The sequence below is a fragment of the Rhizorhabdus argentea genome, from assembly GCF_037861105.1.
GTDB lineage: Bacteria > Pseudomonadota > Alphaproteobacteria > Sphingomonadales > Sphingomonadaceae > Rhizorhabdus > Rhizorhabdus argentea.
This window is the reverse complement of sequence record NZ_JBANFK010000025.1, coordinates 1-52,998: the sequence shown is the minus strand read 5'-3', so window position 1 is coordinate 52,998 and position 52,998 is coordinate 1. Positions and strand designations below refer to the sequence as shown.

Below are 52,998 nucleotides of genomic sequence, written 5' to 3'. Positions count from 1 at the left end.
TTCGTCACCAAACTGGTCGCAAACACGCTTCACGCCATCACGGATGGCTTCCTGCTCTTCAGAAAACTGGATTTCCATGGCCGCCCCCAATATGGTTCTGTAGCTAACTATTCGTTCGTACCTGCCTTTTGCAACCCAGGCTGGCACGGCTTTTACTCGCGCCGGCAGGCGCTCTTCTCCGGCACTACCTCGCCGACGGAAATTTCGCGCGACGCTTTTCGAAAAAGGCAGTGATGCCCTCCTCGAAATCAGGGTCCGCGACGCTTTGCGCGATCAGATCGCGCTCAGCATCCAGCTGCTGCCCTATGCCGTTTTCAAGGCTCGCGGCCAACAACGCCTTGGCCCGTCGAACGACAAGCTGCGGCGCCGCCGCCAGCGCCTGCGCCTGTTTCAACGCGAACGCATCGAGATCTTCCGCCGCGCAAATCTGGCTCAGCAAGCCGATGGCAAGAGCCTCTGGCGCATCCACCTTGCGCGCGCTCAAAATAAGATCCGTCGCGCGCTTCAAACCGACCACACGGGGCAAGAGATAGCTTAGACCGCTGTCCGGCGTCAGCCCGATCTGACGATGCGCGCACAGAAAATAGGTGGTCGGATCGCCAAAGGTGAAATCCGCGCCCAGGCTGAACATCATCGCGGCGCCTGCCACCGAGCCGCGACAGGCGGCCACTATGGGCTGCGGGATCGCACACCAAGCTTTCACCATCTCGCTGGCATTATCCAGGCGAGCATAATAGCTTTGGCTTCGCGCTTCGGGTGCAAGCGCGAGGGAGTCGCGCATACCCGCGACATCCCCGCCTCCGCCGAAATTCTCACCCTTGCCGCGAACCAGCACAACGCGGACGTCCGCAGCCTCGCCAATGGCTCGAAACAGGGCGGCGAGCCGAAGGACCGCATCCGTTGGGATGGCGTTGCGGCTTTCGGGCCGATTGAAAGTGAGCGTCAGCAACCCGTTGCTCACTTCGACAAGATACGGCCCCTCGCCTACCTCCAGACTCACCACGGTTCCTTCCTCGTCAGCAGCGGCAGAAGCAGGCGCGCCGGTCCATTAGGGATTCAACCACTCGTTGCGGTTCAGCCCCGCGTTGGCCCTGGCGAAACCGACGATCTTCTTGACACCTTCACCGATGGTGGTCGGATCCATCGAAGCGTCCATGCGCGGTCCGTGCTGCCAGCTTTCCATGACGGCATAGCCATAGCCCCAGCCTTCGAACACGCGCCCGCTGATCTCTTTTGCTTCGTCGCTGCAGAGCCAGGTGACAAGCGCTGCAATCCACTCCGGATTACGGCGAACGACCTCCTCCTCGGTATATTCGCGGAGCCCTTCGGTCATCCGGGTATTGGCGCGGGGCGCGATCGCATTGACCCGTATCCCGTAACGCTGCAGTTCCCGTGCGGCGACGATGGACATGGTGGCGATGCCAGCCTTCGCGGCCGCGTAGTTGGTCTGTCCGATATTGGCGAACAAAGCGCTGTGCGACGTCGTGTTGATCACGCTTGCGGAGACCGCATGTCCTTCCTTCTGCCTCTGGCGCCAATAATTGGCGGCATGGTGAAGGGGGGCGAAGGTTCCCTTGAGATGCACCTTCGTCACGCTGTCGAACTCATCCTCCGACATGTTGACCAGCATGCGGTCGCGCAGAATTCCAGCATTGTTGATCAGGATGTCGAGACCGCCGAACGTGTCGACAGCCTGGTCGACCATTGCCTTGGCCGCACCCCAGTCCGAAACGTCGGCCCCGTTTATCGCCGCCTGTCCGCCAATCGCCTCTATCGCGGAAACGACTTCCTGCGCCGGCGTCTGATCGACCCCGGCACCGGCGGATGACGAGCCGAGATCATTGACCAGAACCTTTGCGCCTTGCTTTGCAAGCATGAGGGCATATGCGCGCCCAAGGCCTCTGCCAGCCCCGGTAACGATTGCAACGCGCCCGTCCAATAGTGCCATTTGAGCAGCCCCTCTTTGGTTGAAATCAAGCCTGTGTCGACGAGTGGTGTGTCGCCGCTTCGATGGCCCGCGATAATGCGGGCGACAGCGGTGGTCAACAAATAAGTTCTAATGCGAACTTTCTTGCATGCTGGACTCGGCAAGCGGCGATCTTGCGCGTGAAAAGCCCGCGGCGCCGACCAGGTGCCGAACGAGTTTTTGCTGTGGCGTGGCTCCGCATCTTAGGCCGGTCGGATCGGGTTCGATCGAACGCCCACCCCGGCGGTAAAACACATCGGCCCGCACTCTTCTTTGCAAATGAGCCGAATTCTTCAATCGGTATCGAGATTGGCGTCGCCGTTCAGCTCCCATCTCCCGGAACTCTGACTCAGGTCCTCGCCAAGCATCTTCTTCAAATTCGCCTTCACATTCGCGAGACTGTCTTCCGTAGCGCGAATTTCATCCAGTGACATGCCCTCGCAAATACGCTTGTTGAGAGGTTCGATCACCTCCCTCATCTGGTCTATCAGCTGATAGCCGGACTCGGTGATAAAGATCCGCTTCGCACGCTTGTCGACCTTGTCGGAACGGCGATAGATATAACCTGCCACTTCAAGGCGATCGATGATCCCGCTTAGGGTAACCTTGCCGATATCGATATTTCTGCCCAGCGTGGCGCTCATGACGCCATGTTCAGGATGGCGTGAAATATTGGCCAGCACCCACCATTGCGAACGGGTTATGCCGAGAGCCTTGAGATGCTGATCATATAGCGTCCGACGCATGCGCGATACGTCGTGCACCAGGAAGCCGAGTCGAAACCAGTTCGGGGCGATCGGGCGCTCGCCCTCCCGCTCCATGGTTTTGTTCGCTTTTCCGGCCATATTCCCATTTCACCTAGAGATGAACTTCAAGGGCACTCGATCGATGATGGCCAGGTGCGTCGAGCACAAACGGCTGGCGAACATGTCAGCGCCGCGCCTCAGCCGCCCGTGCCGACCAGCGATCTTGCCGGCGTGCGCATCAGTTCGCCGCAGGCGTCCGGACCCACGACGGCGAAGGCCGATCGCCTTCCGCATAGGCCGGGTGCAGACAGTCTTCCAGAATGTCGAGACGATCCTCGTGCGGAGCCCAGCCAAGCTCGGAGCGAGCCCGCGGCGCGCGCACCTTGCTGCACGAACACAACACCACCCCGGCCATGAACTTGTCCCAGATGTCGATGCCCTGCTCGATCGTCACGCTGCGCGTTCCCACGCCCAGATGACGGGCGATTTCCCGGGCCATGACGCCGTAACTCGCTTCGCCGGATGCCGCATGATACAGCGCCCCCGCAACGCCGCGCTCCAGCATGAGGCGGTACATCACCGCCACGTCTTCCACATGAACGTTGGTATAGACATTGAGGCCACGGCCGATGTAGCAGACCGAACCGGTCGCCTTCGCCGAATGGTAGAAATCTCTGATGATCTGGCTACCGCCATTCCCCCACACCAGCGACGGGCGGATACACATGGGCCGGAAGCCGTTTTCACTAGCCGCCCGCACCATGTTCTCGATCTCGAGGCGGGGAGCGATCTGCCGGCGAGGCTGGAAAGGATCGTCCTCGCCGTAGCTATTTTCATCCCAGTCGCCGTTGGTGGGGCGGGACAGCAGGCTGGTGCCGCCGGTAAAGATGAAAGCTTTTCCGCTTCCTTTGAGTCGATCAAGCATGGCGCCGACAACCCGCCGCTCGTCCTCGAGCATGAGTTGGGCCGCCCAGATCACCGCGTCGACAGCATCCACTCCGGCGAGAACATCGTCGAGGACATCCAACGATCCGAGGACAGGATTTGCGCCCAGCGCCCGCACCGCGTCGGCAGCCGTCTCACGCCGAATGAAAGCATCAACGGTGTTACCGGATGCCACCAATTCCTTTATAAGATAGGTTCCGATATAGCCGGTACCGCCAAAAACCAAAACGCGCATAATCCCCTCTTCCTGTTCATATCCCGCGATTCAGGCCACAATACAGCCCCGTCAGCGCCGCACAATGGTTCGTTGTCGAACCATCGTCAAGACTGGCCAGAAAAATCCAAGCGCGCGCCACCCTCACGACGCAGTCCGGCAGTCGCTACTGTCAATCCATTGAGATAGGTTATCTAGCGAACCTTACGCGCTACGTATAGCCACTTCATTTCCGGTCAGACGGGCACCCACGCTTCATAGCCAACACAGCGGAAGCACGCCGTGGACCCGGCTAAAAAAGCGCTTTCGCCGGGGCTACGAACACCGCCGTCGCCTCGGCACATAGCCGGTCGCCGTGATGAAGGGTGCCGACTACGAACGCCTTTCGGCCTTCCACGCGGTCAAGCCAACTCGTGTACCGAACCTCTTCATGGAGCGGCACCGGAGCGCGATAGCTAAGCTTCAGTTCGACGGTCATGCGCACCGTGTCGCGCTGTACCACACCCAGCATTTCGTCGAACGTCGCCGCGATGTAACCTCCGTGAACGAAACCGGGGGCGCCTTGATGCACGCTGCCGTAGGTCGCGCGCGCCTCAGCCCGGTCTGTGCCCAGGAGGAGATCCATCTGCGGCGAGGTCGGGTGCAGCCGCCCCGTGAATGGCCCCAGCTCGCTCAGCGTACCCAGACCGGTGAGAGCCCCTTCGACGGAACGGACATAGCCTTCGCGCTCGGGCTGGCCCTCCAGCACGGCACCAGCCTCTCGCAGCAGCTGCGCGACGGCGGCCAGCTCGGCATCTCCAGCCTCCGATCGTGCCAGCCTATGCACAATGTCGCGCACGGCCTCGGCAACGTTCAGGCGCGCGCCCAGCCCTGCGACGGCTGCACGCCGCACGATCTCCGGCGTATCCAGGACCTGCAGCGCGGCGGCTGGGGAAGGTGCCGAATTCATTGCCGCACCACAGGCGCCGCCGCCATAGTGCCGCCACAGAAGGTCGGGCACTGTTTCGCGCCTGCCTCGCCCCTGCTCGACAGGTCTGCCGGCATCGCAGGAATGGCTTCTATATCCACAGATCCTCCTCCTTCGGTTTACGTACGCGCGACGACGCGCTTAATCAGAACAGTCGCCATTGGCCTGTGCAGTCCACTAGGGCACGCCCCACGGGATGAACTGGCCGGCACGAGCGCTCGCGAGGGGAGCGTAGCTCGAACACGCCTCTGGAATCTACCATCTAGCTTACTCATCCAAGTTCAGTCATACTAGGAAATTAGTAGAGCGCAAGCGGCAGCTCGGCATGGAAATGTCGTCGAGAGGGCGGAAGATGGGCCTGCTGCAGCGGAAAGCCGCAAGAACGGCCAGCACTTGTGGAAATGATCGTGGTTTCTGCGTCGGTTCACGCGTACGCGAACCTGACAGGATTGTGCGGCGAAACCGCGGGAGGGTAATGTCCGATGGATCTGGGAATTCGCGGCCGTCGCGCGATCATAAACGGGGGAAGCGCAGGGCTGGGGTTCGGAACCGCGCTGGTCCTTGCGCGCGAGGGGGTCGACCTGTTCATCTCCGCCCGTAACGCGGATCGGCTCCACGCGGCATGCAATCAGATCCGCGACACCACCGGTGCGAAGGTGGAAGCGATCGTGGCGGATCACGCCACCGCGGGCGGCCGTGTCACTATACTCGAAAGATGTCCCGAACCCGACATTCTGATCGGCACATGTTCGCCGCCGCCCTATATCGAGGACTTCCGCTCGATCGCCGACGAGGACTGGCGTCAGAATCTGGAGCTGACCCTGATTTCCCCGATCGAATTCATGCGCGCGGTCGTCGACGGCATGGCCAGCCGGCGCTGGGGCCGGATCGTCAACATCGCCACGGCGGCCGCCAAATTTCCACATCCCTGGCGCATTTTGTCCGGCGCTCCGAGAGCGGCCTTGACCAACTATTCGGTCGCGGTCGCACGACAGGTGGCCCATCATAATGTCACCATCAACACCTTGCTGCCGGCAATGCATGACACCGATGGCATTCGCGCAATCTATGGTGCGCGGGCCGCGGCAAACGGCACGGATACGGACACCGAAATCGCCGAAGCGGTGCGATCGATCCCGATCCCCGCCGGCCGGTTCGGGTCACAGGCCGATTTCGGAGCCATAGCGGCGATGTTTTGCAGTGAGCAGTCGAACTACATCACCGGTCAAAGCCTCGTTGTCGACGGCGGAGTCACGAACACGCTGTTCTGACGCAGGTGGCGTCAGATTATTGCATTCAACCAACCCAGGTAGCGTGGCGCGCTTGACAGATGAGCCATTCTTCACGCGGATGCACAGGCCCCTCCTCGACCCGCTCGGCATCACTTTCCCGCAATATCTCGTGATCCTGGAGCTACTGAACCGGGCGCCGGTTTCGGTCGGCGCGCTCGGCGCGCGTATCGGGATGACACAGGGACGATCACGCCGCACATATCCGGCAAGACGCTGGTGCTGAAGTTGAACGCGGCCGAGGCGGAGCGACTGCCCAAGCGGGTGCGACTTGAGCTTGCCAGCGGTGATGGAAAGGATGAGCGGCAGCAGCGCGAGGGACCCCGATGCGGCATTGACGCCGGCTCGCCGGAACGGCGGAACCCTGCCACTGCCCGAGCATCAGCGCAGATCCATTTTGGAATTCCTGTTAGCTTTCTTCGTTGCGCAGCCATGATGTGGCCGATATATATATTCGCCCTAAACAGAGGACGCAGCATCCGTGGGTGCTCGATCGACCAGGAGAGGCGTCTGTGAACATGCCGGCATTTGTCAGGGAAAAATCATGTTCCTGTTAGAATAACCGGCAGTCATCAACGGTCGCGCGAGCAAGCGCCGACAGGAAGCGCGGCCGCGCGCCGCCATAAGGGGAGAGCAGTACGGTGAAGAAATTTTCTCGTTTTGCGGCGCCGTTCGTATATTTCGGCGCACTGGCCGCCTTCCTGCCAGCACAAGCCATGGCGCAAGCCGATCCCGCGACGAGTTCAGCTGCGGAAAGCGGAGGCTTTCAGGACATAGTCGTCACGGCGCGCAAGCGCGATGAGCGCCTGCAGGACGTGCCGGTGGCTATCACTGCCTTCACGCAGGAGGAGCTGGCGCGCTACGATACATCCTCGGTCGCTCAATTGTCAGTCCAGACGCCACAGCTTCTGGGCAGCGCGACGGGATCGAGCGCAAATGGCGGAGTGCTGAACCTGCGCGGCGTCGGTTCGGCCGACATCGGCCCCGCCGTAGACCAGGCTGTCACCATCAATATCGACGGTATTCCGATCAGTCAGGCCAACGCCCTCAGGCTGGGTCTTCATGATCTCAGCCGTATCGAAATCCTCAAGGGGCCGCAGGCGCTCTTCTACGGGAAGAACAGCCCCGGAGGCATCATCTCGATCACGTCGCAAAACCCGGAGAAGGACTTCGGCGGCTCGTTGCGCGCCGGTTACGAAATCTATAACCAGCAGAAATTCGTCGAAGGCACCGTTTCCGTTCCGGTGACACCCGAACTCGGCATCCGCCTGGCGGGCTATTATAGTGCCCAGAGCGGCTGGTTCATCAACGACGCCAAACCCATCGGTTCCTATCCGATTCCGGCCTTCCTGGGCGGCCAGCCCGGCGACGCCACGACGCCCGGCGTAGGTACTCGGCATCGTCACGGTCCTAATAACCGCGACCTCTCGCTGCGCGGCACCGTACGTTATGAGGCTCCCGGCGGGCTCTTGGACGCAACCCTGAAGGCAAGCTACAGCGACCTCGATCAGAAAAACGGCCTCGGCATCCGCAACCAACTCTACGCGTGTAATCTCGGGGTCACGCAATATGTGGCGCTGCTGGGAACGACCGGATCGACCGATTGCCGACTTGATCGCCGCAATAACGACGCCGATATTCCACCCGCAATCGCCAGCTTGAGCGAATTGTTCAGAGATGGCCGAAGCTATGTTTACAACCGCCAGTTCCTGACCGTCCTCACGGCGAATTTCCACCCGTCGGATGTGCTGGAAATCAATTCGGTTAGTGGCCTGTACATCCTCAGGAGCGGCTACACCGGCAATTTCAGCTATGGTGATCAGACCTTCCTGACCCCAGCCAACCGCCTCTCCAGCAAGCAATACTCCCAGGAATTCCGCGCGAGCACCAAGTTCGGCGCACCCATCAATTTTGTGATTGGCGCATATTATCAACGCAACGATCTCGACTATCGCAACCCGGTTGCGTCTTCGGATCCGTTCACGCGCTTTTTCTCCGGGGGATTCCTGTCCGGCCCTCAGTTGCTGGTCAATCCGCTGCTCAAGCAGAAGGTCGATGCCTATTCGGTGTTCGGCCAGGCCATTTTGGATGTCACCTCTCAGATCCAGGCCACGGCGGGAGGGCGCTACTCACATGAGAAGAAGCAAATAGGCGTAACCATCCTGCCCAACGCTTTCTCGGCGGTCAGCTACACGCCGTCCATCGTTCGGCCCGAACGATCGTTCAACAACTTCTCACCGGAACTGACGCTGACCTATAAGCCGGTGCAGAACCTGACCTTGTTCGCGGCGTATCGCCGCGGTTTCAAATCGGGCGGCTTCGATCTGAACGCGTTCACGGGAGGGTTCGGCGCGCCGGTCAGCGATATCAGCTATAACCAGGAGAAGGCGAGCGGCGGCGAAGTCGGCGTCAAGGGTACGTTCGTCGATCGCCAGGTGCTGCTCGATCTGTCGCTCTACAATTATCGCTACACAGGCCTGCAGGTTTCGGCGTTCAACCCCGCCACGATCGGCTACCAGATCACCAACGCGGGCGCCGCGCGCGTCAAAGGCGTCGATCTGTCGGTCCAGATCAAGCCTCACCAGATCGAGGGGCTCACCTTGCGGTCTGCGATCGCCTATAATCGCGCTCGTTACATTACCTTCCAGAACTCTCCCTGTTATGCGGGTCAATCCCAGGCAGCCGGTTGCAACCTCATTGCGTCGGGCAATGGCAGCAATGTCGTGATAACCCCCGCGGGTCCCACCGACATCGCGAATGCTCAGGATCTCAGCGGTAGGCCGTTGAACCGGGCTCCGGATTGGTCTGGCAACGTTGGTGCGACATATGAGCGCCGGCTGGGCCAGGGCCTGACGCTTTCGTTCTCGGGAGATGCCGCCTACACCGGAGCCTATTATGTGCTCGCCGAGGAGGATCCCCGCTCGCGCCAGCGCAAGGCCTGGCGGTTCAATGCCAGCGCTACGCTCCGTGGCCCGGACGATCGCTGGGAACTGTCGCTCATCGGCACTAATTTGACCAACACTTTGAGGGCGATCCAGTCGGTCAACCTCGCCGCGACGGGCTCCGGTGCCGGAACGCCCAATGCGATTCTGGGCGATCTGATCGGCGATGTGATGGACCCCCGTGCCGTCACGATGCAGGCGACCGTCCGATTCTGAGCGAACGCGACGCGACTGGGCGGCGCACCGAACAGCCTCTGAGCATCATGGAAAAGAGCCCGTGACCTCACCATATTCGTCCGCCGCCCCGACCGCAGATGGCGACATAGCGGAAATCTCCTTTCGCGACGTCGTGAAGACGCGGCGGTCGGTCCGTCAGTTTCTGACAAAGACCGTTCCGCACGCGCTCATCACAGCCGTGCTGGAGGACGCGCAGCAAGCCCCATCCAACTGCAACAGCCAGCCATGGCAGGTGCACATCCTGTCCGGCGCAGTGAGGGACAAGTTCAGTCAGGAATGTCTCGCCGCAGAGGCGGAGGGCCGGCCGACGCTCGACTTCTCGTTCGATACCGCCGATTTTTCGCCTCTCATGGCGGAGCGGGCGGCGGCGCAGGGCCGAGCCTATTATGAAGCGCTGGGTGTTACCCGGGATGATTTCGATGCCCGACGCACCGCCATCCTGCGCAACCTGGCACTATTCGACGCTCCCCATGTTGCGTTGCTGTTCATGCCGCCGGTCGGCGACAATGTCCGCGCCGCTGGCGATATCGGCATGTATGCGCAGACATTCCTGCTCTCGCTGGTGGCGCATGGCCTGGCAGGCGTTCCGCAGACCTATCTGGGCTATTTCGCGCAGGTCGCGAGGCAGGTTCTCGGCTTGGACGACGATCTCAAGCTCCTGTTCGGCATCTCGTTCGGCTATGCCGATACCGGCCATGCAGCCGCGCAATATCGTATCGCCCGCGAACCCATCTCCCGGAGCGTGCAATTCCACTACTGAATCGAGTCCGGCAGCATATGGTCAGGGAGCAAGGAAGTTGGTGCCGTTGGTGAACGCGCCGACGCGATAGATCGCCGCCTTGTGGCCAGAATAATAATCGTTCGAAAGGATATAGAGCTCTCGCGTGCCAGGCTTGATCGCCAGGCTGGAGGTGTAGAGAAACTCTCCGCGATCACGTTCGGGCATCAGTATCTGGCCGATCGGTATGCCTTTCGGATCGAAGACGATGATACGGCCTTCCTCGATCAGCGCGACATAGACATTGCCATCCGCATCGAGCCGCACCCCATCCGGCCTGCCGCCAGTGAAATGATAGGGGACGGTCGTTCCGAACGGTGCAATCTGTGTCGGCGCCGACAGCTCGATCCGATGCAGGAGGCTCCTTCCGGTCTCGCCGACCCACAGGGTCTTGCCATCCGCGCTCAGTGCGATCCCGTTGGGCATCGACATATGGGTCATGATCCGCGTTATCGTTTTCATATCGGGCGCGACATAGAAGACGCCGCCCGAAGGATCCGCGTTGTTGCCGCGGACATCGGTGAAATAAAAACCGCCATGGCTGTCGAGCGCGATGTCGTCCGGAATATAGCCGCCTCGCGGATCGACTATGACTTGCTTGTTCGAGCCGTCGCTCCGAATGGTGAATACCGACCCGCCTTGCGACAGATCGCCGACTGCGGCGACGAAGATGCGCCCGTCCTTATGGACGCCGAGCCCCGCGGGCCCCGACGGATTCTTCGGGAGGATGACCGTCAGATCTCGATCTGGCGAGAGCCGCATCACCCGGCCGCTATACAACTCGGCGAACAGCAGATTGCCCTGCCTGTCGAAGACGCCTCCTTCGATGAAGACTTTCTTGTCTATTCCGCCGGGAACAGCCGTCTTGTCCGTAATGGTGAACCAGGGTTCGGCGATGGCGGTCTGAAGGTCCTTTTCGCTTGGTGGGATCCGAGGCGCGCGGCTGGTCATGTCATAGTTCAGCGCCGGATATGAAGGCGGCGCCTCTGCCGATGGCGCCGCGCCCGACGTCTGGCCGGCAAGCATCGCACCTGCCGAGATCAGCAGCCACTTGCGAACGTTCAGCACAGGCCTCTCCTTACCGTCAGAATAAACATCATGTCGAACCAAGACTATTTACTGCAAGCACGCAGATGGACGGCCGGGCGCTGCAACCATATACTATGATTGGTAGCCCTCCCGGAGCCGATGCGCTGCTGTGGGATCTCGGCCTTATGAAAACTTGCCTCGATCGACATTCTGTTCATTGGCCATAGTTTTCAACTTAGGTGGCATCACCGATGGCTCGGAAATCACGGCCCGCCCCTCCCATTCATTATAATGGCCCTTAGAGTATATAATCCATGGTCGCACGCAACCTCCTTCCGCAGACTCCGGGAGCGACACGACCTCAGAGGGACCCGATTGTCCCCTGCGCGAGTCCAAAGCCGGCACGCGGTAGGGATAACACTCCGGAAAAAGGCGGATATTGTCACCGAATGACGCCTACCCGTCCCATCCAATCGGCATCGAGTTCGCCTCTCCAGCGACCCGCGATAGGGGCTTGATCTTTCTCTCAAAGTCCTTTCAGAAATTAGACGTTCCCTTGATTGGCCAATCATACGGTGACAATATTGGGAAAATGAACCGACCCCAGCCGGTCCGGCTGGAAAGCGCGGGCGCCTTGGCGCACGACCAAGTGCAATGGCGAGGATGGCTGGTATGGGATCGAGCTTGCCGGCGCTTCCACCTGCGAAGGACTGTCGGAGGAAAATCGCCATCCGGCAGAGCTCTCGCTATTAGAGAACCTGCCGGGACCACTTTGTTTTGGAAATACCTTGGGAGAGGCACGATGTACAAGATGATGATGTTCATGAAGCGCAAGGAAGGCATCTCGTTCGAGCAGTTTCGTGATCACTATGAGAATGTGCACATCCCTCTCTGCACCAAGTGGCTCGCCCCCTTCATCGTCGATTTCAAGCGATACTATCCTCAAAATCTCATCAACCTTTATGTTGGTCGAGAAGATGCCGATCAGGCGCCGAACAATGATGGCGGCGTCGATTATGATGCGGTTTCGATCTATAGCGTGAAGGATCAAGCGGCTTTGGACGCGCTCCTCAAGGTTGCCCAGGATCCAGAGTTCACCCGGGCGGTGACAGCGGATGAGGCGAACTTTGTGGATCGAGCGAAGTCTCGTCAGACACTTGTCGAAGAGATCGCCGGCTCGGGCCTGATCTGACGCTCCGCTGATACTATTTTGCGCTGACTGGAACCTGTGGAGCCTTCCTCTTCAGGCAGGCGTTGGGGTGGGGCTCACCTCATTGCCCGGCCTGGCGGACAGCCCCCCACCCCCGCCCCCTGAGGGGAGGGGTGAAGAGTCGCAGCCACTGCAACTTGGGCAGATGTCAGCGGAGCTTGAAGGACGCGCTGAGCCCATAGGTTCGGGCCATGCCCACATAGCGGACCGGAGTTTCGGCCGACTTGATGACGTTGTTCCAGTACAGCTCGTTGCTCAGGTTTTTGCCCCATAGCCACACCCGCCAATGATCGGTGCGGTCCGCAATGCCCAGTTGTGCATCGAACAACGTGTACGGCGCGATATCCCAGCGCTCATTTGCTGCGATCTGGGCCATCGTCCTGCTGCGATACGCCATGTTCCCGCCGACGAAGACGTCCAGAGCGTCCGTGATCGGGGTCTGGTAGTTCACGTCGATGTTGACGCTGTGCTTCGGCACGAACGGCAGCGGTCCACCCGACAGGTCGATCGGAACATTCTGGAATGGGGGCGGATTTCCGTCAATACTGAAGCCGGTATATTTCTTGATTTTGCTTTTCACGAACACTTCCGAGGCGCGGATTGTCAGGCCCTCGGCAGGACGAACGGTCACCGCGAACTCTGCTCCCTTGAGGCTGGACTTGGGAATGTTGACCTGTTTCGCGACAAGGCCGAAGATGTTTCCCGTGTTCTCGCGGCCGCGCTGCTGCTTGTTCGTATAGTCATAATAGAACAACGCTCCTTCGGCGGTGATCCAGCGGGAATCGTTCGTCTTGAATCCAACTTCATAGGCAAGCACGGATTCTTGCTTCACTGGCAGGAATGATCCGGCATTTTGAGAGAAGATGGTTGGGAAATTGCCCGACTTGAAGCCCTTGCTTACTCGCGCATAGATCAGCGAGCGGTTGGTCGGGTGGAAGTTCAGATTCACATTCCAGGGAATGTTGTTCTCCTTCAGCTCAAGCCGGGAGAGCCCTGGCTGCCGCGGAGCAGGGGCGGAGTAGCAGGCGCCCGGCTGGATCTGGAACGCCGTCCCGAATATGCCATAGAGCGTGTTGAACGTCGTCGCGGCTCGGCCGTCCCCGGTATCCCGGACACAACCTCTGAACTTGCGGTCTTCCTCGCTGTAGCGGATGCCGCCTGAGACCGAAAACCGGTCGTTGATCTCATATTCGGCATTGGTGAAGACCGACCAGCCCCTGATCTTCTGGGCCATGTCGGCGGTCGCCTGGGTGAAACCTCCGCCAGGAAGAGCGGTGAGCGACCGAAATTGCGCCGCGAGCAACGTTTGTTCGTCGGCGACCTTCTCATGTTGATAGTTCAATCCGACGATCCAGTTCAGTGCACCGACCTTGGCATTGGCGCGGAACTCCTGGGAAAAAGTCGTTGTATGGGAATTGAGCGTGTACGCGCTGTTGTTGACGTCCTGGCCAAGCGTCGCCGGAAACAGGCTCGTGCCGATGCCATCCTGCTCGCGCTCGCTGTCGATCTTGCTCTTCATGAACGCGCTGATCGATGTCAGCGTGATCTGCTCGGTAAGATCCAGATCCGCGCGCAACGACCCCTGCCAGAAATGATCGTCGGTCTTGAAGTCCCGGAACTGGTCCCAATCGGCCCAGCGCGGGCTGTTCGGAATGGTCCTTAGACGCGTATCGGGCTGGTTCAGCGGCGGCAGAAGCGACGGCGCACCCATCACCTGCTCCAAACTCGCCGGCGTGCCATTGCCGTTCGCCCCCACCCACTGGACGAGCTGGGGAATCTGGTTGTCGGATTTGTCGATCCAGCCATTGCCGTTGAGCGTGATCCGAAGCGTGTCTACCGGGTCCCACTGCAGGATCGCGCGGCCGGTGAACCGTTTTATCTCGCCGATCGTGTCGCCTGGGCGCGACACGCTCTTCTGCCAGCCGTCGAACTGCCGGTCGACCCGACCTGCGACGCGCGCCTTCAGCGTATCGGCCAGCGGCCCGCTGACATAGCCCTCCAGCGACGTATTGTTGAATCGCCCATAGCTCCCGCGGACGCCCGCCTCGAAACTATCGGTCGGCTTCGCCGCAATGTAGTTGATCGCGCCGCCGGTGGCGTTCTGGCCGTACAGGGTGCCCTGCGGCCCCTTCAGCACTTCCACGCGCTCGAGATCGAGAGCCGCGCCGCGTGTCATCACCGGAAGCGTGAGCGGAACCTCGTCCACATAAATGGCGACACTCGAACCCGAACTGACGGACAACTCGTTCACGCCCACGCCCCGCAAGCTGTAGATGGGCGTATTGAAGCCGGAATTGCCGACGGATAGGCCCGGAACGACCGTGGCGAGATCCTCAGTCGTGGATATCTGCCGCGTCTCCAGCGCCTCCGCGTTGACCACCGCAACGGATAGGCCCACGTCGGTGAGAATTTGAGCCCGCTTGTTGGCAGTGACGACGATGTCACCTTCACCAGCCGCCGGCTCTTGCGCGACCGCCCTGGCAGGAACGGACACGGCCATGCATGTCAGCAGAGCCGTTCCGGCAAGCAGCGACCCGCTAAACTTCTTGCTTATCATATTTCCTCTCCTGATGGGCAACGTTATTCTAATGCCTCTTCATTAAATGAAGTAGGGTGATCGCAATATTCTTGTCAAGAGATGCAACGATGTGCGGCAGCCATTGCGCGCTGGCAGTGGCCCTCGAAGTGACGCCCAAATACGTTGATTACACCGGGCTCCTTGTCAGTTCTCCGAGCGCGCCAATGTACGAAACAGGCGATCATCCGCCACCGGACGGAATGATTTTCGATACCTCAGCGTCGGAAGAGCACGAGTTCCCTGATCTTTTCTAATGCCCGTCCAAATTTCTGCCGCGGTGCGGCAGGACGTCCAAGGAGCAGTGCAAAAGCGAATAAAAACAACGTTGTGACTGTGAACCGCGATGCTAGCAGTGGAGAGACTTGCCCCCCGGACGCGGGATCATGCATTTACGAGCCCCGCCTAAAGCCCACCACCAAGGGAGGGAGAACCACTCTATCGCCGGTGTCTGAACCGGTGTTCGCTCGCGGTCGGTTCATTGCTCCCCGATGTCTTCGACTTCGTTTCGGCCATCGAGCAGCCAGGCCTCGGCGGCTTGCATCGAAAGGAAGGAGCACACCCGATCGTCGTTCCCCAGCACGCGGCGCGCCTGAATCTTGGCAAGATTGGAGCCGAGCACGAGCGCGTAGCGATCCTCGGGCGTGCGCAGCAGCCGGTCCGGTTGCTCGAAATGCTGCGTGACCTCGGGCGGCTGGATCGACAGCTTGCGGGCGTCTACGAGCAGCCGAATCTTGCCGAACCGCTCCGCTGCGATGTGTACCAACCTTGCGGCGTCCGCATTATACCGCTTCACATCGTCGACCGTAAGCAGGACGTCCTCCAAGTGAGTCGCCCGAACCAATTGCTTCAGCTCATCGATCACGATCTCCACCACGACCCCTTCTCCTCTTCCCGATTTCAGGCGTGGCGGCCGTGACCGCCGCGAACGGGCCGAACGCATCCGTGGCGCAAGGCTCCCAGCTACCTAGCTACCTGTCAACTGGCGCCATCAAGTTTAGCCATCGACGCGCTGCAGGACCTCGGCCAGAAAATCGATATGCTCGTCGGCGGTGCGGTAACCGCGACCCATTGTGCCGACGCTGGCATGGGTGCCGCCCGCATCGCGCCAGCGGCGCAGGGCATCGACGCTGTCGGCAACCTCCAGGCCCTGCGCGTTCCTGTCTTGGACGATCAGATGCGCCCCGAAGCCGTCCACAGGCCGGTTGGCTTCCGCGAGCAACTCGCGCACGCGCCGCCAGCCGGGAAGCGCGTGCTCCTCCAGCCCCGCCGCGAAGATGAACCCGTCGGCCAACTTCGCCGCGCGGCGATATGGCGCCTCGCCGAAACCGCCGCAGAAGATCGGGATCGGACGCTTCGGGCGCGGGACGATGTTGCCTCGATCGATCTTGTCGAAAGTCCCTTCGAAGCTGACCACCGGTTCGCTCCACAGTTGGCGCAGATAGGGGATCTGCTCGTCGAGCTTCTTCCCACGCTTGTGAAAATCCTGCCCGAGCGCATCATATTCGACGTAATTCCAGCCCGTGCCCACGCCGAGCGTCAAACGGCCGCCTGAGAAGAGGTCAAGATCGGCCGCCTGCTTGGCGACGAGCACGGTCTGGCGCTGCGGCAGGATCAGGATGCCGGTGACGAACTCAATCCGTTTTGTGATGCCGGCGAGGAAGGAGAAGGCCGTCAACGGATCGTGGAACGGGTGCTTGTCGGTGTAGGGTCCCCAGAGCGGAGGATCGCGGCCTTCGTGAACGGCGCCGACAACATGGTCGTACAGGAGAAGCGAGGCATATCCCATCGCCTCCACGGCCCGCGCGATTTTTTCGAGCGCTTCCGGCGTCCCGGTCTCCGTCTGGGGATAGACCGCGCCAATCTTCATCGACATTGTCAGGTCCTCTCAATGGTCTGATTCTTTTAGTATGGTTACGTACCATATGCAGGCCAATTATGCCTGTCCATCATCGCCCTCGAACCGGCGGAGAGATTTCGAACGAAGGCGGCGTTAATTTTACGATGCCGAACTATCTTCGCCTCGGCTCGGGGCCACCTCGTCTGCCTGGAGCTCGGGAATGATCCTGCCCGCGATCAGTTCGAGGCTCTTCCAGGAAAATGCGGGGTCGATGCCGGAGATCAGTGGGTTGATTGCGACATGGCGACCCAGATCGCGTTGCTTCCGGCAATAGGATAGGCCTTCTTCGGGTGTAAGGATGATATAGTTGCCCGAGTTTCGAAGGGCCTCCGCAGATCCGGCGGGCTTCTGGTGAAGGGCTTGCCCCGTCTTCTCTGCATTTGCCGCATAGGAGTTCGTCTCGTGAAGCGCAAAAGGGGCAAGCTCGGCCCATGCCTCTTCGGGATCTTCCGCAATATGGATGACCGTGGACCCGCCGCCGTTGATCACCCGGCCCGGGGCCTTGCCAAGCTCGACACAGACGCGATGATATTCTTGGGCGAAGTCGGCCCGATAGGTCATTGGATAGTAGCCGTCGCCGAACCTCGCGGCGCGGCGCGCGGCGGCGAGGACCCCGCCACCGATGAACAGCTTTGGCCCGCCCTCCTGCACTGGAGACGGCGTTACGCGGATCTTGCGGCCATCATATTCGAACATGTCGCCCTTCAGCGCACGTCTAAGCGCATCCAGCTTATGATCCATGAGTTGGCCGCGATCCTTCAGGAGCACACCGAACATCTCGAATTCCGACGGCATGTAGCCAAGCCCTAGCGTCACATCCAGGCGGCCGTTGCTGACGATGTCCACCATGATGCAATCCTCCGCGATACGGATCGGATCATGGAGAGGCAGGATGATAGCCGAGGGCTGAAACCGGATGATCGACGTGCGGCTCGCCATCGCCGCGGCGATGATGAGCGGCGATGGGTTGACGTTGTCGGGCGTGCCGTGATGCTCGGTCAGTTCGACCCTGTGAAAGCCGCGCTTGTCGGCCCATTCGACCTGTTCGATAGCGGCGCGCGCCAGTTCGACGGAACCGAGCCCGAAGGACGGGCTCCGCAGATCATATCGCAGCCAGAATTCCATCATGTTGCGCACTTTTCTCGAAAAATGGCCAAGGTCGCGACTGACGCGAGCCGTTCACTCCATATAGGCCGAAAAACGATCGATGTAGGGCGAAAACGCCGCGCGGATTTCGGCGTCGCTCATGCCGATCTCGTCCGGAGAATAGGACGTCCTGCCGTGCTTGTCTCTCGGATTGCGATTTTCCCAAGCCTGGATATTTGCCCGCGAGGCTTCGGAAAAATCCATCTCGAGAAAGTCGTAGATCTTCTTTGCAACGGCAGTTCCCCCCTGGGTGACTTCGCGGAAACTCAGGTCGAGGACCGGCACGTCGGGATTGCTGTCGCGCCATTTGATATGCTCGACCGTCTGCCTGGAACAGGCCTCCAACATTTCTGAAGCCAAGTGCTGGCTCGTATCGACCTGCGAATACATTTTGCGGACCGCCATCATCGTATGCGTGACGGACGGCATGCATTTCACGGGATCGCGATGGGTGATGATGAACCTGGGGTTCTTGTGTATCTGGGTGAGCCTAGCCTCGGCGCCGAGATGAAAGGGGTTCTTGAACAGCCAAGGCTTGTGCCGGTCCGACGGAAACTGCCATTGAAGATATTTAATAGCCGAAACAAAATAATCGAAAGCGGGCTGCACATCCGCATGGTCGAGCCATTCCATGAAGTCAGCAACACCGGTTATCCCGAAGTTCAGCGTATCGCGGAAGGTGCTTTCCATCAGAAAACAATCTTCTTCTGGCTCCTCGGTGTGCATCGGGTGCCATTTGGCTATTTCGGGCGAAACATCGTACATCCACTTCTCATATTCGTAGGTCTGGCGGATGCGTTCCGCCTTGCCGGCGTTGGGCATATTCGGGATCCGGGCAAATCGGGACACGCTCCACAGGCGCAGGACCTGAAAATCGCCTGAAGAACCCAGGACGCGCTGCAACTTGGTGCTACCCGTGCGGGGAAGGGATGCGATGATGACTGGAGAGCCGATGTCCTCATCCTCTATCTCGGGATGGTCCTTGAGATCCTGGGCGAACCACAGCCGGTTGACCAGAATGTTGAGGAATCGTTCGCCCAGCTCTTTCCTGCGGTCATCACGTATGAGGTCAGACTTGTTGATGCCATCGATCAATACGGTCAGGCCTTCCAAGAAATCGTCAGGTCCGAAATCAGAGAGGCCGGTACGATCCCTGGCGGTAGCAAGAAGATCGTCAACAGCAAACATAGTCATTTCATTCTCCAAGCTTTAAAATACAGGCCGTCTGCAAAATGCGGAGGAGCCGGGCATGACGCCACTATTCCGCGCCGGTGCTATTCTACCATCGGCGCCGCAGTTGGACCGCCCTGCGCCGGGCGCGGATCGCCGCGTCCCGCTCCTCCGCCGTGACGACCGGCGTATCGGCCGGGAGCTGCCGCGACACATCGGTGATCTTTACCTTGGCGACATGGGGCGTGGGATAATCGGATGCGTCCGTCCAGCGCCCGTAAACGAAGCCGGTCGAGCGACCCACAGTATCGAGCCAGTTCGGCACGCCCGGGTCATGCGCAGACGCGACGATCCGGAGCTTGCCGTCGCTGTCGATACGAGCGCTATGGCCGTTCAGGCTTGAGTGACGATTGACCCAGTCGATCGACTGCCAGAAATCGTCGGTAAGATGAAATCCCCAATAGGCGCATCTTTCAGGAACGTCGGATTCGATGATCAGAGCTTCGTCGTCAGCCAGTTCGAACATGCCCTCGACGAACGCCTGGTTCGCCAGCCCGCCATAATTTGAATAGTCCTTGCAGGTGAGGCTGTTGGGCGGCGCCGCCCGCAGATGCCGGGTTGGCGGACCATCGAAGCTGACCTCGCCATAGGCCTCGATATATTTCGAAATCTTACCGAGGGCCTTATCGATATCGCGAGCAGATCGCCTCGGTTTCGCGGCCGGCACATCCAGACGCTGAATGGCGAACCGGCCGTCGACTTCGTTGGTCCAGTCATAGTGGCGCTGGCGGACGATCACTGCGGTTGCCTCGGGCTCCAGTTTCCACCAGTCGCCTTCATATCCCCGCGGGCGCTCGGGGCTGAGTAAGATCTCGAAAGATCCGTCCTCGGCTAAGATGGCCGAATCGAGGTCGAAAACACCTTTGGAACTCCCGACGAGCGACTTTGGATCGTCGATCATTCGGGCCACCGAGCCGACATCGCCGCCCAACTGCAACGAGGCGATCCTGGCGCTGCCGCGAAAACCCGAAATCTGGTAAATCCCCCGATCCTCGATGACGGCCTGGCTGAGCGTGTCGTCCGGATTGGGGAAGCCCTGTCCGAATATATGGTTATAGTAGGGAATGAACTCAGGATATTGCGGGTCGCTGATCATAAACAGATAACCCACCGATATCTGCGAATACAGGAACTGGTACAGATCCGCTTTCCATTGCTCATCATGCGGCCGGGATGACAGCGCCGCGATCTTTTCAGCCAGCGGCGCCAGTTGGTCGATATAGCCACGCCATGCGGAAAGCCCCATGTCGGTCATTCCGTTTACTCCTGCCGTCGTGAACTCCTGCCCAAACTGCCATCTCGTTCGCGGTCGGACAAGCTGCTGGCCAGTGCCAGAACCGTTCGGCGTCCGGGCGCGAAAGCCGGGCCGAAGCGTCCAGCGCTTCGAGGACGACCCTCCGATTCTTGCCGGCGGCGAATAAGAATAGCTGAGATAGTCTGCCAAAGCGTCGCTTGAGCGCCGCGCAGAAAAACTTGGATGCAATCTCTACTGATTCGGTAGATTAATTTCCATCCACCCCGGGGCAGGCGGAATATTCGCCTGTGATCGGCGGAGTGTCAGTCTGGTCCGTTTTGGCGGGCCGTGAACAGGAGCACGACAGCAATGACTATCGAACAGTCGACATCAGCCCATCCCGCGCCCGTTTCAGCCGGCTACATCAACGCGGCCGACCTGGATTCGCCGCTTCGCGTGACACCCGTAACAGGCCGGATCGGCGCTGAAGTACATGGCGTCACGCTCTCCGATACCATAAGCGAGGCTGCGCTTTCCGCGATCAAGGCTGCGCTGGTGCGGCACAAGGTGCTGTTCTTCCGGGGGCAACATCAACTTGATGATGCCGCGCAGGAGGCTTTTGGCGAACGCTGGGGACCGCTCGTGGCGCATCCGACGGTACCGGTGCGAGACGGCACGCGGCATATCCTCGAGATTGACTCGATCGATGGTCACGCCGCAAACAGCTGGCATACCGACGTTACCTTCGTAAGCGCCTATCCCCAGGCATCGATTTTGCGTGGCGTGGTTATCCCCGAGGCGGGCGGCGACACATTGTGGGCGAATGCCGCCGCTGCCTATGCGACGTTGCCGGATGAATTGCGGGCGCTCGCCGACACCCTCTGGGCAGTACACAGCAACGATTATGACTATGCCGAACAAACTGGCGGTACGCGCGACCCCAAGATTTTGGAGCAGCGCGCGCTCTTCACTAAAACAGTCTACGAGACCGAACACCCCCTTGTCCGCGTTCATCCCGAGAGTGGGGAGCGGTCACTGGTGCTGGGCCACTTCTTCAAGCATTTCGTGGGGCTCAGGCCGAGCGACTCACGGCGCCTGTTCGATGTCTTCCAGGACCAAATTACCCGACCGGAAAATGTGGTGCGCTGGCGCTGGCAGGCCGGTGACGTGGCGATTTGGGACAATCGGGCGACACAGCATCGCGCGATTGCCGACTTCGACAGGCAGCGACGTACCGTACGCCGCGTGACGATCGAGGGTGACGCACCGGTCGGAATTGATGGACGGCGCAGCCGCCCAATCAAGCCGGCACCGGGACTCGCCGAGCTATCAGCCGCCGCATGATGCGCTGACTACCGGGGGGTGACCGCCCCCCGGTAGTTCACAGGTCGATAGGAATACCGACGGCGAGAAGATCGCCGAACGGCTGACTGTGCGCGCGGCACAAGACCGCGCCACGCAGGAGAGGTGGACATTCCGAAGAGCCGATTGGGCTCACAAGGGGAATTTGCGCCAATGAACATATCTACCGAACATTATCGACCAATTCGCACATGGACCGCGCTCGCGCTGGCGCTCGCGGCCGGTGCGGGTGCCACGCCGGCCCGCGCTGCGGACAGCGCGGTGGCTGCCGATAGCGTGGGGGCTGAAGCGCTGGACCTCGACGCCGGCGAGATCATGGTGACCGCGCGCAAGCGTGACGAAAGTCTACAAAATGTCCCCATCGCGATCAGCGTGCTCGGCGGCGCGGCGCTCGAACAGAAGGGTGCCTATCACCTTCAGCAAATCTATCAGGAAGTCCCCAGCCTGACCGTCTTCACGGTCAACCCGCGTAACGTCAACATCAACATCCGGGGTCTCGGCAGCAACGTCGCCATTGCCAATAACGGGCTGGACCTTGGCGTCGGCTTCTACGTCGATGACGTTTACTATGCCCGCGTCGGCCAAGCCGGGTTCGATCTGGTCGACGTCGATCACGTCGAGGTGTTGCGCGGACCGCAGGGCACGCTGTTCGGCCGGAACACCACCGCAGGCGCGATCAGTGTGACGACGAAATCGCCGAGCTTCACCACCGAAGCTGCCGGTGACATCACCGTCGGCAACTATGGCCTGATCCAGGGTCGCGGCACGATTTCAGGACCCATCATAGGCGACACCCTCGCTGGTCGCCTGTCGATCGAGTCGACGACCCGCAACGGTTTCATCAAGGATGTCTATCAGGATCGTAGGGTCCATGATTTCGACAACGCCACCGTGCGCGGCTCGCTGCTGTGGCACGCCAGCGACGACATCGACGTCAAGCTGTCCGCCGACTATGCCAGGCAGAAGCAGAGCTGCTGCGTTGGCATGTTCCTGGGCGTCGTCACCAACTATGACAATGGCGCGCCGGTGAGCAACGCGCTCCCTGAACGTAACGCCCGCCTCGGCTACACGTCCCTGCCCTTCGATCCCCGCGCCAGGACGACCGACGCCGATTGGCTCGGGCCCATCCGGATGAAGCAGGGCGGCGTCTCGGCGCGGGTCGAGTGGGATCTGGGGGCGGCGACATTGACCTCGATCTCCGCCTGGCGTTTTTGGAACTGGACCCCCCACAACGACACCGACTACAGCGCGCTCAGCATCTATACCGACAACAACCAGTTCGACCGTCAGCGCCAATGGAGCCAGGAATTTCGTCTGGCGTCGAGCGGCAAACGCCGGCTCGACTATGTTCTCGGCCTCTACGCCTTCCATCAATCGATCCGCGGCTGGTTCGTCAACTCGTTCGGGCGCGACGCCGGTGAATGGCTGATCGCGCCAGGCACTTCAGGCCTGACAGCCGAACAGCGGCGCGCAGCGCTGGAGGGCACCTATACCTATGCCCCATCCAAGCCGCAGACCGACAGCTATGCCGCGTTCGGCCAGGCCACCTGGCACGCGACCGACGCCATCAGCGTGACTGGCGGCCTTCGCTTCACCCACGAGCGCAAACATGGCTATTTCGAGCAGACGCGCGGCGGCGGATCGGACATCTCCACCTTGAATGCCGCGCAACTGGCGCAGCGCTATGCCTATACGCCGACCGTTCCTTATTATTCGCTCAGCCGCTCTTGGAACAGCCTGTCGGGGCTGCTGACAGCCTCGGGACAATTGACGAGCGACGTGCTGGCCTATGCGACCTATTCGCGAGGGGCCAAGTCGGGAGGCATCAACCTTGCCAGCCTGCCGCTCGATTCCAGCGGCGCCGTGCGCAGCGAACTGGCGGTGGTCAAGCCGGAGAAAGTCGACAACTTCGAAGTCGGACTGAAGACCCAGTGGCTCGACCGTCGGCTGACCGCGAATATTGCATTGTTCCTGGTCAACGTCCGCAACTACCAGAGCACGGTCTACGACCTGAGCATGGTCCCGGCGAAGGCCTATATTTCCAACATCGGCAAGGTCCGTTCGAAGGGCATCGAGATCGACCTGCGCGCTACCCCTGCTGACGGCCTGACGCTCTATGGCGGCGGGACTTACAACCTGGCCAAATATGTCAGCTACAAGAACGCACAATGCCCGTTCGAACTGCGGGCTCCCGGCCAGCCGACCGTCTGTGATCTGAGTGGAGCACGGCTGCCTGGCGCACCCCGTTGGGCCGCCTCGGCCGGTGGCGAATATGCGCATCCGATCGGAAAGATCGAAGGCTATGTAGGCGCCGACTACAGTTACAGGTCTTTCTACTATTCGAGTTACAATGACTCTCGTTATTCAAAGATAAATAGCTTTGGACTGGTCAATGCGCGACTTGGGATCCGCAGTGAGAGCGGAAATTGGGACGCATCGATCTGGGGTCGGAACGTCTTCAACAAGCTGTATTACTACTACACATCGGTGAACGACATCGGCGCTGCCTATACAGGCTCGCTTGGGGATCCACGTACATTCGGCGTGACTTTGCGTAGCCGCCTCTAATCGAAAGGCCAAAAAATGTCCAAGCGTAAGGATCAGATCCGGCTCGGCGCCTTCCTGATGGCGACCGGCCACCACGTCGCGGCCTGGCGACACCCACAGGCACAGGCGGATGCAGGAGCCAATCTCGACCATTATGTCGGCATTGCCCAGGCGGCCGAGCGCGCCTGTTTCGACATGGTGTTCCTCGCCGATAGCCAGGGAGGGTTCTTCAACCGCGCCGATCCGGCCGCGAGTTCGGTTACCGCCCAGGGCGCGACTTTCGAACCAATCACGCTGTTGTCGGCAATCGCCGCCCAAACCAGTCGCATCGGCCTCGTCGCCACCGCCACGACGACCTATTATGAACCCTTTATCCTGGCGAGGTTGTTCGCTTCGCTCGACCTCCTGAGCGGGGGACGAGCGGCGTGGAACCTCGTCACCTCGGCCAGCCCGCTGGAAGCTGCCAACTTCAGCCGCGAAAGCCATCCCCAGCCCGAGGATCGTTACGATCGCGCCGAGGAATTCGCCGATGTGATCAAGGGCCTGTGGGAGAGCTGGGAGGATGACGCTTTCCCTCGCGACAAGGCGAGCGGACGTTTCTCCGATCCGGACAAACTCCACGTCCTGAACCACGCGGGCCGCCATTTTTCGGTTGCCGGGCCGCTCAACGTACCCCGCTCGCGTCAGGGGCATCCGGTTATCGTCCAGGCCGGATCGTCGGAGCCAGGCAAGGCACTCGCCGCGCGTACCGCCGAGATAGTATTCACCGCGCACCAGACGATCGACTCCGCCCAGGCATTCTACGCGGATGTGAAAGACCGGCTGCCCCGCTACGGCCGGGGCCACGACGAGCTGAAGATCATGCCCGGCATATTCCCGGTAGTCGGCGGAACCGAGGCCGAGGCCCTGGCCAAATATGAGGAACTGCAGCGGCTGATCCATCCGGATATCCCCCGGCGCTTTCTCGCCCAGATGTTCCAGAGGCCCGAGCTGCTGGAGCATCCGATCGATGAACCGCTGCCTGACTGGTTGGAGGTGGACGGCCGCGCGAGCCGCCCGGCGCTGCTGCTCGATCTCGCCCGGCGCGAGAAGCTGACGGTTCGCGAACTTCATCTGCGGGTGGCCGGCGCGCGGGGCCACCACACCATTCACGGCACAGCTGAGCAGATCGTCGACGAGCTGGAGGCCTGGTTCGATGGCTATGCAGCCGATGGCTTCAACATCATGCCGCCGCACTTGCCGGATGGGCTCACCGACTTTGTCGAGCAGGTCCTGCCCGAGTTGCGGCGCCGAGGCCGCTTCCGCCACGAATATGAGGGAACGACGCTACGCGAAAATCTGGGCCTGCCGTTCCCGGTCCACCCAGCCGGCCGAGCGGCACTGGCGGCGGCGGAATGAGCGGCGATCTTCTTTCCGGCTCCCTGCCGCTGAGCCGCCGCCGGTTGCTGGCGGCGGCTGGCGCTACGCTGCTTCTCGCCGCATGCACGCGCGACGAGAGCGCAGGAGTAGTGATCGGCTACCAACGTGGCGGTATCCTCTATCTCGCCAAGAGTCGTGGCGATTTCGAGCGTCGGCTGGCGGCGCGTGGCGTGGCCCCGGTAAAGTGGGTCGAGTTCGCATCGGGGCCGCCGCTGGTCGAGGCGATGCGCTCCGGCGCCATCGACATCGGCTTCACCGGCGATACCCCGCTCGCCTATGCCCAGGCCTCCGGTTCGCCCATCGTCTATGTTGCCGCCCAGGTCGTGCCGGATACGACCGGCGGTCTGATCGTGCGCCGCGATTCTCCGATCCGCGATGTGGCGGGGCTGCGCGGCCGGCGCCTGACCTTCACCAAGGGATCGGCGTCGGAGCTCTCAGCGGTGATCGCACTGCGCGCGGCAGGCCTTTCCATCACCGACGTCGAACCGGTCTACCTGACGCCTGCGGACTCCATGGCGGCGTTCGTCTCCGGCAAGGTCGATGCCTGGCTGACCTGGGAACCCTATTTGTCGCTGTCGGATGCCCGGATAGGTATCCGGTCCATTCCCATAGATCGAGGCGGTCTGAAATCGATCGCCTACTATCTGGCCGGCAGCAGCTTCGCCGATCGACGGCCGGACGTGGTCACCCATGTCCTCGACGAACTCCGCGTCGAAGCCGATTGGGCGCGCGCGCATATTCCCGAGACGGTCGAGATCGCCGCCCAGGCGACAGGTTTGCCGCTCGCTATCCAGCAAAAGGTCTACGATCGCTACGGCAGCGCGATCTTCGCAGTCGATCGGCTCAGTCCGGAGATCATCGCCAATCAACAGCGCGTGGTCGACCTGCTGCGCACTGCAGGCGTGGTGGATCACCCTATAGACGCACGCGCCGCGGCCTGGACGCGGTGGCAACCGGCATGACCGCGCGCGCATCCGCTTCGCAACGACCACGAGGCACCATGACCATGTCGTCACATATAAACACGCTGTCGCGATTGAGTCGGTCGAGATGGATATCTCCGGCTGTGCTCCTGCTCCTATGGGAGTTGGCGTCACGTGTGGGATTGATCCCCGACCAAATGCTCGCCGCGCCATCAGCGGTGCTGACGACCCTGTTCCGAATGACCGCGTCGGGCGAGCTTCCGGCCAATCTGCTGGTTTCCGCCACGCGGGCCGGAATCGGCCTCGCGATCGGCGTATCGAGCGGCATAGCCCTGGCCCTCCTCGCCGGCCTGTCGCGGTTCGGGGAGGCCATGGTCGATCCGCTTGTGCAGATCAAACGGACCATCCCGGTGGTTGCGCTGTCGCCCTTGTTCATCGTCTGGTTCGGCATCGGCGAGACGCCAAAAATCGCGCTCATCGCGTTTGCGACGATCTTCCCGGTCTATCTCAACCTCTACAACGGCATTCGCGCCGTGGACGTCCGCTTGCTGGATGCTGCGCGGAGCTTCAGTCTCGGGCAGCGCGAACTGATCGTCCACGTCATCCTGCCGGGTGCATTGCCGTCGCTGCTCGTCGGCCTGCGCTATTCGCTGTCGATAGCGGTGATCATGCTGGTCATTGCCGAGCAGATCAACGCGTCGTCGGGCCTGGGCTATCTGGTCAACAACGCGCGTGATTTCATGCGGACCGACATCATCGTCGTCTGCCTGATCATCTACGCGATGCTGGGACTGGGAGGCGACTTCATCGTCCGACTGGTCGAACGGCGCGCCCTGTCGTGGCGCCCCAGCCTGGTGGAGGCCTGAACACATGGACGCCAAACACGCATTGACGACGGTAACACCCTTTCCCGGCCGTGCCGGTCCCGCAAAAAGGGATAAGCCGGCACCCGATCCAGTCGTGCGGCTGCGAGACTTCACGCGGCAATTCGGCAACAATGTCATCATCGAGAAGCTCGATCTCGACATCGCGCCGGGCGAGTTCGTCGCGCTGCTCGGCCGATCGGGTAGCGGGAAGACGACGCTGCTGCGCACGCTCGCGGGGCTCGACGGGGTCATGGGCCAGGACGTGACCGTGCCGAGCGCGCGCGCGGTGGTGTTTCAGGACGCGCGCCTGCTGCCCTGGAAACGCATGTGGCGTAACGTGGTACTGGGTCTGAAAGGTGGAGATACGCGCGAGCGGGCGGAACGTGCGCTCCGCGAGGTTGGCCTTGGCCACCGCCTGGACGCATGGCCGCTCACCTTGTCAGGCGGAGAGGCCCAGCGTGGCGCGCTTGCCCGGGCGCTGGTCCGCGAGCCGCAGCTCCTGCTGCTCGACGAACCATTCGCAGCCGTCGACGCGCTGACACGGATGAAGATGCACGAACTCGTGCTGGCGCTGTGGCGGTCGCATCGGCCTGCGGTGATGCTCGTCACCCACGACATCGACGAAGCCATCGCGCTGGCCGATCGCATTCTCGTTCTCGACCATGGCCGCATCATCGCCGAGGAGCGTATCGATGCGCCTCGCGGAGAACGCACGGCGGCGGTCCGCCCGCTTCGCTCGCGATTGCTCGGGCATCTCGGCGTCATCGCACCCGAAGGAACTTATGCAGACGCGATCGCCAATTCCGCCAAGCCCGGTCGCATCACATAGGCCTGTCCAGATCCGCTCAGTTGGGGTTACCGATACTCCAGCCGCCATCGATCTTGAATTCCGCACCGGTGACGTAAGCCGCTTCGTCGGATGCCAGATAGACGAGCAAATGCGCGACGTCGCCAGGCGATCCGCGTTCGCCAAAGGGAATCATGCGCAATTGCTGGTCTTCGACAGCCATGCCGTCCGTCCCGAGCAACTCGCCCACCGAACTGAAGATCTGGTCGGTCATTCGCGTTCGGATCAAGCCGGGATGAACCGAATTGCACCGGATACGATGTCCGTTCATGGCACCAAAGGATGCGACCGAGCGACTGAATTGCCACACGGCCGCCTTGCTCGCTCCATAGGGAGCCGCGATGGGGGTGCCGATAAAGGCGACGAGCGAGGACAGGTTGATGATCGAACCTGTCCCCTTTTCCATCATGACAGGCAACACCGCCTTCACGCCCAGAAACGTGCCGTCCAGATTGACGGTCATGACCCTTCGCCACTCTGCATAAGATGCGAGCGGAGAGGAATCGCTCAAATCCCCCTCTATGCCGGCGGCGTTCACGAGAATGTCGATCCCGCCATGACAATCTTTCACAGACTGCACGATCGTCGCCCAGTGCTCCTCCTGGGCGACGTCATGACAATAATATCGGCATCCAATCTCGGTTGCGAGCGCCGACCCGTCAGCCAGGTCGGTGATCACCACATGCGCGCCTTCCGCGGCCATCTGCCTGGCGGTTTGCGCTCCGATGCCTCCCGCGCCGCCAGTAATAAGCGCGACCTTGCCCTGCAGACGCATGGTCATTCCTTCGCTTTCGAGCTTAGAACGAATAACCGAGCTGGACGCCATAGGTCCGGGGTTCTCTTGCCGCTGCAAAGGACCAGAGGCCGGCAACGGTGAACGCACCAATTGGTCCCGGATCATTCAGAAGATTGCGGCCATAGACCGTCATTCGCACGCGGCCGTCCGCAAACGCAGGAAGCAGGGAGATGCTGGCGTCGATGAGATTGGCGTGATCGCTTCGCACCCGCGGATCATTGCCCGGCACCACGACCGTGCTGCCCGGAGCGCCGGTTACGGTCGGAGACTTGGAGATCTGCTGGTCATAGGCATCCAGATAGCGGTACGTGCCGTTCACGCGGAGGCCGCCAAGCCCTGTCTCGGTGGCATATTCAAAGCCGATCGATGCGTTGAACGGCGGGGCGTAAATCAGGTGGTTGTTGGAATAATCGAAATTCGCGAAACCTCCCGCGACCACGTCCTGAACGATGAAATTCTTGAAGGATGCGTGAAGAATACCCATGCCGGCACGGATCGTGAGTTCCGGGATCGGCTTTGCGGTCAGGTCGAGCTCTATGCCTTTCACCGTGGAACTGCCGACATTGGCCACCAGCGTCTGATTGCCAGTCGGCCCGCCGGGCACGGTGGTTGTCTGCTGCATGTCCTTGTACTTGGTGTAAAATCCGGCGAGATTGACCGTCAGACGGCGGTCGAACCAGCTACTTTTGACGCCGACCTCGTAGGAATCCACGGTTTCCGGATCAAACGGCGTGGTTGCCGTCAACGCTGTCAGGCCGCGGCCGTTGAAGCCGCCAGCGCGGTAACCGCGGGACCAGGTGGCATAGGCCATCAGATCCGCATTGGGGCGGTAATCGATGGAAATCTTTGGCGTGAACTTGTTCCATGACGCGTTCTGCAGCCCGAAATCGGTGGCGCCCACGGCCGAGTGCATGGACTTCTTGTCGTGGGTGTAGCGTCCGCCAAAGGACAGGCGCCAGCGATCGGCAAAGCCCCAGTTGAAGTCGGCAAAACCGGCATAGCTCTCCGATTTCCCGACGACAAAGGATGGCGCGCCGGTATTGGCGCCAAAGACCCATGTGTTCTGCCCCAGCGTGTAACGGCTCTTGAAGAAGTAAAGGCCGGTCACATAATCCAGGCTGTCGGTCACCTTGCCGCTGGCCCGCAGTTCCTGACTGAATTGATGATAGGTTTGACGCCGCTGAGCATCGTAGAGGCCGAGCGTCCCGAAGTCCTGGGTCTGATATTCGTCGGATTTCCTGTAACCCGTAACCGACACAAGATCGACTGGACCAAGCCCCCAATTCATCTCCAGCGTCGCGGCGGGAGAACGATAGGTACCATGGAACGGCTTTCCGTCCGAAAGCGACGCAAGACCCGCAAACGAGGTATAGAGATCACGCGACCGCGAACCACGATTGCAGGCAGCAGCCGGCAGGAAGGAACAGAACAGTTCCCCGCTCTGCGAAATCTCCGAATTGGGCGTCTCATAGTCTTGCACCTGCTTTTCAACCGTCAGCAGGGCGTTGAAATGTTCGGCAGGCGTGAAGAGCAGCGACAGTCCGAAATTCTCGTTGTTGGTCGCCCCCGTCCGCTTACCGGTCAGGAAGCTGCGATAATAACCATCTTGCTCCGAGTGGAAGTAGAAGAGCTTGGCTGCGAGAACGTCCTTGATGATCGGCGCGTTGAGAACCGCCCGACCGGTCAAGTTGTTGAATTTGCCATAGCCCAGTTCGAATTTGCCGCCGAATTCGCCTGTCGGGCGGGTCCGCCGAACGTTGATCACGCCGCCGATCGTGTTGCGGCCGAACAGCGTGCCTTGCGGGCCGCGCAGGATTTCGATCGACTCCACATCGAAGAAGTCGAGCAGTTGTCCGGTGCTCGTCCCCACGAAAATGCCGTCGGAAACCACGGCCACAGTGGGATCGAAGGATTTTTCGATGTCGGCGAAGGCGAGGCCTCGAATGGAGATGTTCGCAGCGGCGGCGCCGGTGCCCTGGGGCGTGATCTGCACATTGGGAGCAGCGCCCTGGATGTCGGAAATGGTGACCGCCCCCGTCGCTTCCAACTGGCCAGTTGCGATGGCAGTCATGGCCACAGGAGTATCCTGTATCGACTCCTTGCGGCGACGCGCGGAAACGATGATCTCATCGATCTGCGCACTTTGCAGGTTCTGCCCCTGCGTCTCGCCTTGCGGCCGGTCCTGCGCATGCGCGGCCCCGGTATAGCCACCAATGCCGCTAAGAAGTGCGAAGCTACTGACGGCGAGCTTGCCCTTCAAAGTGTTAATCCGCCCTTTTTTCATAACCATTTTCCCGCTCCTTATTTATGGCTCAGTTTAACTTGAAGTGACTCGCGCGCTGCGACTTGTGGATTATGAATATTCATGAATGATCTTCGCAGTTTCGGGATAGATATCGTCCCAACTGCCATATAGAGCCTGCATCACCAGCGATGGGGCAAGCCTGGTCAACGGATTGTCATTTTCCGTCGGAAAAAATTCTCCCGAACCGCTCCGGAGCTCGATGTTTTCGAGCATAGATGTGGTCGCAATCAGCCGGCTGACGTCGCAGCTTTCCGTGTCGATCGACGGTATTTCCTTGTACAGGAAGGTCGGCGTCTTCGGTATTTCCCGGATCACCTCACCCCCTATCGTCGCCGACATCCGCGCTATGCGCGTGCCATTGCGGCTGATGGCGCCGGTGACGCGGCCACCTTCCTCCTGGATCACGGTCTCCCCCAGTATCGCGCCCCAGCCATGGACTTCACGGAAGCACAAAAGGCTCGCTTCCGTGCTCGTAAGAAGGAAGGGAATGAACTGGCCGATCTGATCGCCATAGCGGCAGGGGATTGCGGGGCAGGCGCAGTTGTGCGGCCCGATCCCGGTCACGTCGGGGCAGTCCATCAACGTCCAGATGACGAGACTGTCCTCCAACAATTCCAGCGGCTCCGGCAGCGCCGCCCTCGCCTTGTCCGGGGCGATAGGGCCCACCAGCATCAAGGCACGGGTTCCGCGGAAGCGATAAGGCCCCATATCATAGGCCGGCGCCACCAACGGCACTCCCTTGGGACGAAAGCCCTTCATGCCGCGGCCTTCGCCATATGCTCATATTTCAGCAGAGCGGACTGGATCACGGGCGGCATCTCATGCTTGGCCGGGTCATAATAGGGCCGCAGGATCTGTAGGAGGCGCGGCAGGACGAAGCGCGCCATGCGCCGCTTGATCGAACTCAGGCGGCGCTTGGAGGCTTTCACCTCAGCTGCCGTCATGTGCCGGCGATCCACCTCCAGGACGGTTTTGAGAATATCGTCCTGGAACTTGTTGAGCGAGCGGAAAGCCACCAGCGCGCCGTAGACCCGCAGAAAATAATTACCGGAAATAGCCGCAAAGGCGGCATGGGCGATGGTGCGATGCTCAAACTCCTCCGCCAGATGCCAGGTGAACAGATCGACCATCCGCTCGTCCCCACCCTCGAACAGATCAGGCGCACAGAGGAAGGCGAACTTGGCGGAAAACAGCGTGATATTCTCAAACCCCGCGCAATAGGCGAGATTGAAGGCGAGCGACTTTTCCTTCAGAAGCTTGCGGTAATAATCGCGCATCGTAGCTTCATAAGGTCTCACCGCTTCATATCCGCGCGCGTACATCTCCTTGTTGAAATCGGCGTGGAGATAACAATGGTTCGTCTCCTGTCGAACGAAGATGTCGATCTCCTCCCTGAAAGCGGCCTCATCCGCCGGTATCTGGTTCCGGAATTTCGCCATGACGGCGTTGACGAAGATCTCGCTCTGGGTGGCGATGGGGCTGCCGGCATTCTGCATGGCGGCATATTCGGGAATCCGGGTCCATTGCATCGGCACACCGGAAAAGTCGATCGCGAGCTTGCGGGGGGTCATGGCAATTTTCCTGCAGATAGAGCCGTCATGGACGCACCATGATCTTGGCGTGGCGCGGCGCGCGCGCGAGCTGTTCGAAGGCTTCGGGCACACCGTCGAGATCGGTGGTGCCTGTGATCATCAGCGCGGGATCGAGGGCGCCCTCGCACAGGCGCTTCAATGTCTCGGCGAATTCATCGCCCGAATAGGCCATGGTGAAGCGCAGATCGATTTCCTTGTTATTGGCGATCATCGGCTCGATCCGGTCTTCCGTCATGCAGACCCCGGCGACCATGATCTGCGCGCTCGGCGGCGCGGCGCAGATGATGCCGTTCAGCACCCCCGGCGCCCCGACGCACTCGAAGATTACCGCTCTGCGCGCTCTTCCGCTGGCGGCGGCGAGATCCATGAGCGAGGTGGGAACGCCGAAGTCTGTCCAATGCTGATGCGGATCGGCCGCAGCCGCATCGACCACCACGTCCGCTCCCAGCCGTTCGGCAAGCGCGCGGCGTTCGGCCTGGAAATCCGCGGCAATGACCGGACCCAAGCCCCGCGCCTTGAGTTCGGCGATAATGGCGAGGCCGATCGGACCGCAACCCACTACCAGATAGGCGCTGTCGGTCGTGTCGGCCTTGTTCACCGCATGGACGGCAACCGCCATCGGTTCGGTCAGGGCCGCGATGTGGCTGGGCAGTCCGTTGGTGACTGGGAGCAACAGCGCTTCAGTCAGGATGAAATATTCGGCGTAAGCGCCATTATATTTGTTCGAATAGCCGATGCCTTCGACGTCGCCTTTGTCGTCAAAGACGAGAGCCATGGCGCATACTACGGTGCCGGGTTCGATCTTGCGGGTGGTACCGGGGCCATAATCGACCACTTCGGCACAGAACTCATGGCCAAAGACGATGTCTGCCCGCGGGTCGAGATTACCAGTGGCAAGTCCCGTGCGCCGCCCGCCGTCGATCATCGCCTCATAATGATGATGCGCGTGGAGATCGGATCCGCATATGCCGCAATGCAGGGTCTTTACCAGCACCTGGCCCGGCCCGGGCTGCGGCATTGGAATATCATCCACGATGAGCCGCGGCCCGCGTTTTATGACTGCTTTCATGATGCCGCCTCGCTCGAATGGACGGAAAGGGCGATGGAAAGGTCCAGGTCCTCGCGAAGCAGGTCATGGACATAGCAGGCCGCCTTGGCGGGCTTGAGCAGGGCCTCTACAGCCCCGGCCTCCGCGGTCGACCAGACCGCAAGGCGAACCGCGACCTGCCGTACCTTGCCGGTCTCAGGGGTTGCTTCGACTGTACCGGCGATGCGTTCGATCGGCACCTTGCGCCTTGCCGCGACCAGCTTGAACGCAATGCTGAGACAGGACACAAGCGCGCCCAGCACATGCAGAACCGGATCGGCCGCGCTGTCATCGCCGCCGACAGAGCTGGGTTCATCGATCGTCCAGCGATGCGGTCCGGCGTTCAAGTCGCAGCGCAGCTTACGATCAGAGGAGAGGGTCACCACCCTCTCGGGCATGGCCGCCGGCGCGGCCTGGTCACGCCAGGGCGCAACATCGAAGCGTTCGAGACGATCGCGCAGCGCCGCTGTAAACTGTGCCGCCTGCAGCCCGTCGACGACGCGATGATCGAAGGCGATGCTGAGCGTTATCTGCGGCCTTACGACAACGGCGCCGTTCACAGCCACGGGACGGTCGATGATGGCGCCGGCAAATATGAGCACGGCTTCGTCAAGGTTGAGAACCGGCGTTCCCTGCCTGATGCCTTGCGCACCGAGGTTCGAGATGGTCAGGCTGGCCTGACCGCCTCCAGCACGTCCTGCCTTCGCCGCCTCAATCGCCTCGCTTGTGCGTTCGGACACCCACGCCAGCGACTTGCCCTGTAGATCGCTGATGGTGGGCGTCCGCAGCCCTCGCTCCGTAGCGACCGCCAGGCTGATGTTGATGTCGCGATTGGGGACCGGCCTTCCATCGGCGATGCGGGCGTTGATCGCGGGGAATTGCTCGAGCGTCTGCGCTGCGGCATGAACCAGGATATCGTTGAGCGTTGCGGGAAAGCGCCCCGCCCTGCGCAGATTTTGTGCGGCCACGAGTGCGGATGCATCGGCATCAACCATCTGCACAAAGTGCGGCGCATGCTGCCAGGAGCGCTGCAAGCGATCTATTGCACTGCCTGCGCTTGCTGGCCCGGCTGCCGCGCGTTTTGCAAGCACCCGTTCGACATCGCTCGCGACGATCAGGCCGTCAGGGCGGCTCGCGGTGATGTCATCAAGGCCAATCCGGCCCGCCGCCATCGCCTTCGCCTTTGGCGAGGCGAGCGGGCCGGACGGAAGCGCCGGCGGAGGAGATGCGACGGTCATCGCCGCTGCGAGCTGACCTGTGGCGGGTAGAATCGGAGCGTCGATCGCTCCGTCGATGAGCGAACCTATCCGGCCGAGCACCATGCTGACGTCGGCCTCCTCTCCCGCCTCGACCAGCTGCAGAAGACGACCGGTGACAGGGGCTTCGACCTCATAGGTGAACTTGTCGGATTCGATGGTGAGCAGATGAACGCCCGCTGTGACATGGTCTCCGGTTGCCGCCTGCCACTCCACGATCCGCCCGCGCATCATGGCCTGGCCCAACTGCGGCATAAGGATGTCGTGCGCCACGCTCACCCCTTCACGATCTGACGGACAGCCTGAACAATGGCGCCGGTCGACGGGATGACTTCGCGCACCAAGGCGTCGGCCGAGCCAAGCGGCACGTCGGGAATGGCCAACCGCCGGAAGGGCTTGTCGAGCCATGGGAAGGCGCGCTCCATCAGCACTGCCCCGACTTCGGCTCCTACGCCAAGCGACCGGTAACCTTCCTCGACAACCAGACAGGCGCCGGTCTTCTTGACCGAGTCGATCACCGTGTCCCAATCGAAAGGATTGAGCGTCCGGGGATCGATTACTTCTATCTCGATCCCTTCGCTCGCCAGCGTGGTGGCGGCCTCGAGCACGCGCTGCAGCATCAATTGCCACGCGACCACAGTGACAGCAGTGCCCGTTCGCCGGATCGCTGCCTTGCCGAAGGGCAGCGCCGGGGCGGCATCATCCACCTCGCCGCGCGACTGGTAGAGCAGGCGATGCTCGAAATACATCACCGGATTGTCATCGGCTATGGCTTGCCGGAGCAGAGTCTTCGCATCTGCCGGCGTCGAAGGCACGGCGCATTTTAGGCCCGGCGAATGCATCACATAGGCTTCAGGACAGGTCGAATGTTCCGGCCCGGCACCAGTGGAACCCGACGGCAGGCGCACGACCAGCGGCACCTTGAAAGCGCCTCCATGCATGAAGCGCCACATGCCTGCCTTCAAGAATATCTCATCGCCCGCCGTGATGATGAAGTCCGCGAACTGCAGTTCGACGATCGGGCGCAGGCCCATCACCGCCGCGCCGACGCCAGCGCCGACCATGACATTTTCTGAAATGGGGGAGTCGAACACGCGGTCCGGACCAAAACGGTCGAGCAGACCACTTGTCACCTGAAAGATCCCGCCCAGTTGCGCGACGTCCTGGCCGTAGAGAATGACGTCATCGTCACGCGCCATTTCCTCGGCAATGGCCTCGTTGATGGCCTGGGCATAAGTCATCGTGCGCATCTCAGGCGGCCTCACGCGTAAAGGTCGGTATAAGCGAGCTCGGCGGACAGGAGCGGGGCTGCCTTGGCCTGGGCGACGGCCGCGTCGATTTCCGCCGCGATCTCGTCCTCGAACGTCCGGATCGCGGCATCGCTGAGCTGCCCTGAAGCAATCAGCCGGTCGATGAGATCGGCCAACGGATCGCGCAGCGAACCAGCGTCCACGCCGTCACGATAGGCCTGAGGGTCGGTCGCATAATGACCCAGCAGGCGCACCATTTTGATTTCGATAAGGCTTGGTCCCTGGCCCGCGCGGGCGCGATCAGCAGCTTCAGTTATCACCGAATGGACAGCTGCGGCATCGCGGCCATCGACCACATGGCCGGGAATGGCGTAGCCTGCGGCGCGGTCGGCAATATTCTCCACCGCCGTGCTGCGGGATGTGGGCACCGAGACTGCCCAGCCGTTATTCTCGCAGATGAAAAGCACGGGAAGCTTCTGCACAGCCGACCAATTGAGGCTTTCGTGAAACGTGCCCCGGTTGGACCCGCCATCTCCAAAGAAATGCGCTACCAACTGAGGCGCCCGCTTTTTCTTGAGCGCCATCGCCATGCCGGTTGCGATCACGAGGCCGCCGCCCAGCGTGCCGCTTTCCCCGTAAATTCCGCGGGCAGTGTCGACGACATGCATGATGCCGCCCTTGCCATTGTTGGTGCCGCCGACCCGCCCCGCAATATCGCTCAGCATCGCCGCCAGAGGCACGCCGCGCCCTATCATATAAGCGAGACCACGATGGGAATAGACGACGGGGTCATCGGCTCGCAGCGCCTGAAGCGTTGCCAACTGCCCGATCTCATGCCCCGCACCGGGATGCAGCATCGGCGGCAGAAAACCTTCCATCGACAGCTTGAGGAGGCGCTCCTCGAACCGCCGGGAAAGCAATCCTGTCCGACAGATTGCAACAAGATCCAGAGCTTCCATATCCCTCCACTCCGAGGCTGCACGGCCTTGTTCCCGGCCGTGCTGGCCCCACCTTCACCTGCGGCGACGCGCACCTATTCTGTAACGCATACCATAACGGCATGGGTTACATTTTGTAACCTGTTACACTAGACAGGTTTTGGCGCCTGTGCGAAAGGATAGGTGGGCACGAAGGGGCAGCTGACAGGACGGCGTGGATCGCGCGCGAATCTTTGGAACTGGATGAACATGACCGCTGCCGCCAAGCGCCCCCTGTCGGAGCGCAAGAAAAAACGGTATATTTCGATCCTGAACGTCGCCCTCGATCTCATGGAGCGAAACGGCTTCGACGGCGTGTCCGTGCGCGAACTTGCCGAGCTTGCCGAGATTACCCCGACCACCATCTATAATGTCTTCGGCAGCAAGGAAGGGCTGTTGTCGGCGGCTATCGAGTTTCGAACCCGCCTGTTCATCCGCAACGCGATCAACGAGGGGAAAAGGGGATTTGAAGGGCTGATCGCCGTCAACCGTCAAATGGCGGAGACCTCGATACAATCCAACCAGTTGATCCGGTCCATCGCAGCAATGCTGGCGCGCGACTCGACGCTGTTCGCTGTCCGGCAGATTTATCGGACATTCCACTGCAACTTGATCAAAGATATCCAATTGGAAGGAGATCTGGCGCAGGACGCCAAACCGGAAGCACTCGCTTCCTTCCTCATGATAGCACACAACGCGGCGCTTAATTTTTGGGCGGGCAATGATGTCAGCACCGAACAGTTATCTGCGCTATTCGATATTGAAACCTGCAACGTTCTATACCCCGTCGCGCGGGGATCTACCACGCAGCTGATCGATAGATGCTATGAAGATCGTCTGGTAAAGTTGGGCGACATTGATTTTGATGGCTTCCTTCGCCAGACGCATAAGCTTCCCGGCCAGTTCGACATATCCGCTTTGACCGAGAACATTTGATCGAGGGCGAAGTCGAGCGCTTATTCGATCGGCAGATGAATGTTGGCCTCCATCGGCGCGCCGAACGCGCCTGTCAGCCTGCTCTAACCGTGTCCATGGGAGCTCTATCGGTCCTCAACGAAGGGTAAAATGTTCGCTGCCAGTTCCTGTGTTTGCGTCATTAGATCCTCCGCGTTGCCGACCACCGGTATGGCGATGAATTTGGAAACGCCGGCGTCTGCATAGCGTTGGAAGGCCGCGATCACGGCAGCGCTGTCGCCTGACGCCACAAAGGGTGCCCCGCTGGTGGCGCGATTGTTCAGCAATTTCTGAAACGAAATGACGCTCGGATGATCTGCTGGTCCAATCCGAAACGGGACGATTACGCCATAATGATCCGGGTCGATGCTGCGTCCGGTTTCAACGAGCGCCGCCTTGATGCGTTTGATCACTTGGCCTGCATTGGCCGGGGTGGTGAAGCCGCCCAGCCAGCCATCCCCGAGAGCGGCCGTGCGCCGAATTGCCGATTCGGATTCGCCCCCGATCCAGATAGGAACGGGCCGGCTTGGACGGGGGGTTATTCGAACATCCTGATATTGAAAATATTCGCCCTGAAACGACACGCTTTCTTCCGTCAGCAGGCGACGGACCAGCGAGATAACCTCATTTGCCTGTTTGCCGCGCTCTTTTGCGTCGCGCCCCGTTGCTCCCCACACCGGATCGTTGGCATTGCCGACGCCAAAGACGGGCAATAGCCGGCCGCTGCCGAGAAAATCTATCGTTGCCAATTGCTTGGCTAAAATCAGGGGGTCGCGGTGCGGTGCCACCACCGCATTTGTTCCGAAGCGGAGTTTTCTGGTCCTTGCCGCCAGCGCCGCAAGCATGACGAGCGGCTCATGGCTGGGGCCAAGCAATTGATCCGAATGCCAGATGCTGTCGATATCGCTGGTCTCGCATAATGCGACCCAGCGCCAATAGTCGTCGCTCGATAACTGCTGATATAGGCCAGGCCCGACGCCAATTCGAATGCTCATCCGGTGATCCTAACCGACTTCATCCGGCAGAGAAAGCGCGTGGGGGCGTGCTGTCAAAGCGACCTGATCGAGTCAATCACCGACAGGTCGAAAGATCCGCGCGGCGCGCCGAACCACTGCTCCGCCTTACAACGGCGCCCAGCCGGAGCAGCCTGATTTTAGCCTTGGAAATGCGGCAGTTCGACGATCACTTGATTGACGCGAGGACCAACCCTGCGCAGCGTGAAGTCTGATGAGCCATCCGGCTGACCAGTCTGCGAAGCGGCTCGAATATGTTTATTTCACGAATATTGAACTTCTCTTCCCACGACATGGCCATCGATCTGGGAACGGTGAACACCGTCGTCTACCTGCGTGACAAGGGTATCGTCTTGAACGAAGCCTCGGTGGTCGCGCTTGAAACGCGCAACGGCGTTCAGCGCGTCAGGAGCGTCGGAAACGATGCGAAGCTGATGATGGGCAAGACGCCCGCCGGGATACAGGCAGTCCGTCCGCTGCGCGATGGCGTGATCGCCGACCTCAGCGTAGCAGAACAGATGATCAAGCACTTCATCGACAAGGCGCTGGGAGGCCCAAGCCGGTTTCCCCGCCGACCGAAAATCGTCATCTGCGTACCGTCGGGATCCACGTCGGTCGAACGCCGGGCGATCCGCGATGCCGCTTTCAATGCGGGTGCCTCGAACGTCTTTCTGATCGAGGAACCCATGGCGGCAGCGATCGGCGCCGGCCTTCCTGTTACCGAGCCAACGGGCGCCATGGTTGTGGATATCGGCGGCGGAACGACCGAAGTTGCGATCTTGTCGCTACGCGGCTTGGCTTACAGTACCTCGGTTCGCTTCGGCGGCGACAAGATGGATGATGCCATCTCGTCGTTCGTGCGTCGGAAGCATAATCTGATGATCGGGGAGGCCACGGCCGAGCGGGTTAAGCACCGCATCGGCGCCGCCAACGCGCCGGATGGCCAAGGCCCGGAAATGGTCGTGAAGGGTCGCGATCTCGTCACCGGGCGACCCATCGAGCTAAAGATAACGCAGGCCGAAGTGGCGCTCGCAATCGTCGAGCCGGTCAGCCAGATCGTCCGGGCAGTAATGACGGCGCTCGAGAACACCGCTCCCGAACTCGCAGCCGATATCGTCGATCGGGGGATCGTACTGACCGGCGGGGGCGCGCTTCTCACGCGCATCGATATGGTCATTGGCCAGGCGACGGGTCTACCCGTCGTGATCGCAGAGGATCCCTTGATCTGCGTAGCCATGGGCGCCGGGCAAGCGCTGGAAGAACCGAGATATGCGGGTGTGCTCGCGGTCTCGTGATTTCTGTTGAATAGCGGCAGATCGACATGATCGTGCGGTGTTCCCCGTGATCGGGGCCTGTCGATCCTTCAGCGCATCCCGCATCGGCCTTGCAGCCGCATCTGCCTGCACCGCAAAAAGATTAATCCGTCCACCGTCTTCGCCGGACAAACCGTCGGAATACGAGGTCGAAGACGGCGTTTGGCTCGTCTCCTTCATGCACTATGAATCTCGGATATATCGATCTGGCGCAGCGCAGCTTGCAACCACTCGACAACCCGGTCGGCACGAGGTTGTTACCCATGTCTTAGGTACAATCTGTTACCTAGGTGTCCGGGTCGGACAAATCGCCTGCCCGACCTTATGGCTGGAACCTACGGCCATGTGGAGGTGATCACCCTAAGGCTCATGTTTGCAGCGATGCGACTACGGCATCAGGAGTTTCCGCATGGTGGCGACGCTGGCGACCTAGGCGGGTTTGCCGTCGTTGCGAAGGCGTTTGCAGGTTCCGGCGAGGTGTCCGTCAGGGCCTCGATCCGCACCGGAATGGCGGACATGCGCGGCATGGCATTAACCGCTTCGACATGTCGCGTGCAATCGACCAGTTTATTGACGCAGGTGCCGCCGTTCTCGTTCGCCTCATCATCTTCCGGCAGCCCGCCCCAGCCATGCGAGAGGGAAATGACACCAGGTCGGATGCTATCATCTCCGCTGGCCGTGGCGCGCACTCGCCCAGCCTCCGAATGGATAATGATTGGCTGCCCCTCAGCAAGGCCGAGCGCGTGCATGTCGTCGGGATGGAGAAAGGCAGGATTGTGGGGGACACGCGCGCGCACTTGGGGATTATGAGTTCCGAAGCTGTTGTACATGTCGCGCATCCGCCGGCAGATAAGCAGGTGGGTGAAGCGCGACGGAGGCGCCGCCGGGGCATGCGCCTTCACCGTATCGGCGAAGGCGTGAAGCTCATCGGCCACATCGAGCGGTAGCAGATTGATCCGTGCTTCCGAACCGGGCCGCGCCGGCTGCACATGATCGGAAGGAAATCTGAAAATATTGCCGCTCGGATATCGCTTCAGTTCGTCCACCGTCACGCGCGCGTTGCGCATGCGAAGCTCCAGCAGCGCCTCGGTGGTGGGCGGCGTCTCCATGTCGATCGCCCCCATGCCGGCATAATCAATCGTGAGGCCAAGCCGCTTTGCGATGGCCCAATAAATGTACCAGTCATCCGCCACTTCCGACCCGTCGGGCGGATCGAGAACCGCATCGGTATATTGCGACCAGTTCTTGGTCAGCAGGGCAAAGCCGGCAGCCGCTATGGGCAGGTCCGCCCGCTCATATTGCAGCTTGGGCGGCAGGATATAGTGGGCAAGACGCGCGCTCGCAGTCATATAGGGTTCGATCGCCACGAACAGTTCCAGCGCCCGCAGCGCCTCCACCATCCGCTGCTGATCGGGATACACCACGGCCAAGTTGCCGCCGACCATCATCAGCGCCTTGATCTGGTGTTTGCCGGGGGTCAGGATTTCCTCTGCGAGCGTGCCGGTCAGCCGTTCGCCGCCTAGCATGCGCACGCCGCGAATACGGCTCATATTCTCGCCCCACGACCGGGACGCTGGGATCACCTCGGCATAGACGGGCGATTCGGGGCTGGTCATGTCCACCAGCGAAGGATCGCCGGCCCGACGCACCCGACCGCAGATCATGGTCAGGCTGTCGGCCATATGCTGCATGACATTGGAATGAGCCGCCATGTTGGGGCCCGTCCCTGTCACTACCGCTCCGCGATTGCCATCGCGCGCGAACATCTCCGCCACCGCGCGCAGGTCGCCCGGCTTCAAGCCCGCCCGCCGCTCGACATATTCGGGCGTGAACATGTCCACCGCCTGCCGTAGGGCCGTGATGCTCTCAGGCCATATATGGGCATCGCAAAATTCCTTGTCGTGCCATCCCTCGTCCAGGACGATGCGGATCAGCCCGGCGGCGATGGCGGTATCCTGTCCCGGTATCGGCTGCAAAAACAGGTCCGCATGCCTCGCCGTTTCATTCAGCCGCGGGTCGATGACGATCAGTTTCATTCCCGCAGCCTTGGCTTCCTTCAGCCTTTTGGTGGGGTCGGAGCAGAGGAAATTAAGCGTCGAGTGCGAAACGAGCGGGTTGCAGCCAAAGACGAGATAGACGTCGGCGCCCTCGATGTCCTGCGTACCGGCGGACCATCCCCCCATGCGTTCAAACGACACCAGCTTGGCGGACTGGTCGATCGTCATGGACGAATAGAATTGCGACGAGCCGAGCGCCTTCACGAAGCTGTCCGACATGTCATGGGCGGTACGGTTGAACGAGCCGCCATTGCCGATATAGTTCGCGATGGCCTCAACACCGTCACGATCCAGAATGGCGCCCATTTTCGCCGTGATTTCGTCGAGCGCCTGCTCCAGAGCGATCTGCTCGAAACTGCCGTCCGGCTGCCGCTTAAGCGGGTGAAGCAGTCGCGCCGCGCCATGATGCGCCTCTTCCGCCTGCAGCCCCTTGAAGCAGGCATAGCCCCGGCTCAGCATCTGGTCGCGATCGCCGCGGATGGACAGGATGCGATTGTTCTCGATCGTCAGCCGCGTTCCGCACACGCCCATGCAGATCCGACAGAATGACCTAACCTCTCGCGCCATGACTCCCATCCTTCTCCGATGCCCGGCCATTTTATGACCGATGACTGGTTATCGATCGGCGCTGCGCCGGGCGTTTCAACACAGCCCGTCGTGCCGGACGATCGCCGGCGTGGGTGCACGCGTCGCTGGCGACGACCCGCACCTTTCCACGCCGGCATTGTAACCAGGAAAGCTACCACCGCGACTAGGCAGCCCGCGCTTTCCCACAGCGCATCAGAAATTGAAGCGCGCCTTCACAGTGAACGTCCGCGGGTCGCCCGGCAAGCGGCTGTTGAGGGACAAAATCTGCCAGGGGCAGACCGCCGATATAGTGGACCTTGTTGAACGCATTTCGAGATTTGCGGTCAACAGCGTGGTCGAGCCCCCACCTCCAACTCGACTCTTCGTCACGAGGTCACCCGCAGACCCGAGGAAAATACGAGCATCTAGGCAGACGATCTGAGCCGCACTGATCTCGCCAAGGTCTTTGGCCCTGCACATCGATGGCGCAGATCGCCGTCATCTTCCGCGACGCGTCCAGACGGACATAGTGGATCATCATAGCCTCCGATGGTCAAACCACCGGGCAAGAACGCCCGGACCGCTACACTACCAGCGACTCAGTCACCGTCGCGATTACCGGATGTCCACAGATGAATCGGATCAGGCCCCTCCGTTTGCGACAAGTTCTTGGAGGTGCCCACGTGCCGGTTTGCATGAACGCGTGATGAGTGTTATCCCATTTGACCAGGAGAGGATGAGCTTATGCCCGTTGTAGCATCACTTCGGATGATGCCTGTGCAACGTCGCGGGATCGTTCGATGATTTCGCTGGTACGAGATGTCCCACCATGCCCGTTTACCCCCCAGGCGAGCGGCGCCTTACCGCATGGACAAATCGGGGCGCAGCATCAACGGCGTCGGCTTATCTTGGCAACAGCGAGGCGCTTGATCGCCCAAGGTGATGATTCCTCGCTGACAGTGCAGCGCCTGGCGCAAGAATGCGACACTTCTCGTCAAAACATACACAACCTTGTTGGGGCGAAAAATGATATCATTACGATGTCCTTATTGGATTTCAGTAATCAAATATTATTACATACAGCTGGAATGGACCACGTCGAAAATCCGTTGTCCTGTTTTTTGAGCACTTGCCGAAAAGTAACGGAGGCTTATCCCGATTATGTCGCGGCGGCAGAGCGGATTATGTTTTCCGACTATGATCTCTATCAGAAACTTGTCAAAAACAGCGCGAGACATTTCTTCCCATTTATAAGAACAAATCTCGGAGTCTTGGAAGTGAGAAAGGAACACTGGGAGGTCAGTTACCAGCTTTTGTCGGTTCTGAACAATCCCGTAAGAGATTGGATGGAAGGCGGGTGTTCCATCGACGAGATGTTCGATAGTTGGATGTTCAATGCAGATCTTATCATGTTAGGTGCGTCAACGAAGTTCAGGAAAAATCGCGGATAGCATCTGTCCTGTTGCAGTCGTTGAAGCAACCGGCGCCGATGAGCCGCGCAGGGCGAGCGTCGTTACGTCGCACTGCCGATTATGTCCGTGAAAGGCTCGGGGCCATGTATCGCCCCCCCTTTTCTGGGGCCCCTATAGCCACGGCCGAGTGCTATCTCCATGTTCACCTATCCGGAGGACAATTCCACGCATTTGAAATGCTACTCATGGTGAATGCGGCCCTGACGTGCTGACGCGGTGTCAGCACGTCAAAAGCGACATTTCTTACATCTGGAAGCCGTGAACACCGATGACGAATGACGTGTGCGCTGCTTTCTGCCGGATCTTCGCGGCTGCTTGATAAGCAGCGCCATAGTACCATTCCTTGAGCTTCTCTTCGGAATCGAACTTGACCATTACGACTCGCTTCCCCGGAAGCTTTCCCTCAAGCAGCAGCACATTTTCGTCAGCCGCCAGAAACTCCAGATCCTGAGGGACCTTCGCCATTTCGATGTTAGCCTGCTCATAGAGCTTGTAGGTTTCCACATCTGCGATATCGATGGCGGCGATCAGATAACAGCTCATAGTGAATTCGTCCTTTTTCAGTTTTCCATTAGGCAACCGCACGATGGCGGCTCCGTAATCCGGTCGTTCAAAGATTTGGCGGGCCTTACTACTCGGCTAGGTCGCACGTACGATACTCGCCGATGCCGCCCCATGTGACAATGCACCTCGGGCATGGAATCAGGGCTTCCGCTGAGGGGCCATATGACACGCCTCTTTGGTACACCTGCGGTTGTGCGTATCGGTACTTGGAACTTGACGTTAACTTCGGCGCCGTAAGTTCGGTGGATGTTCAAGACGGCGGAGTTCTGGAAAGTGTAGCCGTTGTAGTAAGCTCCACCTTTGGTTTCGACGTCACCGATATTCTTGACGAAGCCGCCCACCTTGAAACGCCTGCCTTCCGGAACGAATGTTACAAAGGCATTCTGGCGGTCATACGCCTTCTGGGCCAGGATCGGGGTGTTGAACTCGTCGAACTGGATCTTGCCGGTCCAGTAGGACTCCCCGCGCAGCATCAGTTCAGGCATAGCCCCGGCTCAGCATCTGGTCGCGATCGCCGCGGATGGACAGGATGCGATTGTTCTCGATCGTCAGCCGCGTTCCGCACACGCCCATGCAGATCCGACAGAATGACCTAACCTCTCGCGCCATGACTCCCATCCTTCTCCGATGCCCGGCCATTTTATGACCGATGACTGGTTATCGATCGGCGCTGCGCCGGGCGTTTCAACACAGCCCGTCGTGCCGGACGATCGCCGGCGTGGGTGCACGCGTCGCTGGCGACGACCCGCACCTTTCCACGCCGGCATTGTAACCAGGAAAGCTACCACCGCGACTAGGCAGCCCGCGCTTTCCCACAGCGCATCAGAAATTGAAGCGCGCCTCCACAGTGAACGTCCGCGGGTCGCCCGGCACGCGGGTGTTGAGGGACAAAATCTGACCCAGGGGCAGACCGCCGATATAGTGGACCTTGTTGAACGCATTTTTGAGATTTGCAGTCAACGACCAGCCCGCTTCGTCATCATTGAGACCAACGCGGAAGTTCGCAAGGAGGTAGCCGGGCAGAACCGATCCCTCATTGGCCACGATGCGCGTGGCGCTGTTGGCCTTCGACTGCGCGTACACGTCGCCGTGCACCACCGCCTCGATCGTGCCGGATACCGGGACCGCATATTCGGCATAGACGGCCCCAGACAATTTGGGCGTGTCCGGGTAGGCATCGAACCGCACCGGCGGCGCACCGATGATGACCACCGGTTCCGCTCCAAATCGCGCATGGGTGTAGTTGAAGGACCCGCCGAGCGTGAAACCGCTCACGGGACCGATCTGGCCGTCGATCTCAAGCCCATAGACTTTCGAGCTCGGCACGTTGGCGGTGGCGCCCTGGGTGGAATTGTTCAGGAAGTAGTAGGTGATCGTCTGGCGGCCCTTGATCCACTCATAATAGGTAGCAATGCTGATACGCTTGGGCAGGCCGTTCGCATTATCCCTATATTTGAGGCCGACTTCGACATCGGTCATCTTTTCAGCCGCGACGCTGTCGCCGCCGTTTGCCGCAGGGCCGTCTTTCGGCAGGGCCCCGGCGTTGAAGCCACCGCTCTTATAGGCGCGCCGCGTCGTTGCATAGACAAGCGTATTTGGGTTGAACTGGTTCTGGATCCCGAACGCCCAGCTCAACTTGTTGAAGGTCGCCGATTTGTCATAGGAGAAGCCTGCTGGCGCAGGCTCACCCAGGGTGACCCGGTTACTGTCGCTGGGCAGAGTGAGCTTGCGCACCTTTTCAGAGGTGTAGCGGCCCCCGATGGTCGCCGCCAGACCGCTGTCGTTCAGCTGATAGGTGCCCTGCGCGTAACCGGCATAGGTCTTGTTCTTCAGCCTGGCGAGATAGTCGCTGACCGAACCGCCCAGCAGAAGGTCGAGAACCACGGTATAGTTGTTCTGGAGCACGCTCTCGTCCGAGAGATATCCGCCGACGACATAATCCAGTCTGCCGCCCAGGCCCTTGCCCGCGATCTGAAACTCTTCGGAAAACTGCTTGGTCAGGTTCCTGACGCCCCTGCCATTGCCGTTTGCGAAATTATTCTGGACGATGCCATAAGGCGTGCCATCGACCTCAAAGGCGTTGAAAGACTTTAGATTGGTATAGCCGATGATGTTCCTGATTTCGGTCTCAGGCGCGATCTCGAACACGGTCTTGTTGGTGATGATCAGATTTTTCGTTCGGAAAACATTCAGCGCGTCGCTGGAAACCTTGAACGGGCCGCGTGCGGCCTGCTCGGCCAGAATCTGGTTGACACCCCCCGCAGGACGTCCGGGAGCGGCGAAATAGGCGTCATAGAAGGGCGGGACCAGCGGCGCGAGCGCGGGCGGCAGGAACGCCTGCAGAGTGGCGATGCCGGTGGCGCGATCCTGCGGCGTGGCCACGCCCGCATACAACGCCGTCAGTGGGAATCCGGTGGGAGCGACGCCGGAAAGCACGGGGATAATCCCCGATCCCTTGCCATGGAAGTAATCCACTACCAGGTTGTTGGTAACCGCACCGCTTTCCATTTTCACGCTTCCGCGTAAGCCATAGCGCTCGTAATCACCCAGGCGCCTGCCATCGTACAGATTTCTCTGGAATCCGTTCCGTTCGCTGTAGAATCCGGCGACCCGCGCCAACACCGTCTCCGGTGAGATGGGGATGTTCAGCGCGCCCTCGATTTTCCTGGCGCGGTAATTGCCGCCCAAAAGACTGAGGTAGCCCCCAAATTCGTCCTTCGGCTGCTCCGTGGTGAACAGCACCGCGCCGCCCGTGGCGCTGCGACCGAACAGGGTGCCCTGCGGCCCCTTGAGCACTTGAATTGACTGCATGTCGTAAAATGCCGACGCGCCGCCGCCACCGCCGATCTGGACCTCGTTGATATAGGGCAGTACGCCCGGGCGCGAAGCGGAGAACGGATCGAGCGACTGCCCGCGAAGCGCGTAGTTGAGCTGGTTTGACCCGGACGAAGCCTTGATCGTCAGGCCAGGCGTCGCGGTGCGCAGATCCAGTTCGGAGACGATCTGCGCCTTCGCCAGCATATCGCCGGTGACGACCGCCACGGCGACGGGCGTCTTGGACAGGCTCTGGTCGCGTCGTTGTGCGGTGACGATGATATCGCCCGCCGAAGCTGAATCTCTGGCCATTGCCGATACGCCACCAACGGGAGCGTCAGGCGATGGCGCGGCGGACTGCTGAGCATAAGCCGGCAGGGCGACCACCGCACATCCAAGGCTTAACCCAACGCGGAAAGCGCGTAATGTCGACTGCATGATTAAATCCCCTCTTTTGTGCATATAAGAGTCTTATTCGTCACGCGACCAGCCGCGCGGCCTGCCCAGTCCAAGCGCATCACAGGTGCGCGGAGACCTGAAAGCGCAAAACTGCTATATACGGGTCAGATTTATTCATTATTTTCCCTCCATTATTTATTACTTATTTATTGTTATTTAGAAATTTTACGATCTAGCATTATGTAGATCCGAACAACCGGCGAACCTGCAGCATAGCGGTTTTCACTCGCTTTTTTGGATTACCCCAAAGGCTGATGCAACCCTACACGTTTGACACTTAACACGATCCGTCAAAGACTCGGCGGCGAGTCACGCAGAGCAAGGCGCAAGGTCTGCGGATTCGCTGATCTACCAGCAGGCGGTGCTCGGTGCCTCGCCGGTGCGACACCGATCGAAATGTCCTTTTGCGGAGCGTCATTCGCCTTGGATCAATCAAGCGCACCATCTACTCTTCTCATGCAAGATCAAGCATCAGTCCAGCACGACAACATCAATGCTGCTCATCTCCGATCCGCCGCAATGGCGGAGTGGAATGCTGCGTCGACCGCTTCGAGGTGAGATTCCGTCACTTTGAGAGCTTGAACACCCACAAGGTGCGCTGGCGGATTGGCGCCTGCTCCTCGGGGGTGAAAATGCGGAAGCTTTGATCCAAGGGCATTCCCCCGCCGGTGACCACCGCCACATACTGGTTTCCGTCCGCCATAAAGGAGATCGGATAAGCATGCGGGCTGTCATCAAGCCGAATTTCCCAAAGAACGTCGCCAGTTTCACTGTCGCGCGCGCGGAACCGGCGATCAAGCGTGCCCTCGAATACCAGGCCGCCAGCAGTGGCCAGGATCGCGCTCGCGCTGGGCGCGCGGCCGCGATGGGTCCAGCCGTCCTTATGGCCGTACAAGTCAACCGCAGCCAAGCGGCCAAAATTCCCGTCGCTATCGGGGCGTTTGATAAGCTCAACGCCCATACCGCCCATAACGCTGTCGGGCGTACTGAGCAGCGTGATAGACATACAGCCTTCCGACATGGGCACAAATAGCTTGCCCGTACCGGGATCAACTGCAGTGGCCGGCCAGCTACGAGCGCCCGACGCGCCCGGGCAAACCGTTTTCTGCTCGTTTTGGGTCGGTAGCATATTACGGTCGTAGGTCTTGCGCCCGGTTTTGGGGTCAATGGCGGTGACAAGATTCTGGAGGCCCAGATCCTTCGACCATAGGTAGCGTCCAGTTTTCGCGTCCAGGGCATCGATGATGCCGAGCTTGCCGATGGTTAAGACGGTCTTGCGACCGTCGATAGGAAGAATTGTCTGTTCGAAGGCCCAATCGAGGTCCCAGACGTCCCCCGGGAAATGCTGATAATGCCAAGCAAGAGCACCAGTGTCGGGGCGCAATGCCAGGGTGGAATCGGTGAACAGCGCATCATTGGACTGCCCACGGCGGCCCGTTTTTTTGCCGAGCAGCGTCGAGATGTTGTAAGTTTGCCCGGTTCCGACATAGAGCAAGTCGAGGTCGGGATCATAACTGGGTGCTGTCCAGACGGACCCTCCAAAGCGGCCATCAACCGGAGCACCGTTCCAGCTGTCGCCACCAGGCTGGCCCGGCCGTGCGATCGTGTGGAAGCGCCAGACTTCCCTTCCGGTTGCGGCATCGAGTGCGGAGATAAAGCAACCGCCCTTGTAAGCCGTGCCCTGGCAACCGGACATGCCCTGGATTATCTTGCCCTTTACGGCCAGCGGCGCCGCAAGGATTTGCAGCAAGTCCTTCGGATCCGCCGCCAGCACAGTGTCCCAACGTACCTGGCCAGTTCGCATATCCAGTGCGATCACATGGTTGTCCGTGGTGGGTTGGTAGATTGAATCGCCATAAATGGCGAGTCCATGCGCCTGGGTCGTTGGCAGCCGTGCGGGTTTCGCCTTGCGCTTGAAACGCCAGATAACGTCGCCCGTCCTCGCATCAAGCGCCTGGACGCTCCCACTGTCGACAAAGATCACGCCACCGTGAACTATGGGTGTTATCCCGTTAGAGCCAGGCCCCAACGGCAGCGCCCATGCAACACTGAGCCGGGCGACGTTGTCCTTGTTGATTTGCTTGAGCGGGCTGAACCCTAGTGAGTCCCGCGTACGTCGCCAGTTCAGCCAATCTGCGGGATCGGGGTTCTGCAGCATGGCATCAGTCACTGGGGGCAGACGGTCTACTAGCGCCTGCAAGCTGGCCCGGTACTTCTGGTAAGTCTCGTCGACCGGCCCGGCGATGGCTGTGCCTTCGTGATTCGGAACCGGTGCCTCACCAGTTGGCTCAGCCTTTGCCCCGGGTCGAGACGGCGGTCCTTCCGGAAGCCCGTTGACGATCCGAAGCAGTGCTGTGAGTGCTTCATACTCCTCGTCGCCGAGGCCGCCAGGATCGGACGGAGGCATTGTCCGGACGTGTGCGGCAAATGCGTCAGGATCGGCGGAGAGCCATTTGCTTACAAAGGTCTTGCCGCTGAGGGGGGGGCCGAAGCCGCCGGCAAATGTGCCGCCATGGCAAGCGGCGCAGTTTTTCGCGTAAACTTTTCGGCCCAGTTCAAGCTGGCTGTCAGATGGCGCAGCAGTCACAGCAGACGCTATGATTATGCTCATGACCCCCAATGCAACACCTGCGGCGCCAGCAATCCCCGGTAAGCGCGCGCCCGACTTGTCCAACATGATTCTTCCTTTCAGTGGGACGCTTTCCTTGTTTGCAACGCGGCGCCTGTGGACGACAGCGGAGCACATCAGCTCGGACAAGCGGCGACTGCACCGATGCCAAATGATCTTCGATGCACTTCCTTCGGTTCTCCGCCAGAAGCAGCGCGACCATTCGGCTACTTTACGATTGAGAACCGGTATCAGGCTCCCTCTTTCTTCAACGCCGGCAGGACGGCGTTTGCCCAGAGCTCCAGACTCTCCCACGAAAGTTCGGGTGGCATCCCGCCAAGCGATGGCTGAACCATGATGCGTGTGCCGTCGGGTTGAGCGCGGCAATAGGCGATGCATTCCTCTGGGGTCATGACCGGAAACAAGCCTTGCCGCCGCAATTCTTCGCTGCTCGACACATCTTGTTGCGGGACACTCTGGTCCGTCGTCTGTGCGGCTTTGGTGTAGAAGTTGTTGCACTCCATGGCGTAGGTGTTGATCTTGTCCCACGCCCGATCAGGATCTTGCGCCAGATAGATGTTCTGCACCGGGCAGTTGATCACCTGACCGGGCTCCTTTCCAAACTCGGCGCACAGATCCCGGTAAAGCGATGCATACCCCGTGGCATGCGTCATCGGAAAGAAGCCGTCGCCATATTGCGCTGCCCGCCTCGCGGTAGCCTTGACGCCGCCGCCAACGAAAATCTTCGGCCCTCGTGGCGATGCTGGTGGAGGAGTAATCCGGCCCTTTCGTCCGTCAAATTCGAAGGGCTGTCGATCGAACGCGCAGCGCAGCACTTGCAAGGTTTGTTCGATCAGTTGGCCGCGATCATCAGGGGACACGCCATACATCTCGAATTCGGACGGTACCCAGCCGCCGATGATAATCACGTCGAGCCGACCGTCACTGATGTTGTCGAGCATGCACAGATCCTCGGCCAATCGGACGGGATCATAGAAAGGTGCGATGATCGTCGGGCATATCCGCATGTTGCTGGTGCAAGCGGCGAAAGACGCGCTGAGCAACACCGGCGAAGGGAGGTAGCCACTTTCCGAGCCGTGATGCTCGGCCAGCTCTACCAGATCGAAGCCCTTGTCGTCTGCCCAAGCTGCCTGTTCCAGTGCAGCGGCAATAAGATCGGCCTTGCGCATGCCGGTGGGCGAACTCACAAGATTATAGCTTAGCTGGATCTCCACTTTTTTCTCCAATTCCACTCGTACGACGAGCTGGTGTTCTCTTTGTTAGGCCAGGGCACAAGAAGCGTGAACTGGCCTGTCGGGAAGCATTCTGGCCTCCACCAATCGCAGGTCAAGCCGCGGTATAGCCGCCATCAACCGCCATGAGTGAATCCGCAATTGCTGACACCCGATATTAAATGAGCGATCAGCAGATCGCCGTTCGATGCCCTCAAAGTTCATCGACAAGCCGCATCGTGTCGTGGTCCACGAAGGCATTTACGACACGCAGGTGGCAAACGACGCTGTGTTCCCATCCGTAGTTCTG

General features: G+C 60.4%; 43 protein-coding genes. 15 read left to right on the top strand and 28 right to left on the bottom strand.

Annotation, left to right across the window (positions count from 1 at the left end; translation table 11 throughout):
- Nucleotides 1-234 (top strand): hypothetical protein (locus AAC645_RS17710; protein WP_340317908.1); only part of this gene is annotated, 234 nt, incomplete at its 5' end.
- Here the strand turns inward: AAC645_RS17710 and AAC645_RS17705 are convergent.
- The 5 genes from AAC645_RS17705 to AAC645_RS17685 form a co-directional block, all read right to left on the bottom strand.
- Nucleotides 185-961: an enoyl-CoA hydratase/isomerase family protein gene (locus AAC645_RS17705; RefSeq protein ID WP_340317909.1), complete on the bottom strand. Its 777-nt coding sequence runs from the start codon at nt 959-961 to the stop codon at nt 185-187. The two genes, AAC645_RS17710 and AAC645_RS17705, sit on opposite strands and share 50 nt — an antisense overlap.
- Nucleotides 962-1,048: 87 nt before the next feature.
- Nucleotides 1,049-1,948, bottom strand: coding sequence for an SDR family NAD(P)-dependent oxidoreductase (locus AAC645_RS17700; protein ID WP_340317907.1), 900 nt, complete (start codon nt 1,946-1,948; stop codon nt 1,049-1,051).
- Between the two features lie 311 nt (nt 1,949-2,259).
- Nucleotides 2,260-2,811: a MarR family winged helix-turn-helix transcriptional regulator gene (locus AAC645_RS17695; RefSeq protein ID WP_340317906.1), complete on the bottom strand. Its 552-nt coding sequence runs from the start codon at nt 2,809-2,811 to the stop codon at nt 2,260-2,262.
- 139 nt (nt 2,812-2,950) lie between these two features.
- Nucleotides 2,951-3,892: an NAD-dependent epimerase/dehydratase family protein gene (locus AAC645_RS17690; protein ID WP_340317905.1), complete on the bottom strand. Its 942-nt coding sequence runs from the start codon at nt 3,890-3,892 to the stop codon at nt 2,951-2,953.
- A gap of 271 nt (nt 3,893-4,163) precedes the next feature.
- Nucleotides 4,164-4,871, bottom strand: a complete 708-nt coding sequence (locus tag AAC645_RS17685; RefSeq protein WP_340317904.1) for a PaaI family thioesterase — start codon at nt 4,869-4,871, stop codon at nt 4,164-4,166.
- 449 nt (nt 4,872-5,320) lie between these two features.
- Here AAC645_RS17685 and AAC645_RS17680 point away from each other — a divergent pair, with 449 nt between their 5' ends.
- The 4 genes from AAC645_RS17680 (at nt 5,321) to AAC645_RS17665 (ending at nt 10,066) form a co-directional block, all read left to right on the top strand.
- Nucleotides 5,321-6,109 carry an SDR family oxidoreductase gene (locus AAC645_RS17680; RefSeq protein ID WP_340317903.1) on the top strand — a complete coding sequence of 263 codons (789 nt, stop codon included), beginning with the start codon at nt 5,321-5,323 and terminating at the stop codon, nt 6,107-6,109.
- Between the two features lie 79 nt (nt 6,110-6,188).
- Nucleotides 6,189-6,353, top strand: coding sequence for a MarR family winged helix-turn-helix transcriptional regulator (locus AAC645_RS17675; RefSeq protein ID WP_340317902.1), 165 nt, complete (start codon nt 6,189-6,191; stop codon nt 6,351-6,353).
- 415 nt (nt 6,354-6,768) lie between these two features.
- On the top strand, nt 6,769-9,285 hold the full coding sequence (locus AAC645_RS17670; RefSeq protein WP_340317901.1) for a TonB-dependent receptor: 2,517 nt from the start codon (nt 6,769-6,771) through the stop codon (nt 9,283-9,285).
- A 61-nt stretch (nt 9,286-9,346) separates the two neighbouring features.
- On the top strand, nt 9,347-10,066 hold the full coding sequence (locus AAC645_RS17665; protein WP_340317900.1) for a nitroreductase: 720 nt from the start codon (nt 9,347-9,349) through the stop codon (nt 10,064-10,066).
- A 21-nt stretch (nt 10,067-10,087) separates the two neighbouring features.
- On the opposite strand, the gene AAC645_RS17660 is transcribed toward AAC645_RS17665, so the two are convergent.
- A complete protein-coding gene (locus AAC645_RS17660) occupies nt 10,088-11,152 on the bottom strand; it encodes an SMP-30/gluconolactonase/LRE family protein (protein ID WP_340317899.1) in 1,065 nt (354 codons plus the stop codon).
- 763 nt (nt 11,153-11,915) lie between these two features.
- Here AAC645_RS17660 and AAC645_RS17655 point away from each other — a divergent pair.
- Nucleotides 11,916-12,305 carry an EthD domain-containing protein gene (locus tag AAC645_RS17655; protein WP_340317898.1) on the top strand — a complete coding sequence of 130 codons (390 nt, stop codon included), beginning with the start codon at nt 11,916-11,918 and terminating at the stop codon, nt 12,303-12,305.
- Nucleotides 12,306-12,471: 166 nt separating this feature from the next.
- Here the strand turns inward: AAC645_RS17655 and AAC645_RS17650 are convergent, their stop codons facing one another.
- The 6 genes from AAC645_RS17650 to AAC645_RS17625 form a co-directional block, all read right to left on the bottom strand.
- Nucleotides 12,472-14,880, bottom strand: coding sequence for a TonB-dependent receptor (locus AAC645_RS17650; RefSeq protein ID WP_340317897.1), 2,409 nt, complete (start codon nt 14,878-14,880; stop codon nt 12,472-12,474).
- Between the two features lie 496 nt (nt 14,881-15,376).
- On the bottom strand, nt 15,377-15,775 hold the full coding sequence (locus AAC645_RS17645) for a hypothetical protein (protein ID WP_340317896.1): 399 nt from the start codon (nt 15,773-15,775) through the stop codon (nt 15,377-15,379).
- A 120-nt stretch (nt 15,776-15,895) separates the two neighbouring features.
- A complete protein-coding gene (locus AAC645_RS17640; protein WP_340317895.1) occupies nt 15,896-16,774 on the bottom strand; it encodes an LLM class F420-dependent oxidoreductase in 879 nt (292 codons plus the stop codon).
- A 123-nt stretch (nt 16,775-16,897) separates the two neighbouring features.
- The gene (locus AAC645_RS17635) at nt 16,898-17,926 is read right to left on the bottom strand and encodes an LLM class flavin-dependent oxidoreductase (RefSeq protein ID WP_340317894.1); all 1,029 of its coding nucleotides are present in this window, start codon (nt 17,924-17,926) and stop codon (nt 16,898-16,900) included.
- Between the two features lie 51 nt (nt 17,927-17,977).
- Nucleotides 17,978-19,138 (bottom strand): sulfotransferase family protein, encoded by a 1,161-nt coding sequence (locus tag AAC645_RS17630; protein ID WP_340317893.1) that lies wholly within the window; start codon nt 19,136-19,138, stop codon nt 17,978-17,980.
- An 85-nt stretch (nt 19,139-19,223) separates the two neighbouring features.
- The gene (locus AAC645_RS17625) at nt 19,224-20,429 is read right to left on the bottom strand and encodes a DUF1214 domain-containing protein (protein ID WP_340317892.1); all 1,206 of its coding nucleotides are present in this window, start codon (nt 20,427-20,429) and stop codon (nt 19,224-19,226) included.
- 348 nt (nt 20,430-20,777) lie between these two features.
- Here AAC645_RS17625 and AAC645_RS17620 point away from each other — a divergent pair, with 348 nt between their 5' ends.
- The 6 genes from AAC645_RS17620 to AAC645_RS17595 all read left to right on the top strand — a co-directional run bounded on the left by AAC645_RS17620 (nt 20,778) and on the right by AAC645_RS17595 (nt 28,354).
- Entirely contained in the window at nt 20,778-21,752 is a 975-nt protein-coding gene (locus AAC645_RS17620) for a TauD/TfdA dioxygenase family protein (protein WP_340317891.1), read from the top strand.
- A 171-nt stretch (nt 21,753-21,923) separates the two neighbouring features.
- Complete coding sequence (locus AAC645_RS17615) at nt 21,924-24,338, top strand: TonB-dependent receptor (protein ID WP_340317890.1); 2,415 nt, start codon at nt 21,924-21,926, stop codon at nt 24,336-24,338.
- A 15-nt stretch (nt 24,339-24,353) separates the two neighbouring features.
- Nucleotides 24,354-25,715: an LLM class flavin-dependent oxidoreductase gene (locus AAC645_RS17610; protein ID WP_340317889.1), complete on the top strand. Its 1,362-nt coding sequence runs from the start codon at nt 24,354-24,356 to the stop codon at nt 25,713-25,715.
- Complete coding sequence (locus AAC645_RS17605) at nt 25,712-26,698, top strand: aliphatic sulfonate ABC transporter substrate-binding protein (protein ID WP_340317888.1); 987 nt, start codon at nt 25,712-25,714, stop codon at nt 26,696-26,698. The genes AAC645_RS17610 and AAC645_RS17605 overlap by 4 nt, the downstream gene beginning before the upstream one ends.
- Before the next feature lie 44 nt (nt 26,699-26,742).
- Nucleotides 26,743-27,525 (top strand): ABC transporter permease, encoded by a 783-nt coding sequence (locus tag AAC645_RS17600; protein WP_340317887.1) that lies wholly within the window; start codon nt 26,743-26,745, stop codon nt 27,523-27,525.
- A gap of 4 nt (nt 27,526-27,529) precedes the next feature.
- Nucleotides 27,530-28,354, top strand: coding sequence for an ABC transporter ATP-binding protein (locus tag AAC645_RS17595; RefSeq protein WP_340317886.1), 825 nt, complete (start codon nt 27,530-27,532; stop codon nt 28,352-28,354).
- A gap of 16 nt (nt 28,355-28,370) precedes the next feature.
- Here AAC645_RS17595 and AAC645_RS17590 read toward each other — a convergent pair whose 3' ends face one another.
- From AAC645_RS17590 to AAC645_RS17555, 8 genes are all read right to left on the bottom strand, one after another.
- On the bottom strand, nt 28,371-29,198 hold the full coding sequence (locus AAC645_RS17590; protein WP_340317885.1) for an SDR family oxidoreductase: 828 nt from the start codon (nt 29,196-29,198) through the stop codon (nt 28,371-28,373).
- A complete protein-coding gene (locus AAC645_RS17585) occupies nt 29,170-31,458 on the bottom strand; it encodes a TonB-dependent receptor (RefSeq protein WP_340317884.1) in 2,289 nt (762 codons plus the stop codon). Before AAC645_RS17585 ends, AAC645_RS17590 begins: the two co-directional genes overlap by 29 nt.
- A gap of 63 nt (nt 31,459-31,521) precedes the next feature.
- Nucleotides 31,522-32,232 (bottom strand): acetoacetate decarboxylase family protein, encoded by a 711-nt coding sequence (locus AAC645_RS17580; protein WP_340317883.1) that lies wholly within the window; start codon nt 32,230-32,232, stop codon nt 31,522-31,524.
- Nucleotides 32,229-33,044: a metal-dependent hydrolase gene (locus tag AAC645_RS17575; RefSeq protein WP_340317882.1), complete on the bottom strand. Its 816-nt coding sequence runs from the start codon at nt 33,042-33,044 to the stop codon at nt 32,229-32,231. The genes AAC645_RS17580 and AAC645_RS17575 overlap by 4 nt, the downstream gene beginning before the upstream one ends.
- Nucleotides 33,045-33,069: 25 nt before the next feature.
- Nucleotides 33,070-34,083 (bottom strand): zinc-binding dehydrogenase, encoded by a 1,014-nt coding sequence (locus AAC645_RS17570; protein ID WP_340317881.1) that lies wholly within the window; start codon nt 34,081-34,083, stop codon nt 33,070-33,072.
- 47 nt (nt 34,084-34,130) lie between these two features.
- Nucleotides 34,131-35,681, bottom strand: a complete 1,551-nt coding sequence (locus tag AAC645_RS17565; protein ID WP_340317880.1) for a 2-oxo acid dehydrogenase subunit E2 — start codon at nt 35,679-35,681, stop codon at nt 34,131-34,133.
- A 2-nt stretch (nt 35,682-35,683) separates the two neighbouring features.
- Complete coding sequence (locus AAC645_RS17560) at nt 35,684-36,658, bottom strand: alpha-ketoacid dehydrogenase subunit beta (RefSeq protein WP_340317879.1); 975 nt, start codon at nt 36,656-36,658, stop codon at nt 35,684-35,686.
- Between the two features lie 11 nt (nt 36,659-36,669).
- Nucleotides 36,670-37,617, bottom strand: a complete 948-nt coding sequence (locus tag AAC645_RS17555) for a thiamine pyrophosphate-dependent dehydrogenase E1 component subunit alpha (RefSeq protein WP_340317878.1) — start codon at nt 37,615-37,617, stop codon at nt 36,670-36,672.
- Between the two features lie 228 nt (nt 37,618-37,845).
- Here AAC645_RS17555 and AAC645_RS17550 point away from each other — a divergent pair, with 228 nt between their 5' ends.
- Nucleotides 37,846-38,571, top strand: coding sequence for a TetR/AcrR family transcriptional regulator (locus tag AAC645_RS17550; RefSeq protein ID WP_340317877.1), 726 nt, complete (start codon nt 37,846-37,848; stop codon nt 38,569-38,571).
- A 104-nt stretch (nt 38,572-38,675) separates the two neighbouring features.
- Here the strand turns inward: AAC645_RS17550 and AAC645_RS17545 are convergent, their stop codons facing one another.
- Entirely contained in the window at nt 38,676-39,584 is a 909-nt protein-coding gene (locus AAC645_RS17545) for a TIGR03619 family F420-dependent LLM class oxidoreductase (protein ID WP_340317876.1), read from the bottom strand.
- Nucleotides 39,585-39,856: 272 nt separating this feature from the next.
- On the opposite strand from AAC645_RS17545, the gene AAC645_RS17540 reads away from it, so the two are divergent.
- Nucleotides 39,857-40,897 (top strand): rod shape-determining protein, encoded by a 1,041-nt coding sequence (locus AAC645_RS17540; RefSeq protein ID WP_340317875.1) that lies wholly within the window; start codon nt 39,857-39,859, stop codon nt 40,895-40,897.
- A 413-nt stretch (nt 40,898-41,310) separates the two neighbouring features.
- Here the strand turns inward: AAC645_RS17540 and AAC645_RS17535 are convergent, their stop codons facing one another.
- Nucleotides 41,311-43,539: a molybdopterin-containing oxidoreductase family protein gene (locus AAC645_RS17535; protein ID WP_340317874.1), complete on the bottom strand. Its 2,229-nt coding sequence runs from the start codon at nt 43,537-43,539 to the stop codon at nt 41,311-41,313.
- Nucleotides 43,540-44,339: 800 nt separating this feature from the next.
- Between AAC645_RS17535 and AAC645_RS17530 the strand changes: the two genes are divergently transcribed.
- Nucleotides 44,340-44,990 carry a TetR/AcrR family transcriptional regulator gene (locus AAC645_RS17530; RefSeq protein WP_340317873.1) on the top strand — a complete coding sequence of 217 codons (651 nt, stop codon included), beginning with the start codon at nt 44,340-44,342 and terminating at the stop codon, nt 44,988-44,990.
- Between the two features lie 264 nt (nt 44,991-45,254).
- Here the strand turns inward: AAC645_RS17530 and AAC645_RS17525 are convergent, their stop codons facing one another.
- From AAC645_RS17525 to AAC645_RS17500, 6 genes are all read right to left on the bottom strand, one after another.
- Nucleotides 45,255-45,554, bottom strand: a complete 300-nt coding sequence (locus AAC645_RS17525; protein WP_340317872.1) for a DUF1330 domain-containing protein — start codon at nt 45,552-45,554, stop codon at nt 45,255-45,257.
- 17 nt (nt 45,555-45,571) lie between these two features.
- Complete coding sequence (locus AAC645_RS17520) at nt 45,572-46,060, bottom strand: hypothetical protein (RefSeq protein WP_340317871.1); 489 nt, start codon at nt 46,058-46,060, stop codon at nt 45,572-45,574.
- The gene (locus tag AAC645_RS17515) at nt 46,053-46,184 is read right to left on the bottom strand and encodes a hypothetical protein (protein ID WP_340317870.1); all 132 of its coding nucleotides are present in this window, start codon (nt 46,182-46,184) and stop codon (nt 46,053-46,055) included. Before AAC645_RS17515 ends, AAC645_RS17520 begins: the two co-directional genes overlap by 8 nt.
- 213 nt (nt 46,185-46,397) lie before the next feature.
- Nucleotides 46,398-48,701: a TonB-dependent receptor gene (locus tag AAC645_RS17510; protein ID WP_340317869.1), complete on the bottom strand. Its 2,304-nt coding sequence runs from the start codon at nt 48,699-48,701 to the stop codon at nt 46,398-46,400.
- A gap of 712 nt (nt 48,702-49,413) precedes the next feature.
- Nucleotides 49,414-51,606, bottom strand: coding sequence for an outer membrane protein assembly factor BamB family protein (locus tag AAC645_RS17505; RefSeq protein ID WP_340317868.1), 2,193 nt, complete (start codon nt 51,604-51,606; stop codon nt 49,414-49,416).
- 101 nt (nt 51,607-51,707) lie between these two features.
- Complete coding sequence (locus AAC645_RS17500) at nt 51,708-52,691, bottom strand: LLM class flavin-dependent oxidoreductase (protein WP_340317867.1); 984 nt, start codon at nt 52,689-52,691, stop codon at nt 51,708-51,710.
- Between the last annotated feature and the right edge of the window lie 307 nt (nt 52,692-52,998).

What these genes read in the sequence shown, in the direction of transcription:
- AAC645_RS17675 (WP_340317902.1), top strand. Translation starts at nt 6,189, where the DNA reads ATGCACAGGCCCCTCCTCGACCCGCTCGGCATCACTTTCCCGCAATAT.
- AAC645_RS17620 (WP_340317891.1), top strand. Translation starts at nt 20,778, where the DNA reads ATGACTATCGAACAGTCGACATCAGCCCATCCCGCGCCCGTTTCAGCC.
- AAC645_RS17680 (WP_340317903.1), top strand. Translation starts at nt 5,321, where the DNA reads ATGGATCTGGGAATTCGCGGCCGTCGCGCGATCATAAACGGGGGAAGC.
- AAC645_RS17635 (WP_340317894.1), bottom strand. Translation starts at nt 17,926, where the DNA reads ATGATGGAATTCTGGCTGCGATATGATCTGCGGAGCCCGTCCTTCGGG.
- AAC645_RS17520 (WP_340317871.1), bottom strand. Translation starts at nt 46,060, where the DNA reads ATGCCTGAACTGATGCTGCGCGGGGAGTCCTACTGGACCGGCAAGATC.
- AAC645_RS17650 (WP_340317897.1), bottom strand. Translation starts at nt 14,880, where the DNA reads ATGATAAGCAAGAAGTTTAGCGGGTCGCTGCTTGCCGGAACGGCTCTG.
- AAC645_RS17590 (WP_340317885.1), bottom strand. Translation starts at nt 29,198, where the DNA reads ATGGCGTCCAGCTCGGTTATTCGTTCTAAGCTCGAAAGCGAAGGAATG.
- AAC645_RS17695 (WP_340317906.1), bottom strand. Translation starts at nt 2,811, where the DNA reads ATGGCCGGAAAAGCGAACAAAACCATGGAGCGGGAGGGCGAGCGCCCG.
- AAC645_RS17515 (WP_340317870.1), bottom strand. Translation starts at nt 46,184, where the DNA reads ATGGCGCGAGAGGTTAGGTCATTCTGTCGGATCTGCATGGGCGTGTGC.
- AAC645_RS17655 (WP_340317898.1), top strand. Translation starts at nt 11,916, where the DNA reads ATGTACAAGATGATGATGTTCATGAAGCGCAAGGAAGGCATCTCGTTC.
- AAC645_RS17630 (WP_340317893.1), bottom strand. Translation starts at nt 19,138, where the DNA reads ATGACTATGTTTGCTGTTGACGATCTTCTTGCTACCGCCAGGGATCGT.
- AAC645_RS17580 (WP_340317883.1), bottom strand. Translation starts at nt 32,232, where the DNA reads ATGAAGGGCTTTCGTCCCAAGGGAGTGCCGTTGGTGGCGCCGGCCTAT.
- AAC645_RS17610 (WP_340317889.1), top strand. Translation starts at nt 24,354, where the DNA reads ATGTCCAAGCGTAAGGATCAGATCCGGCTCGGCGCCTTCCTGATGGCG.
- AAC645_RS17510 (WP_340317869.1), bottom strand. Translation starts at nt 48,701, where the DNA reads ATGGCCAGAGATTCAGCTTCGGCGGGCGATATCATCGTCACCGCACAA.
- AAC645_RS17600 (WP_340317887.1), top strand. Translation starts at nt 26,743, where the DNA reads ATGTCGTCACATATAAACACGCTGTCGCGATTGAGTCGGTCGAGATGG.
- AAC645_RS17585 (WP_340317884.1), bottom strand. Translation starts at nt 31,458, where the DNA reads ATGGTTATGAAAAAAGGGCGGATTAACACTTTGAAGGGCAAGCTCGCC.
- AAC645_RS17550 (WP_340317877.1), top strand. Translation starts at nt 37,846, where the DNA reads ATGACCGCTGCCGCCAAGCGCCCCCTGTCGGAGCGCAAGAAAAAACGG.
- AAC645_RS17570 (WP_340317881.1), bottom strand. Translation starts at nt 34,083, where the DNA reads ATGCCGCAGCCCGGGCCGGGCCAGGTGCTGGTAAAGACCCTGCATTGC.
- AAC645_RS17615 (WP_340317890.1), top strand. Translation starts at nt 21,924, where the DNA reads ATGAACATATCTACCGAACATTATCGACCAATTCGCACATGGACCGCG.
- AAC645_RS17535 (WP_340317874.1), bottom strand. Translation starts at nt 43,539, where the DNA reads ATGGCGCGAGAGGTTAGGTCATTCTGTCGGATCTGCATGGGCGTGTGC.
- AAC645_RS17595 (WP_340317886.1), top strand. Translation starts at nt 27,530, where the DNA reads ATGGACGCCAAACACGCATTGACGACGGTAACACCCTTTCCCGGCCGT.
- AAC645_RS17625 (WP_340317892.1), bottom strand. Translation starts at nt 20,429, where the DNA reads ATGACCGACATGGGGCTTTCCGCATGGCGTGGCTATATCGACCAACTG.
- AAC645_RS17700 (WP_340317907.1), bottom strand. Translation starts at nt 1,948, where the DNA reads ATGGCACTATTGGACGGGCGCGTTGCAATCGTTACCGGGGCTGGCAGA.
- AAC645_RS17575 (WP_340317882.1), bottom strand. Translation starts at nt 33,044, where the DNA reads ATGACCCCCCGCAAGCTCGCGATCGACTTTTCCGGTGTGCCGATGCAA.
- AAC645_RS17640 (WP_340317895.1), bottom strand. Translation starts at nt 16,774, where the DNA reads ATGTCGATGAAGATTGGCGCGGTCTATCCCCAGACGGAGACCGGGACG.
- AAC645_RS17560 (WP_340317879.1), bottom strand. Translation starts at nt 36,658, where the DNA reads ATGCGCACGATGACTTATGCCCAGGCCATCAACGAGGCCATTGCCGAG.
- AAC645_RS17540 (WP_340317875.1), top strand. Translation starts at nt 39,857, where the DNA reads ATGTTTATTTCACGAATATTGAACTTCTCTTCCCACGACATGGCCATC.
- AAC645_RS17555 (WP_340317878.1), bottom strand. Translation starts at nt 37,617, where the DNA reads ATGGAAGCTCTGGATCTTGTTGCAATCTGTCGGACAGGATTGCTTTCC.
- AAC645_RS17530 (WP_340317873.1), top strand. Translation starts at nt 44,340, where the DNA reads ATGATTTCGCTGGTACGAGATGTCCCACCATGCCCGTTTACCCCCCAG.
- AAC645_RS17545 (WP_340317876.1), bottom strand. Translation starts at nt 39,584, where the DNA reads ATGAGCATTCGAATTGGCGTCGGGCCTGGCCTATATCAGCAGTTATCG.
- AAC645_RS17605 (WP_340317888.1), top strand. Translation starts at nt 25,712, where the DNA reads ATGAGCGGCGATCTTCTTTCCGGCTCCCTGCCGCTGAGCCGCCGCCGG.
- AAC645_RS17525 (WP_340317872.1), bottom strand. Translation starts at nt 45,554, where the DNA reads ATGAGCTGTTATCTGATCGCCGCCATCGATATCGCAGATGTGGAAACC.
- AAC645_RS17690 (WP_340317905.1), bottom strand. Translation starts at nt 3,892, where the DNA reads ATGCGCGTTTTGGTTTTTGGCGGTACCGGCTATATCGGAACCTATCTT.